This is a genomic window from Propionibacterium acidifaciens DSM 21887, from assembly GCF_000426605.1.
Classification (GTDB): Bacteria; Actinomycetota; Actinomycetes; order Propionibacteriales; family Propionibacteriaceae; genus Propionibacterium; species Propionibacterium acidifaciens.
The window spans coordinates 1-57,671 of sequence record NZ_AUFR01000016.1; the positions used below are offsets into that span (position 1 = coordinate 1).

Consider the following 57,671-nt stretch of genomic DNA (forward strand, 5'->3'; position numbering starts at 1 on the left):
GCATGGCCGGTCAGGACCGAGCACATCCTGGTGGCCTGCCAGTCGGCCAGCCATTCCTGCACGGTCCGCTCCGTGCGCTCGACCATTTCAGCGATGATGCCCACGTCGACGCCACGGGAGGCGTACAGGATTGCTTCTGCTTTCATCTGCACCAGCACATGATTGTCGGGCCGCTTCTTCCATCTGATCAGGACGGCTGTTTCTTCCGGGGTGACCTCAACCTGCATGCCTCAATCATATCCGGAACAGCACAGGAAATCCACGAAAAATACGGTTTCGTTTCATGTCAGCCATAGTTGACATTCTTTTTCATCCGCGCCCCATGGCGAGCATCAGACAAGACTCTCGACCGGGAGCCCCAGGCCCTCCCATGCAGCAATGCCGCCGATCAGTTCCTTGGCGTCGTATCCGTTCCGCAGAAGGATGACTGCGGCACGACTTGCCATGTTGCACCACACGTCCCAGCAGCACAGCACGATCGTCCTGTCCTTCGGAACCTCGGACAATCTTTCCGTCAACGTATTCAGAGGGATGAGGTGAGCGCCCGCCGCCTTCACCCTCATCTTCTCGGCAGGAGCGTTTCTGACATCAACCAGAAAAAACGCATCCGGATCCCGGTCCGACGCCGCTGCATACTCCATGGGCGACAGTGTCGCCTCACAGCGCGCCTCGAAGTACTCCAGTCTGTTCATCCCATGTTCTCCTTCACCAATTTCTTCGTCAACCTGACGTACACATCTCTTTCATCTCGTGAAAAAGAAGCGAAGAACTGATCCTCGACCTGCTGGCACGCCCCTCGGAAGCGCCCCAGCGCCTCCTCCCCCCTTGAAGTCAGGAAAAGAGCGTACGATCTTCTGTCCTTCTGGCTCCTCCTCCGCTCAACATAGCCACCCTCGCAGAGTTCATCAACGAACTTCCCGATCGTGGTCCGGTCCACCTTTTGAAGATCTCCGGCCGCCCTCTGCGTGACACCCGGGTTGTCGCTGACGATCACCAGGGTCCCGAACAGCCTGCCGTTGACGTTCTCCTCTTGGAGCAGGGCATCAAACATCGCGTTCAGCTGCTGAAGCGCCTTGGCGGCCAGAAAGCCGTAGTAGTCATCGATTCTCACACCGGAGACCTCCTCCCAGTGCTGAATACTCAGCGTTGCTGATCATCAGTATAACTGACTGTTTCGTCCCTGTCAACCCTGCTCCGACCCGCACACTCGACTGTGGTGAGCCGAGTTCACGGGCCCGTCTCAGCCGACAGGACCTCGTACGAGAGATGATGAGGCTTGTTCCGCAGGACTCAACGGGAAACACCGGCCCGCGGCAGACAAGAAACAGGACCGTGTCCTCCGTGGATCCCACCTGCCCCAGGCGCAATGGGGGCGCGCCGGTCGAGGGCCAGCCCCGAAGAGACCGCCGTCCGACAGATCGAAGAAGCCTGCCGACGACCCCGCGCCCGTGAGGATGAGGTACGGGTCCCCGGCGTTCACGTCGGCGCCGCAGTCGCTCATCCTCCTCGGCACGGCGAGGGCCTTGTCCGCCTTCTCCTTCGTGGAGGAGACCCCGGCCCCTCGCATCCACGCCGCTGCGAGTCATCGTGCGGGTCCATCGTGACACGGGCCCCGCCCGCCTCCCCCGGCGTCCGACCGCGGGCCCGTCCTGCCTCCGGAGGGCCGGGGCCGTCCGTCCTCATCGGCCGTGGGACCGGAGGCCTCTCCTCAGGAGGGCGACCGTCTCGACGTGGTGGGTCATCGGGAAGATGTCGAGGGCCCGCAGGCCGGCCAGCCGCCAGCCCCGGGCTGCGAAGCGGCCCACGTCGCGGCCCAGGGAGGCCGGGTCGCAGGCGACGTAGACGACGGCCCGGGCGCCGAGCCCGGTCACGGCCTCGACGACCCGCCGGTCGACGCCGGTGCGCGGCGGATCGAGGACGACGACATCGGCGTCGGGCAGTCGGCCGAGGGCCCGCTCGACGCGGGAGGCGATGAACCGGGCCCGCGGCACGTTGGTCCGGGCCAGGCGGACCGCCGGGCCGTCCGACTCCACGCCGGTGACCCGGGCGCCGGCCCGGTCGAGGACGCCGGCGAACAGGCCGGCGCCGCAGTACAGGTCCAGGGCCCGCTCACCCGGCCGCACCTCCAGGGCGTCCAGGACCGCGCCGGCCAGGGCGTCGGCGGCGCCGGGGTGCACCTGCCAGAAGCCGTCGGCGCGGACCCGCAGGTCGAGTCCGCGCACCCGCTGGGTGACGACCGCCTCGCCGTCCACGAGGCGCCCGCCGCTCATGACCGTCACCCCGGAGTCGGCGACGGTCACGACGATCTCGCGCCCGGCCCGGTCGGCGTACCGGGCGAGTTCGTGCGGCCGGGGCCCGCGCGGATCGGCGAGCAGGAAGCCGGTCCCGGCCGGCGCCTCGACGAGCTCGTCGGAGTGGAAGCCCCGCATGCCGACGCGTCCGTCGACGTGCAGATAGCGCATGCGGGTGCGCCAGCCCCAGCCGTCGTCGTCGCCGGGCACCGCCTCGACCGGCACCGCCGGCCCGGCGCCGTCACCGGGCCCGGCTCCCCCGGGGCCGCCGTCGAGCCCGCCCAGGCGCGCAGGCTCCTCGACGCCGCCCAGGCGGGCGAGCTGCTCGGCGACGACGAGCCCCTTCATGCGCCGCTGGGCGTCCAGGGAGGCGAAGGCGAGGTCGGCCCCGGTGCAGGCGGCCGGCGGCAGGTCGAGGTCGACGCGCTCGGGCGAGGCCTCGAGCACCCGCGCGACGCGGCCCCTCCAGAAGCGATCGTGGCGGGTGTCGGTGAGCTCGACGAGGACGCTCTCGCCGGGCAGGCCCCCTCGCACGAAGACGACCCGGCCCTCGTGGCGCGCCACGACGTGGCCGCCGTGGGCGGGCGGGCCGAGCACGAGCGGCCCGATGACGGGCCCGCTCACGAGCGGGCCCCCTGCAGGGCCCGCGCCCGGGCCGCCTCGCGTTCGAGGCGCGCCTGCCGCCGACGGGCGGCCAGCTGCCGCCCCGAGCGGATCTGGTAGGGCACCGAGGTGACCATGACGCCGGGCATGAAGTGGAGCCGGGTGCGGATCACGAGGGCCGTCTGGTTGTGCAGCAGCTGCTCCCACCAGTGGCCCACGACGAACTCGGGGATGTAGACGCAGACGATGTCGCGCGGGTTGTCGCTGACGATCCGGCGCACGTAGCCGACGAAGGGCCCGGTGATCTGACGGTACGGCGAGGCGACGATCTTCAGCGGGACGCCCAGGTCCTCGTCCTCCCAGGCCTCGGTGAAGCGGGCCGTCTCGACGGGGTCGACGGCCACCGTGAGCGCCTCGAGCCGGCTCGGGTGGGTGGCCTTGGCGAACTGGATCGCCTTGACCGTCGGCTTGTTGACCGCGTTGACCATGACGACGGCGTGCACCCTGCTGGGCAGGGCCAGGTCGGACTCGTCGATGTCGTCGACCTCCTCGCGCACCGTCCGGTAGTGGCGGCTGATGGCGTGCATGAGGACGTAGACGACGGCCATGGCCAGCAGCGCCATCCAGGCGCCGTGGAGGAACTTGGAGGCCAGCACGATGACGAGCACGACGCCGGTGAGGCCGGCGCCGACGGCGTTGACGACGCGGCTGCGCCGCATGCGGCGGCGCGCCGCCGGATCGGACTCGGCGCCCAGGTGGCGGTTCCAGTGGATGATCATCGAGATCTGGCTGAGCGTGAACGAGATGAACACGCCGACGACGTACATCTGGATGAGCATCGTGACCGAGGCGTTGAAGACGAGGACGAGCACGACGGCCCCGACAGCGAGCGTCATGATGCCGTTGGAGTAGGCCAGCCGGTCGCCGCGCTGGTGCAGCTGGCGGGGCAGCCAGCCGTCGCGGGAGAGGATCGAGCCCAGTGTCGGGAAGCCGTTGAAGGCGGTGTTGGCGGCGAGGAAGAGGATGACGACGGTCATCGTCACGAGGAAGTAGAAGCCGACGCCGAAGCCCGGGTAGAAGACGGCGCGCGCCAGCTGGCCCATGATCGTCGTCGTCGCGCCGTGCACCTGGGTGCCGTCGGGGGTCACGAAGTGACTGCCCGCCGCAGGGTCGATCCTCCGGGCGCCCGTCAGGCGGGCCATCACGAGGATGCCCAGGAGCATCGAGACGGCGATCGTGCCGAGCAGGAGCAGCGTCGCGGCCGCGTTGCGCGACTTCGGGGCGCGGAAGTTCGGCACCCCGTTGCTGATGGCCTCGACGCCGGTGAGGGCGGCGCAGCCCGACGAGAAGGCGCGGGCCAGCAGGGCGAGGGCGCCGAGGCCGACGAGCGGCTCGTAGCGCCCGGTGCCCACGACGGTCCAGTCGGCGGTCTCGGCGCGGACGCTCTGGCCGAGGACGAGGATCCGGACGAGGCCCCAGACGATCATGGCGCCCACGCCGGCCATGAACAGATAGGTGGGCACCGCGAAGATGCCGCCCGAGTCGCGGATGCCGCGCAGGTTCACCGACATGAGCGCGACGATGACGACGGCCGCGACGACGCCCTCGTGGCCCGCCATCCACGGCAGCATCGCCTCGGCGTTCTGCACCCCGGAGCTGACCGACACGGCGACGGTGAGCACGTAGTCGACGAGCAGCGCGCTCGCCACGACGAGGCCGGCGTCGGGCCCGAGGTTCCTCGTGACGACCTCGTAGTCGCCGCCGCCCGAGGGGTAGGCGTGCACGGTCTGGCGGTAGCTCGCCACGACGACGAGGAGGACGACGCCCACGGCGATGCCGATCGGGATGGAGAGCACGAAGCCGGACATGCCCGCCAGCGAGAGGGTCAGCAGCACCTCGTCGGGAGCGTAGGCGACCGAGCTCAGGGCGTCGGACGCGAAGATCGGCAGCGCGATGCGCTTGGGCAGGAGCGTGTCGCCGAGCTGGGTGCTCGCGAGCTTGCGTCCGACGAGGACGCGCTTCACACGATCTGTGACACTCACGGCCAGCCAGCCTAACCCCGCACCGGGCCGGAGGCTTCATGATGCGGCTAATCTTGTCAGCGTGCTGCCGCCGGGCGTCCGCACCGGGCGGCCCGGGGCGCAGTCGTGGGGCGGAGGTCGACGTGCACATCATCATCATGGGTTGCGGCCGGGTCGGTTCGACACTGGCCCGCGGCCTGGAGAGACGCGGCCACGCCGTCTCCGTGATCGACCAGAGCGCCGACTCCTTCCGCCGGCTCGGCTCCGAGTTCAGCGGCCACACCTACAAGGGCGTCGGCTTCGACCGCGACGTGCTCCTCAAGGCCGGCATCCGCACCACCGACGGCTTCGCCGCCGTGGCGAGCGGCGACAACTCCAACATCCTCGCGGCGCGCGTCGTGCGCGAGGAGTTCGGCGTGCAGAACGTCGTCGCCCGCATCTACGACCAGGGCCGCGCCGAGGTCTACGAGAAGCTCGGCATCCCCACCGTCGCCACCGTCCGCTGGTCCGCCGGTCAGGTGATGAACCGGCTCCTCGACGACACGGCCACCCCCGTGTGGCGCGACCCGTCCGGCACGACGGCCCTCTACCAGGTGCCCTTCTCGCCCGAGTGGGCCGGCACCCCGGTCAAGGGCATCGAGCACCGGCTCCACCTGCGGGTGCCCTTCCTCACCCGCCTGGGCACCGGCATGGTGCCGACCCGCGACGTGCTGGTCCAGGAGGGCGACGTGCTCTACGTCGCCGTCGCGTCCGAACGCATCGGCTCGGTCTTCGAGACCCTGTCGAACGCCCCCGAGCAGGCCTGAGGAGAGGAACCATGCGCGTCTCCATCGTCGGCGCCGGCAATGTCGGCCGGTCCATCGCCCGCGAGCTCATCGCGAACGGGCACGAGGTGCTCCTCATCGAGAAGGACCCCCACGCCATCCGCTCCGACACCGTCCCGGAGGCCGAGTGGCTGCTCGCCGACGCCTGCGAGATGGACTCGCTCGCCGAGGCCGACCTCGAGACCTGCGACGTGGCCATCGCCGCCACCGGCGACGACAAGGCCAACCTCGTCCACACGCTGCTCGCCAAGACGGAGTTCGGCGTGCCCCGCACCGTCGCGCGCGTCAACCACCCGAAGAACGAGTGGATGTTCACCGAGCAGTGGGGCGTCGACGTGGCCGTGTCGACGCCGCGCATCATGTCGGCCCTCGTCGAGGAGGCCGTCTCCGTCGGCGCGGTCGTGCGCCTCATGACCTTCACCAAGAGCTCCGCGAACCTCGTCGAGCTGACCCTGCCCGCCGAGTCGCCGGCCATCGGACGACGGGTGCGCGAGCTGAGCCTGCCCGGCGACGGGGTGCTCGTGGCGATCATCCGCGACGGACGGGCGCAGCCCCCGCTGCCCGACGCGGCGGTCGAGGAGGGCGACGAGCTGCTCTTCACGATCAGCGAGGACCACGAGCGGGAGCTGTCGGCCTGCCTGGCCTGACAGGGCGTCGCCGGCGCGCGACGACCGGACGGGGACGCGCGGGCAGGCGCGACCCAGGAGCCGGCGCGGCGGGGCCCGGAAGGAGGCCCCGCGGCCGTGAAGACGGATCCTGGCCGGCGGCTCAGGGAAGCAGCTCGTAACCGGGGTTGAACATGACGCGACGGCCCCCGCGCTCGCTGATGAGGCCGGTGACGCGCAGGGACCGCCCGGGCGTCACGCCGGCGATCCGGTGGCGGCCCATCCAGATGAGCGTGAGCGCGCCCGTGCCGTCGGTGAGCTCGGCCTCGAGCCAGCGGTGCTCGGCCGCGGGGGTGACGGTGAGGATCGCCACCTGCCCCTGCACCGTGAGACGCCGGCGGGTGGGGGCGTCGGCGATGGCGACCGGCCCGCGGCCGGCCCCCTCGTCGGCGGGCCCCTCCTCGGGCCCGCGGCCCCGACCGAGCAGCCGGGACAGGAGGCCGCCGGCCATGGTCACCGCGTCCCGGCGGACGCCCCGGAGGCCCGGTTCGCGACCTCCGGCGGCATCGTCATGGGGATGAGCTCGCCGGGCACCTTCGGCCTGTCGCCGCGGCGGACGACCGTGTTGGCGAAGAGCTCGTAGAGCAGCTCGGTGGAGCCCTTGAGGCCCTCGGCCAGGCCGGCCTCGCCCATGAGGACGCCGCGCAGCAGCCAGCGGGGGCCCTGGGCGAACCAGGTGCGCGAGACGTGGTAGCCGTGCTGACCCTGCTGGGTGGTGATCGGGACGACGCGGCGCACCTCGGTGCCGAACGGCCCCTCGGTCAGGGTGGCCTTGCCGCCGGCCTTCCGGGCGTTGGCGATCATCTCGTCGCGCACGTCGGCGCGCATGTCGCGCCCCGCCGGCGCGGCGAACAGCGACAGCTCCATGACGGACTGGCCCGAGACCACCAGGAGCGCCTGCAGCTGCTGGGTCTGCTGGTTGACCTGGAGCTGGAGCTGCATGCCGTCGAAGGGGGTCAGGATGAGCGCGTCGAAGTCCATGCGCTCGACGTCGTCGGCGTCCAGGTCGACCTCGGACAGGTCGAAGGGACCCTCCTCGCGCCAGTCGCGCGAGGCGTCGAGCCGCCGCCACTCATCGAGCTCGTCCTCGGACTCGGCGTCGTCGCCGGAGTCCTCGTCCTCGGTGTCATCGGGGTCGGCAGCGGGGTCGTCGTCGGACCCGTCCCGCCCGACGAGCTCGTCGAGCTCGTCCTCGTCAGCCGCCCTGCGCTTCTTGCGTCCGAACATTCAGGCTTCCCACCATCATCTGCATCTGCTGAGCTTCACATTGCGACAGGCCCGGTGCCATGCCGTGCCCCAGCCTAACGCCGCGCACGAACACCCCGGCCGGACCGTCCGGCCCCGTCGTCCCTGAATCGGCGCGGAGCACCCGGGACCGACGCGGAACACGGGTCCGGCCGTGCCCGGACGCCATCGGCCCGACCGGGCACCGGCGGTCGTCCTCGCGGGGCACGGGTCGGACGCCGCCGGCCCGGCAGCGGGGTCCGGCGGGCCGACACCGACGACCCCTAGGATGGAGGGGCCGCCGGCCGCGCCCGCGGACCGGCATCGGAGGGAGGCAGGATGGCATCTCGCACCACAAACACCCAGTTCAAGGTGCTCGCCGGGGTCCTCGGCACGGTCGGCGTCTTCGCAGGCCAGAAACTTCTCAACGCCTCGTGGAAGACGATCACCGGCGAGAAGCCGCCGGACCCGAGCGATCCGGAGGTCCCGCTGGCCAAGGCAGCGGGGTGGATCATCGCCAGCGGCGTCGGCATGGCGGTCCTCCAGCTCGTCGTGGAGCGCTTCACGGCGGCCAGGGTCGCCCGGCTCACCGGGGAGATCCCCGACCTGGCCGCCAGGCGCCGGTTCCCCATCGGCCTGCGTCACTGACGTCCCCGCCCCATGATCCGGCACGGACACGCACGAGGGCCCGCACCGTGACGGTGCGGGCCCTCGTGCCGTGCCGGATCGTGGGGCCGGCCGGCTCGACTCAGACGCAGTCGACGCAGTAGGGCTTGCCGTTGCGCTCCTCGGCGAGCTGGCTGCGCGACTTCACGAGGAAGCAGCTCGCGCAGGTGAACTCGTCGGACTGGCGCGGCAGGACGCGCACGGTCAGCTCCTCGTGGGACAGATCGGCGCCGGGCAGCTCGAATGACTCGGCGGCCTCCGCCTCGTCCTCGTCGACCTTGCCGGAGTTCTTGTCGTTGCGACGGTTCTTGAGCTCCTCGATCGAATCCTCGCGTGACTCCTCATCAGTTTTGCGGGGTGCATCGTAATCAGTCGCCATGATGACCTTCCGAACCAGTGGGTGGGCTTCGTACCGGCGCCTGCTGAGAGGACCTCCAGACCGGTAAATCGTGGGCATCATACCCAAAGAACTCGCAGAACGAGCACCGTGCCGAGAAGCGGTCCGGGCGCCGCATCCGGGGCGGGGGCGGCGCCCGGGGCCGATCCCGGCCACAGGGCATGCCGCGGCGACCGGGCGGCGTGCCGACGCGGTAGATTTGCCCCTGTCATGCGTCCGGTCGCGTGATCCCATGACCGATCTACAGGCCCGGGCATCCGGGCAGGATGCGGGGAGATGCCAGATGGACAGTGCCTTGACGCCACGGGAGATCCAGTCCCGCATCCGCGCCGGCGAGTCCCCCGACGACGTCGCGCGGGCGGCCGGGGTGCCGGTCGACGGCATCGAGGGCTACGCGGCCCCCGTCCTGGCCGAGCGCGAGCACATGGCCGAGATGGCGCAGGCGGCGCAGTGCCGGCGCGGCAACGGCCGCGGGCCGGCCCCGCTGGGCGAGGCCGCCCGCGCGCGCCTGGGCTCCGAGGGCATCGACGCCGACTCCGTCGACTGGGACGCCTGGCGCGAGGAGGACCGCGCCGATCGGCACTGGACCGTGCAGGCCAGCTACCGGATCGGCTCGACCGTCAAGCAGGCGCGCTTCGACTTCGACCCCCGCGGACGGTTCGCGGTGGCGGCGAACGACGACGCTCGCTGGCTCCTCGGCGAGGAGCCCCCGAGGCCGCGCACCCCGATCCGCAGGGCCGACCCGGACGCCGAGCCCACCGTCGACCTCAATGACGAGATGGCGCTCGTGCGGGCCGTCCAGCCGGGCCAGCAGCCAATCGTCGGCGGCGGCGCCGCGCTCGCCGAGGTCTACGGGGCCGCCGAGTCGAGCGGCTTGGAGGACGCCGAGGACGAGCTCGAGCACACCGGGCTGACCAAGATCGACGGCGTCTACGAGCTCGTGCCCAATCCGACCTCCGACATGGACGTGCTCTACGACATGCTCTCGGGCTTCGACGAGGACTCCGTCCACGTCTACGCCGGCCTCAACCAGCCGATCGCGGTGGGCGGTGCGGAGGACGGGCGCGCCGGCGAGGACGGGCGCGACGTGGACGGGCCCGACGACCGCTCCGCCGGGGCCGACCGGGACCTCGGCGCCCGGGGCGCCGAGGAGGCGCCCGCCGGGGCCGGCGGGCCGGAGCGGGCCGGCAGGGACCGCCCCGGGAGGGGACGGACCGCGAAGAGGGAGCACCCGGCCGGGCAGGGCCCCGAAGAGCCCGAACAGGACCCGCTGCCGGAGGCGGCGCCGGAGAAGAGGCCTCCGCGCAAGCGCAGGGGCCACCGCGCCTCCGTCCCCAGCTGGGACGAGATCATGTTCGGCGGCCCGAAGGGCCCCGACGACTCCGGCGCCCCCCTGCGCTGAGCCGGGACGCCGACGGGCCGGTCGGCCGACCGTCTGGAGGAGCCGGACGACGGGGCCGGGGTTCCACCCGGTCCAGTCCCTCGTCGACGAGCAGAGGGACGAGCATCTCGTCGGGCTCCGGCGAGCCGTGCTGGCCGACGAGCGCGAACTCGCGCTCCCTCGTGCGGGTCATGACGGCCCAGTCCCCACGGGCGGCGACGAGGACGTCGCCCAGCCGTTCGGCGACCCCGGGTGCGAGCTCCGGGCCGAACCAGCCGGCCTCGACGGCCTCCTCGCGGGTGCGGACCCAGGCGCGTTCGCCCATGATCCGCGCCCAGCGGGCCGCGACGGCGTGCGGTTCGCGCGTGTAGAGATAGCGCAGCCGGCCCTCGCCGCCGATGAGTTCGAGCCCTTCGGCCAGGCCCGGGACGTCCTCGATGACGACCCGGTGCCGGGCCGGGACGTCGACCATGCCGTGGTCGCCGGTGACGAGCAGGCAGACGTCGGCGGGCAGCGCCCGCCGCAGGACCTCGAGCCCGGCGTCGACGCGGACCAGCCGGTCGAGCCACTGCCCCGAGCCGACGCCCCTGCCGTGACCGGTGTGGTCGAGCTCGCTCTCGTAGACGTAGGCGAGCGCGGGCCCGGCGGCGACGGCGGCGAGGATCGTCTCGAGCCGGGCCGCCATGGGGGCGTCCCGGCCGAAGCCGCGGAAGGACCCGCCGCGCAGCGCCGCGCGCGTGAGGCCGCTGCGGCGGAACCGGCTGCGCGAGACGGTGGTGACGGCGACGCCGGCCCGCTCCAGGCGCTCGAACCAGGTGGGCACCGGTTGCAGCAGCTCGGGGTCGGGGTCCAGCGGCCCCCAGTCGAGGGGGCGCAGGAGGTCGCCCGCCCTCGAGGGGCGGAAGGAGTAGCCGACGATGCCGTGCACGCCGGGCGGGCGACCGGTGCCGAGCGTCGTGAGCGAGCAGGCGGTGGTGGCCGGCACGGGCGCGCTGAGCGGGCGGGCGTCGGCGAGCAGCCGGGGGATGCGGCCGAGCGCGGGAAGGTTGGCGAGCAGTTGGTTCCAGCCCAGTCCGTCGACGAGCACGAGCACGTAGGCGCGGGCGGGCGGCACGTCCAGGGCGCCGGGCGGGGCGTCGGGCGCCCCGAGGCGGTGGGCGACCGCCGGGAGCAGCTCGGCGAGCGTGCCGCTGCCGTAGTCGGGGGCCGCCGGGTCGGCGCTCACCGCGGGACCGGCCCGTGGGCCAGGCGCTGGAGGGCGCCGGCGAACTCGACGAGGCGCTGCACGTTCTCGGCGCCGTCCGCGGCCGGGCTCATGCGGATCGTGATGTCCTCGCCGACCGCCTCGCCGTCGAAGCCGTGGTCGGCCGTGCACGACGGGTCGCCGCAGTGGGCCGGGACGATCTGCAGGCGCCGCACGGCGTCCCAGGTGAGGGTCAGCCAGGTCTCGACGACGGACGCCTCGGCGCTGCCGTACCGCTCGGGGTGGGACAGGACGCGGCTCACCGTGATGACGCCGAGCAGCCACAGCGGAACCGACTCGCTCGTCGTGACGGCGGTGTCCGCGCCGCGGGCGTCGGTCTCCTCGTCGGTGTGGCTCACGATGAGGCGCCCGGGCGTGAGGACGAGGACCGTGAGATGGCGGATGATGCCCTCGGGCCCGACCGTGGCCTCGTGCTGGACGAGGAAGTCGACGACCGTCTCGTCCCCGAGGGCCGTGGACACCGAGTCCTCGACGAGCTCGGGGAAGAAGCCGCACTCGTCGACGCGGTCGCGCAGGGCCTGCGGAAGGGCGGAGGGGCTCGTGTTCATCACGCCCCCATCGTGCCACCCCGGGGCCCGCCGGGCGGGGACCGGCGTGTCCGCCCCGCCCGGCCGCGGGCGCCTCCACCAGCCTCACCGGGGTCCCGGAGGCGGGCCGCCTCCCGGGCGGGACGGTCGTGGCCCGCGAGGCCCCGGGGCGCCCGTTAGGGTGGGGTCATGAGGCACGGATCGGTGATCGGCGTTCACGCCAACGACTTCGTGACGCGTCGCATCGGCGCCGTGCTGGGGCGGCGCGGCTGGCGCGAGCGGCCCGTCCCCTTCATCGGCTACGGCACCCCGGGGCGCGTGCGCGTGCTGGGGCGGCTCGTCCTGCGCCCCGACGACGAGAAGCTGCTGCCGGCGCACGCCGCGGCATGGCTGCACCGCCGCGGCTGGCGCAACTTCCTCGAGCTCCCGGCCCCGCACCGTCCGGTGCGGCTGACGGTCGCCGGCCGCACACGGACCCTGCGCACCGACCGCCGCGGCTACGTCGACACGATGGTCGACTCCGAGCTCGCCCCCGGCTGGCACACGATGCACCTGGCCGCCGGCAACGGCTCGGGGGCCGAGATGCCCGTGCGGATCATCGACCCCGACGAGGACTTCGGCGTCATCTCCGACATCGACGACACGATCATCAGCACGTGGATGCCCCGCCTGCTCCTCGCCATCTGGAACAGCTTCTTCCAGCTCGAGGGCAACCGGCGGGCGGTGCCGGGCATGGCGCGCCTGTACCAACGGATGCTGGCCGAGCACCCGGGCGCGCCGATCTTCTACGTCTCGACCGGCCCGTGGTCCTCGATCCGCTTCCTCGAGCGGTTCATGACCCGGCACGGCTTCCCGCCCGGCGCGCTCCTGCTCACCGACTGGGGGCCCACCCGCACCGAGTGGGTGCGCTCGGGCACGGACCACAAGCGCCGCACGATGGCCGGGCTCGCCCGCGAGCTCCCGACCATCCGCTGGGTGCTCGTCGGCGACGACGGCCAGCACGACCCCGAGCTCTACGAGGAGTTCGCGCAGGAGCACCCCGGGCGGGTGCGGGCCGTGGCGCTGCGCTCGCTGAGCCCCACCGAGCAGATCCTCGCCCACGGCACGGTGCCGCCGCTGGCCGAGCCGCGCCGCCACTGGCGCCCGCGCCGGGTGCCCTCGCTCCACGGCGCCGACGGCGACGCCCTGTGGCCGGCGCTGGCCGACGTGCTGGGCCTCGGGGACGAGCCGACGACCGTCCGGCGGCCGGTCGCCCGGCGGGCGGGGCGCCGGCGGGGCTCCCCCGCGGGGTCCTGAGCGGCCGGCCCGCCCGGAGGCCCGACGAGCGGAGCTCCTTGCGGAACCCCCGGCCGGCACGGCATTCTGGGAGGGCTCTCCCACCGGGCCGCCCCGAACCACTGGAGGTGCAGCATGCCGCGCGCCATCGTCATCCGTTCCAACCCCGCCCACGAGCACGGCGACGACCGGCCCGTCAACACCGCGGCCGTCGAGGAGGTCGACGAGTCCTTCCTCGGCGACGACCCGGTACTCGTCGAGGTCAGCCACTCGAGCATCAACTACAAGGACGCCATGGCGCTCACGGGCCTGCCCGGCATCGTCCGCCGGACACCGCTCATCGGCGGCATCGACCTGGTCGGCACCGTCCGGCAGTCCTCCGACCCGCTCTGGCGGCCCGGCGAGGCGGTCCTCCTCAACGGGATCGGCATGTCCGAGACCCGCAACGGCGCCTTCAGCGAGCTCGCCCGCGTGCCCGGCGACCGCCTCGTCGCCCTGCCGTCGTGCCTGAGCCCCGCCCGGGCCGCGGCGCTCGGCACGGCCGGCTACACCGCGGCCCTGTGCTTCCTGCGGCTGCGCCGGGCCGGGCTCGTCACCGGCCCCGAGCGGCCCGTCCTCGTCACCGGCGCCACCGGCGGCGTCGGCTCGGTCGCCATCCTGCTGCTCGCCGCGGCGGGCCACCACGTCGCGGCGCTCACCGGCCGCCCCGAGGAGCTGGGCGACTACCTGCGGGGCCTGGGCGCCGAGCGGATCGTCGACCGCGCCGAGCTGTGCGACCAGCGGGGCGCCCTCCAGAAGCAGCGCTGGTCCGGTGTCGTCGACACCGTCGGCGGCCAGGTGCTCGTCAACGCGCTGGCCCAGACCGCCTACTCCGGCACCGTCACGGCCTGCGGCCTGGCCGGCTCCCCCGCCCTGCCCGGCACCGTCATGCCGTTCATCCTGCGCAATGTGACCCTGGCCGGCGTCGACTCCGTCGAGGCCCCCGTCGAGGCCCGCCGCGAGGCCTGGGGCCTGCTCGCCGCGCTGCCCGGCGAGCGCATCGACGCCGTCACCGCGCGCACCGTGCCGCTCGACGGCGCCATCGGTGCCGCCGAGGAGCTCATCGGGCACCGCGCGCACGGCCGCACGGTCGTCGAGGTGCGCGCCTGAGCCGGGTGCTGGCTGATCGGCCCCCGACCGGCGTGGAATGATTCCCCCCGTCGCCCCGATGCCCGAGAATCGGGGCTGGCCCACAGTCAGGAGCAGATCAGCAGATGACACGCACCACGACGCCCCCCGAGGACGACTTCGAGGAACGCATCATCGACGTCGACGTCTCGAACGAGATGGAGTCCTCCTTCCTCGAGTACGCCTACTCGGTCATCTACGCCCGCGCCCTGCCCGACGCCCGCGACGGCCTCAAGCCGGTGCAGCGGCGCATCCTCTACGGCATGAGCCAGCAGCGGCTGCTGCCCGACCACCCCTTCGTCAAGTGCGCCCGCGTCGTCGGCGACGTCATGGGCAAGCTGCACCCGCACGGCGACTCGGCCATCTACGACGCCCTCGTCCGGATGGGCCAGGACTGGTCGATGCGGCTGCGGCTCGTCGACGGCCACGGGAACTTCGGCTCGCTCGACGCCGGGCCCGCCGCGATGCGCTACACCGAGTGCCGCATGGCCCCCGCCGCGCTGCCGATGATCGAGGGCCTCGACGAGGACACCGTCGACTTCCGCCCCAACTACGACGGCAAGGAGACCGAGCCGGCCGTCCTTCCGGCCGCCTTCCCGAACCTGCTCGTCAACGGGGCGACCGGCATCGCCGTCGGCATGGCGACGAACATGCCCTCGCACAACCTCGTCGAGGTCGTCCAGGCGCTGAAGCACCTGCTGGGGCACCCCGACGCCGACCTCGACGAGCTCATGCGCTTCATCCCGGGCCCGGACCTGCCCACCGGCGGCAGGATCGTCGGGATGGGCGGCATCCGGGACGCCTACGCCACCGGCCGAGGCAGCTTCCGGACCCGCGCGACGGCCCGCATCGAGCAGGTGAGCCCGCGCCGGCGCGGCATCGTCGTCACGGAGCTGCCGTTCGCCGTCGGGCCCGAGAAGATCATCGAGCAGATCAAGCACCTGGTCCAGACGAAGAGGATCACCGGCATCGCCGACGTCAAGGACCTCACCGACCTGACCAACGGGCTGCGCCTCGTCATCGAGGTCAAGAACGGCATCAACCCCGACGCCCTGCTCGCCCAGCTGTACCGGCACACGAAGCTGGAGGACTCCTTCGGCATCAACAACGTGGCGCTCGTCGACGGCCAGCCGCGCACGCTCGGGCTCAAGGAGCTCCTGCAGGTCTACCTCGACCACCGCCTCGACGTCTGCCTGCGCCGCGCCCGCTTCCAGCTCGACAGGGCGCAGGAGCGCCTGCACCTGGTCGAGGGCCTGCTGCTGGCGATGATCGACATCGACGACGTCATCGCGATCATCCGCTCGTCCGAGGACGCGGGCCAGGCCAGGGAGCGCCTCATCGCCGCCTTCGAGCTCGACGAGATCCAGGCCAACCACATCCTCGACATGCAACTGCGCCGTCTCACGAGGCTCAGCCGCATCGAGCTGGAGACCGAGCGCGACGAGCTGAGGCGCCGCATCGAGGAGCTCACCGGGATCATCGAGGACCCGCAGCGCCTCCACCGGGTCGTCTCCGACCGGCTCACCGAGGTCGCCAGGAGGTACGGCACGCCGCGCCGCACGGTGCTGCTGGAGGACTCCGGGGCCGCCCTGCCGGCCGCCGCCGAGCCGCTGGAGATCCCCGACGGCCCGTGCTGGGTCATGCTCGGCTCGGCAGGCCTCGTCGCCCGGATGAACCGTCCCGAGGGCGCCGCGCACCCCGACGCGCTGCCGGCCTCCGGGCCGCGCGGACGCCACGACGTCATCGTCTCGGCGATCGCCACGAGCACCCACGCCGAGTTCGGCGTCGTCACGACGGCCGGGCGCCTCGTGCGGGCCCGCGTCATCGACCTGCCCGAGACCGTGCAGACGGCCAACGCGCCGAGCCTGCGCGGCGGCGCCCGGCTCACCGAGCTCGTCGCCCTCGAGCGCGACGAGCGTCCCCTCGCGCTCACGACGCTCGACCCCGACGGCCCAGGACTGGCGGTCGGCACACGGGCCGGCGTCGTCAAACGGGTCAACCCCGAGGTGCTCACCCGCGACGCGTGGGAGATCATCCGGCTCGACGACGGCGACGAGCTCGTCGGCGCGCTCCAGCTCGTCGACGAGGACGACGACCTCGTCTTCGTCACCTCGGACGCCCAGCTGCTGCACTTCCCCGCCTCGCTCGTGCGCCCGCAGGGCCGCGGCGGCGGCGGCGTGGCGGGCATCCGACTCGGCGAGGACGCGCAGGCCCTCTGGTTCGGCGCCTCGCCGACGAGCGGCGCCGTCGTCGTGACGGTGTCGGGCTCCTCGGAGGCCCTGCCCGGCACCGAGGCCGGTTCCGTCAAGCTCACCGACTTCGCCGAGTACCCGGCCAAGGGCCGCGCCACCGCCGGGGTGCGCTGCCACCGCTTCCTCAAGGGCGAGGACGCCCTGACGCTCGCCTGGGTCGGCCCGGCGCCGGCCGTCGCCGCCGCGGCCAGCGGCTCGGCCGTCGACCTGCCCCCGGCGACCGGGAAGCGGGACGGCTCCGGAACGCCCCTGGTCCGGCCGGTGGCGGCGGTCAGCTCCCGCGTCATGCCGCACTGAGCGATCACTGCGCGGTTCCGGCTCGTCCTGCGGTCCCCGTGCGTCTTCGCACGACAACCGCGGGGTCGGGCAGCACCCGCCCGTAGACTCGGGCCATGAGATTCGCTGTCGTCGGTGCCGGTGGCGTGGGTGGTTTCCTCGGCGGGCGGCTGGCCCGCGCCGGTCACGACGTGTCCTTCGTCGCCAGGGGCCGCACCCTCGAGGCGCTGCGGGCCGACGGGCTGCGGCTGGTCGGTGACGAGGAGTTCACCGTGTCGGTCACCGCGACCGACGACCCGGCTGCAATCGGCCCAGTCGACTACGTGCTCAGCTGCGTCAAGGCCACCCGGATCACCGAGGCGCTACGGACCGCCGGTCCCCTCATCGGCCCCGGCACGGCCGTCGTCACCACCCAGAACGGCGTGGACGGCCCGCGCCTGACCGCCGGGGTCGTCGGCGATGGTCACACGCTCCCCGGCGTCATGAAGATCTTCGCCATGACCGAGCAGCCCGGAGTCATCGCCCGCCACGGCGGGCCGGGGACGCTCGAGGTCGGCGAATGGGACAACGCCGGCACCGTCCGCGTCCGCGCCCTGCGCGAGGCGCTGGAGGGGGCGGGCATCGGCTCACCCGAGCCGGACGACATCTGGGCCGCCCTGTGGCGCAAGGCCATGATGGTGATCCCGCTCGGCGAGCTGGGCGCCATGACCGGGCTGACCCTCGGCGAGCTGGGCGCTCGGCCCCAGCTGGCCGACCTGTGGCGCCGAGCCACCGCCGAGATCGCCGCCGTGGCGCAGGCGCAGGGCGTCGACGTGGGGGCGGACGCGGTCGACGAGATCATGGCCTTCAACGCCCGCCAGCCCGCCGGCAGCACCGCCTCGCTGTGCCGCGACCTGATGGCCGGCCGCCCCAGCGAACTCGACCCGCAGACCGGCGCGATCGTCCGGCTCGCGCACGAGGCGGACGTGCCGGTCCCCCTGCACGACCTCATGCACGAGGTGCTGCGCCTGGGCCGGGCCCGGGCCGGCTGATCAGCCCCGCCCCCGCCCGGCCGCGATCCGCGGCACCCGGCCGGGCAGGACCAGCAGGCCGGCGGCGAGCACGACGGCGATGCCGACGATGCCGAGGTACTGCGTGTTCTCGGCGCCGGTGGGACGGGCTCCGAGGCCGACGCACAGGCCGAACATGGGCGGGGCCAGGGGCGAGGCGACGCGGCCGACGTTCTGCGGCGTCGGGACCCGGTCGATGACGCCGTTGCAGAGCGAGCCGGCGACCTCGGAGGCGACCGTGCCCAGGTCCAGCATGATGAAACCCGCCCACAGAAAGACGGACTCGTCGGCGATGAGGAACAGGGCGGCGTCGACGGCCGCCACGGCCCAGGGTGAGGACCCGCAGGGCGCTCATCGTCCGGCCGGTGCGGTCGGTGTTCCGGCCCAGCACGGGCGCGACGAGGGCGATCACGGCAGAGGCGATCGTCATGCAGACCAACTGCACGTACCAAACTGCACGTAGGCGGTGTGGTTGGCCGAGCCGAACGAGGGGCCGACCAGGTAGACGGGGAACACGAGGATCGTGACGACCGTGTTCCACGGCTGGGTGCCCCAGCCCCACAGGGCCCGGGCCAGGACGCGGGTGCGCGAGGCGGCGTCGACCGGTGCGATGGGCGGCCCGGGACGGGGCGGGCCCGTCCGGAGACGGCTGTGCCGGCCGAGCTCACCGCTCCAGGCTACGGACCGGGCCAGCGGGCCGGACCGTGTCCCGGTGACCGGACACGGCTCACACGTCGATGCGGTCCTCGTCGAGCTGGTAGGCGCCGGCGACGATGAACTCCTTGCGCGGGGCCACCTCGTTGCCCATGAGCAGCTCGAAGGTGCGCGATGCGGTCTCGGCGTCGTCGATGGTGATGCGGCGCAGCATCCGGTGGCGCGGGTTCATCGTCGTGTCGGCCAGCTGGTCGGCGTCCATCTCGCCGAGGCCCTTGTAGCGCTGCGGCTCCTTGAAGCGGATCCGCTTCTTCGTGAGCTCGGCCGTCTTCCGCTGGTACTCGGGGTCGGAGTAGGTGTAGATGTACTTCTCCATGCCCTTGCGCGGATTCGTCAGCTCGAAGCGGTGCAGCGGCGGGACGGCGCTGTAGACGCGGCCGGCCTCGATCATCGGGCGCATGTAGCGGAAGAAGAGCGTGGCGAGCAGGCAGCGGATGTGGGCGCCGTCGGAGTCGGCGTCGGCCATGAAGATGACCTTGCCGTAGCGGGCCTGGTCGAGGTCGAAGCCGGCCCCCGAGCCGGCGCCGACGACCTGGATGATCGCCGAGCACTCCTGGTTCTTCAGCATGTCGCCGAGGGAGGCCTTCTGGACGTTGAGGATCTTGCCGCGGATGGGCAGCAGGGCCTGGAACTCGCTGTCGCGGGCGCGCGAGGCGGTGCCCAGGGCCGAATCGCCCTCGACGATGAACAGCTCGCTGCGCTCGCCGTCGGCGCTGCGGCAGTCCTTCAGCTTGGGCGGCATGGAGCTCGACTCGAGCGCGTTCTTGCGGCGCTGGTTCTCCCGGTGGGCCCGGGCCGCCCGACGGGTGCGGGAGGCGTTGACGACCTTCTCCATGAGGGCGCGGGCCTGGGCACGCACGGCGGGTCGGGTCGAGCCCAAGTAGTCCCCCATCCGCTCCTCGACGATCCGGGCCACCAGGCGGGTGACCGGCGGCGTGCCGAGGACCTCCTTGGTCTGCCCCTCGAACTGCGGCTCGGGCAGGCGCACCGTGATGACGGCGGTGAGGCCCTCGAGGATGTCCTCCTTGACGACGTCGTCGCTGGCCCGCAGCAGCCGGGTGCCGTCCAGGCCGGTGACGAAGGCCCTCGTGAGACCGCGCTCGAAGCCCTGGACGTGGGTGCCGCCCTTGGGGGTGGCGATGATGTTGACGAAGGAGCGCTCGACGGTGTCGTAGCCGTTGTCCCAGATGACGGCGATGTCGACGTCGAGCCGGCGCTGGACGTCGGTGGGCGTCATGACCCCCGACTCGTCGAGCATGGGAACCGTCTCGACGAACGAGTCGGAGCCCTGGAGGCGCAGCACCTCGGTGACGGGCTCGCCGGTGCTCAGGAAATCGGCGAACTCGCTGATGCCGCCGTCGTGCCTGAAGGACTCGCGGACCGGCTCGGGGCCGCGCTCGTCGTCGAGGACGATCTCGAGGCCGGGCACGAGGAAGCTGGTCTGGCGAGCCCTCTCGACGAGCTTTTCGACGGACAGCTGGGCGTCCCCGAGGAAGATCTGCCGGTCGGGCCAGTAGGTGACGCGGGTGCCCGTCACGCCCTTGCGCACCCTGCCGACGCGGCGCAGCCCCCCGCCGGGGGTGAAGCCGGCGTCCGGGCCGTCGCCGTCGAAGACGCCGGGGACGCCGCGCCGGAAGCTCATGGCCCAGGTGGCGCCGTCGCGGTCCACCTCGACGTCGAGGCGGGAGCTCAGGGCGTTGACGACCGAGGCCCCCACGCCGTGCAGGCCGCCGGCGGCGCCGTAGGAGCCGGCGCCGAACTTGCCGCCGGCGTGCAGCTTCGTGAAGACGACCTCGACGCCGGTGAGGCCGGTGCGCGGCTCGATGTCCACGGGGATGCCCCGCGCGGCGTCGGCGACGTGGATCGACCCGTCGGCGCGCAGCGCGACCTCGATGCGCCTGCCGAAGCCGACCAGCGCCTCGTCGACGGCGTTGTCGATGATCTCCCACAGGCAGTGCATGAGCCCGCGGGTGTCGGTGGAGCCGATGTACATGGCGGGGCGCTTGCGGACGGCCTCGAGGCCCTCGAGGACGAGGAGGTTCTTCGCCCCGTAGGAGCGCCGCTCGGAGTTCTTGCTGCTCGTGGTGCTGGACACGAGCGGAACTCTATCGGCGCGCACCGACGATCCCCGGCAGCGGCAGGCCCCGCGGACCGGTTCGGCGCGGCGGGGCCTCCGGGCCGAGCCGGGGCCGGCCTCCCGCCGGATCGGCCCGCCTGTTGTCCCCTGCGCGTACTGTGGGTGCCGTGAGCACGCCCGTTGTTGAGAACACCCGGTTGACCGCAGCCGACCGCTGCGACCGATGCGGTGCGCAGGCCCATCTGAGGGTGCGGCTCGCGAGCGGCGGGACGCTCCTGTTCTGCGCGCACCACGCCCGCGCCCACGCCGAGAAGATCAAGGAGGTCGCCGTCCGTCTGGAGGGCGACACCTCGCTCCTCAGCTGAGCCCCCTGCGGCGCGCCGGGCGCCCGCCCCGGCACCGGCCCGACGGGGCTAATTCTTCACCCGGGGTCCGTCCCGGCGGCGGGCCGCCCCGGCACCGGCCGGGTCCGGCGGACGACGAAGCGGAGGCCGACGATGAGCAGCACGTCCAGCACCTATCTGCCCGACTGGACGATCGGCGGCGCCGACGTCCACACCGCGCTCCCCGGGATCGTCTCGGCCCACGGCTCGAGCGCCGTCATCATCGGCGGACGCCGCGCCATGGCCGCCGCCGAGCCGAGGATCCGCGGGGCGCTCGAGGGCTCCCCCGTGTCCGTCACCGGCTCCTTCGTCGCCGGCGACGAGGCCACCCAGGAGAAGGCCGACGAGCTCCAGGGCGCCGACGAGGTGGCCCGCGCCGACGTGATCCTCGCCGTCGGCGGCGGCAAGATGATCGACCTGTGCAAGCTGCTGTCCATCCAGACCGGCAAGGCCCTCGTCACCATCCCGACGATCGCCTCGACCTGCGCGGCCGTGACGCGCGTCGGCGTGATCTACCACCCCGACCACTCGTTCAGTCGGCACATCTTCCGCAACCGCCCGGCCGAGCACACCGTCATCGACACCGACATCATCGCCAGGGCCCCCACCGTGTACCTGTGGGCCGGCATCGGCGACGCCCTGAGCAAGCAGGTCGAGAGCCCCTTCAGCTCGCGCGGCCTCGCCCTGGGGCACTCCGACCGCGTCGGCGTCGACATCTCGCGCCGCGGGGCCGAGCCGCTGTTCGCCCACGGCGCGCAGGCCCTGGCCGATGCCGAGCGGGGCGAGGCGAGCGACGCCGTGCGCGAGATGGCGCTCACCATCCTCGTCACCACCGGGCTCACGAGCGTGCTCGTCCAGCACCGGTTCAACTCCTCGTTCGCCCACGCGGTGTACAACGCGCACACGACGATGCCGGACGCCGGGAACCATCTGCACGGCGAGATCGTCAGCCTCGGCGTCCTCGTCCTGCTCACCCTCGAGGGGCAGTTCGCCGAGCGCGACCGCTTCCACGACCTCAACGCCTCCCTCGGCCTCCCGACGCGGACCGACCAGGTCTCCGTCGGGCCCGGGCGCCTCGACGAGTTCACCGACCGCATCATGGACTTCGTCAGGCCCGAGGAGGCCCCCTACCCGATCACCCGCGCGATGGTCCACCAGGCGCTGCTCGACCTCAACGCCTACTCGGCGGCCCGCGAGGCCGAACGCCCCTGAGGCCGAGACCGGGCGGCGGCCCCACGGTCCTGCGAGGCGGCGCCGGGCGGGACGCGCGCCATCGGGCCGGCCCAGGCGGGAGGGACCGCCGGGGGCGGCGAGGAACAGCCCAGCCCGCGCGGGCCCGGATGCGTCGACCGACAGCAGCGGCGTCCCGGCGATGAAGACGCCCAGCCCGCGCGGGCCCGGATGCGTCAGTCCAAGTAGTCGCGCAGCACCTGGGAGCGGCTCGGGTGGCGCAGCTTGCTCATCGTCTTGGACTCGATCTGGCGGATGCGCTCGCGCGTCACGCCGTAGACCTTGCCGATCTCGTCGAGGGTCTTGGGCTGGCCGTCGGTGAGGCCGAAGCGCATCGAGACGACGCCCGCCTCGCGCTCCGACAGGGTGTCGAGCACGTCGTGCAGCTGCTCCTGGAGGAGCGTGAAGTTCACGGCGTCGGCCGGGACGATGGCCTCGGAGTCCTCGATGAGGTCGCCGAACTCCGAGTCGCCGTCCTCGCCGAGGGGGGTGTGCAGGCTGATCGGCTCGCGGCCGTACTTCTGCACCTCGATGACCTTCTCGGGGGTCATGTCGAGCTCGACGGCCAGCTCCTCGGGGGTGGGCTCGCGGCCCAGGTCCTGGAGCATCTGACGCTGGACGCGCGCGAGCTTGTTGATGACCTCGACCATGTGGACGGGGATGCGGATCGTGCGGGCCTGGTCGGCCATGGCGCGGGTGATGGCCTGCTTGATCCACCACGTGGCGTAGGTGCTGAACTTGTAGCCCTTGGTGTAGTCGAACTTCTCGACCGCCCTGATCAGGCCGAGGTTGCCCTCCTGGATGAGGTCGAGGAAGAGCATGCCGCGGCCGGTGTAGCGCTTGGCCAGCGAGACGACGAGGCGGAGATTGGCCTCGAGCAGGTGGTTCTTGGCGCGGTGTCCGTCCTCGGCGATCCACTCGAAGTCCTCGCGGTCGGCGGGCTTGATCCTTCCGGGGTGCTGGGCGAGCTGCTCGTCGGCGAACAGCCCGGCCTCGATGCGCTTGGCCAGGTCGACCTCCTGGGCGGCATTGAGGAGGGCCACCTTGCCGATCTGCTTGAGGTAGTCCTTGACGGGATCGGCGGTGGCGCCGGCGACTGTCACCTGCTGCTCGGGCTCGTCCCCGTCGTCCTTGTCGGAGAGGCTGAAGCCCTTCGTGTCCTCGTTGATCTCGGCCTCGTCCCTCTCGGCCGCGCTCCGGTCGAACGCCGACTCGTCGACGTCGTCGAGCGTGCGCTTCCTGCCGCCGGCGCGCACGACGATGTCGTCGCCGTCGCGTTCGAAGGTGACCTCGATGCCGTCCGCCTCGGCGGTGCCCTCGGGCTTGCCGGCCATGGCCTTCGTGAGGACGGCCTTGCTCGTCGTGCCCGTGCCGCCCGAGGACGCCCCCCTGGCCGGCGCCCGGCGGGCGGACCTCCTCCTCGTCCCGGTCTTCTTCGTCTTCGTCCCGGCGCCCCCCTCGGACGTCCGCTTCCTCGTCGTCCTGCGGGTCGCGGCGCCCTTGGCCGGCTCGCCCGCCACGCCCTTCGCCGGCGCGGCCTTGGACGACGCACTCCTCGACGTCGACCGCTTGACCGCGGTGCCCTTCGTCCCGGTATTCTTGGCCGGAGCGCTCTTCGTGCGGGTGCGGGCCGGTCTCGTGGCCTTCTCCGCCGACGCGGCGCCGGCTTCCTCGGAGGTCTGGACAGGGTTCTTGGTGGGAGCCGTCACAGGGGACCTTTCCAATTGGTGAAGCGTTCGACGGGCCCGGGGCATCGGTCCGGGACCAGGGCGCACTCAAGGCTGCATGTGTCAAGAGGACGCCACCCACCAGTGTGTCACCCGGCAACAAACGGCAGCCGTCCGGCCTGGTCCGCCCGCCGTCCGAACGGCCCGTCGGGAGACGCCAGGCACCGCCCAGGAGCGACGAAGACGCTGGTCACAGGGCCACGGACCACCGCCCCGCGTCCCGCTGCGGTCGCTGGGGGCATCAGACCGCGGTGGCAGGACCACCCGCGGATGGACCTCTTCTCAACTTTCCTGCGGCCTCCGGGATGGTTTTCCCCCGCCGAGTTGTTGGAAACTATGGATGGACGACGGAAGGGAACCGATGGAGAAGACTCGCGCACGCAGCAACGACGGCATCGACGGCAAGGACTCGGTGGGCCTCTACCTCGAGTCGATCGCCAAGACCCCGCTGCTCGACGCCGCCGAGGAGGTTGAGCTCGCCCGACTCATCGAGGCCGGCCAGTACGCTCAGGCGATCCTCCGCGGGGACGCCGAGACGACGAGCGACGCCACCCGCGAGGAGCTGGAGACCATCGCGGAGGAGGGCGAGCACGCCATGCAGCACTTCGTGCGCGCCAACCTGCGCCTGGTGGTCTCCGTGGCCCGCAAGTATGGACGCTCCCAGATGCCGCTGCTGGACCTGGTCCAGGAGGGCAACACCGGCCTCATCCGCGCCGTCGAGAAGTTCGACTACGCGAAGGGCTTCAAGTTCAGCACCTATGCGACGTGGTGGGTGCGCCAGGCCATCAGCCGCGGCATCGCCCAGCAGGGCCGCATCGTGCGCCTGCCCGTGCACGTGGCCGAGCAGGTCAACCAGATCCTCGCGGTGCGCCGCAACCTGGAGCGCAACCTGGGCCGCGAGCCGGAGGTGGCCGAGATCGCCGAGGAGCTCGGGGTCGAGGAGTCGAAGGTCGTCGACCTCATCCGCTACTCGCGCGAGCACGTCAGCCTCGACGCCCCGGTCGAGGACGACGGCGACACCTCGCTCGGCGATCTCATCGCCCGCGAGACGGCGCCGGGCCCCGACGAGCTCGTGCTCGACGCCGAGGACCGCACGCGCCTGGAGGGCATGCTCTCCGACTTGGACGAGCGCTCCGCCGACGTCATGCGCCGCCGCTACGGCCTCCTCGACGGCCGCCAGGCCAAGCTCGCCGACATCGGCGCCGTGTGGGGCATCACCGCCGAGCGCGTGCGCCAGATCGAGCGCGCCGCCCTCAACCAGCTGCGCCTGACCGCCTCGGTCTGAGCCCGGACGCGACGGAGGGGCCCGCCATGGCGGGCCCCTCCGTCGCGTCCACCGCCGGCGTCAGGTGAGGAGATCGCGCTCCTGCCGGAGGACCCGGATGAGGCCCTCCTGGGAACAGGAGGCGACCATCGTGCCGTTCTGGAAGAGGCGGCCGGTGGCGATGCCCAGGCTGTTGGAGGCCGACGGCGAGAGCATGTCGTAGAGCAGCCACTGGTCGGCTCGCACCGAGCGGTGGAAGTGCATGACGTGGTCGAGCGTGGCGACCTGCAGGTGCGGCGACATGTAGGCGACCGAGTGCGGGATCACCGTCACCGACAGCAGGGTCAGGTCCGACAGATAGGCCAGCACCGCCTGGTGGACGGCGAACTCCTCGGCGGGCAGGGGCGCGGTCGTGCGCACCCACACGCGCATGTGCGCCGGATGGTTGGCCGGCTCGATGAGCCCGCCCCGGCTGGAGTCGCCGGCGAAGCGCACGTCGAGGGCGTCCCACTCGTGCCACAGCGGCGAGGCCCCGTAGCGCCTCCTGCTGATGTCGAGGAAGCCCGGGCAGTCGTCCGGGGGCGGCACCTGCGCGGCGATCGGGTCGGAGTGGTCGAGCCCCGGCTCCATCTCGTGGAAGGAGTAGGAGCCGGTGAAGATCGTGCGCCCGTCCTGGAGCGCGGTGACGCGGCGCACGGAGAAGGTGCGCCCGTCGCGCAGCGGCTCGACGGCGTACTCGATGTCGCTGTCGGCCTGGCCGGGGCGGATGAAGTAGGAGTTGAGGGAGTGCGCGACCCTCCCGGAGGGCACGGTGCCGTAGGCGGCCATGAGGGACTGGGCGAGCACCTGCCCGCCGTAGGTGCGCTGCATCATCGTGCGCGGATGACGCCCGATGAAGACGCTGTCGGGCTCGGCGCGCAGGCGCAGCAGATCAACGAGTTCAGCTGTTGTAGCCGGCATGTCACAACTCTGCCACGTCGGACGCCCCGCCGCGGCGATCATCGGGCCCGACCCGGCGCGCGGCCGGCGGGGCGGGGCGCCGGCCGGACCCGATGGCGTAGGATCATACCGGTCGGACCGCAGTGCCGACGAGCGTACCGTTCCTCTTCCTCCCCCTCCCCCGCATCCCCGGTCCGGGTACGCGCCGATGAATGGAAGACCGTGTCCGAGAACACCGTGCCCGAGAACCCCGTCACGGGCGAGGGGCCGAGCCCCGGGCCCCCGTGCTCCCCCTCGCCGCGGTTCGGCTTCCCCCGCCCCGGCGTCCAGGGGGTCCCCACCTGGATCGGCGGCCCGGACGACTACCTGTCGGCCTGGGTCCACTCCCCCGAGGGCGGCACCGCCGAGGGCGTCGTCGTCATCGCCGGGCCCGTCGGCCGCGAGGCCGTCATCACCTTCCGCGCCCTGCGGGCCCTCGCGATCGCGTGCGCCCGCTCCGGCCTCGTCGCCGTGCGCTTCTCCTGGCGCGGCGACGGCGACTCCCACGGGCTCGACGCCGAGCCCGACCCGGCCGGGGCCTGGAGCGACGACATGGCCCGCGTGGAGCGGTACGCCGCCGGGCTCCTGCCCGGGCACGGGGTGACGACGCTGGGGCTCCGCCTGGGCTGCGCGATCGCGGCCCGCACCGGGACCGCCGGCGGACTCATCAGCTGGGAGCCGATCGACGGGCGCCACCAGCTGCGCCAGCAGCAGCTGCTGCGCAGCGTCGCGGTGCAGATCGTCCCCGACGACGATCTCCTCGAGACCCCCGCCCGCAGCTGGACCCCCCGGCAGGCCGCGTCCGTACGGGGGCTCGCCCTGGGGCCCGAGCACGCCGCCCGCGCAACGGTCGTCACCGAGGAGGACGGCCGGGTCGCCGAGCGCCTCTACGCCGTCGCCCCCCACCTGGCCCGGGTGCCATGGGAGAGCCTCGACCGGATCGTCGGAATGATCCCCCGCGGCCCGGCCTCCGACCTCGTCCCGGACCCCGCCCGGTCCGTGGCCACCCGCCATGGGGGCGCGCTGATCAGCGAGGAGTTCGTGAGCGTCGACGGACTGCCCGGCGTCCTGACCCGCCCGGCCGGAGAACCGCGGCTGGCCGTCGTCTTCACCAGCACCGGCGGCGAACCGCGCGACGGCGGAGCCGGGCTGTGGGCCCAGAGCGCCCGCGAGCTCGCCGCGGCCGGGGCCGCGAGCCTGCGCTGCGAGCGCAACGACCAGGGCGACGCCTACAGCGGCCGCACCGACGGCGAGCCGAACCCGTTCAACGACCAGGGCGTCGCCGACTGCGTCGCCGCCATCCGCGCGCTGCGCACCGCCGTGCCGCGCACCCCGCTCATGACCGTCGGCGCGTGCATCGGCATGTGGCTGTTCGGCCGCGCGGCCGAGCAGGTGCGCATCGACCGCCTCGTCATCCTCAACCCGACGGGGTGGAACCCGAGGGCGTCCCACTACCGCCACGTCCTCGAGGGCCCCTGGCTGAAGAAGCACCTGCAGCACCTGCGCGTCGACCACCCTCTCACCGCCGAGGGCGCCGCGAACGGATTCTCCCGCTACGAGCGCACCAAGCAGGCCGCCAAGCGGACCCGGCAGCGGCTGCTCCGGCTGGCGCCGCGGCGCGCCTGGACGCTCCTGGCCCGGGCCGGCGTCTTCGACGACGCGGCGATCCTGCTCTCCCGGGTCCCGGCGACGACCGCCGTCCAGATGCACATCGGCGAGGACGACGCCCCGCACTGGCGCACCGAGCGCGGGGACGAGGCCGTCGCCCGGCTCAGCGCGCGGGGACGGGCCGTCACCGGCAGCCACGAGAGCACGCTCGACCACTCGCTGCTCGCCGGGGCCTCGCGCGTGCGCGCCCGGCGGATCATCATGGACGCCGCCCTGGGGCTCATGGCGGCGGGCCGGCGGGACGACGGCGCCCCCGAGGACCGCGCGGACGAGGGCCCCCGGATCAGCCCCTGATCGTCCTGCCCGTACCGGGCACGTAGAGATTCCACGTGTGGGGGTGGCGGCGGTGGAACCAGGCCCCGTCGACCTTCTTCCGGAAGACGGCCGGGTTCCCGGCGTACAGGCTCTCCGGGCGCTCGTCGCCCCGGGACCGCAGGAGCGTGGAGCCGGCCGCGAGCACCGAGTGCGGCGGCAGCTCGGCGCCGCCGAGCAGCAGGCACCGGGCGCCCACGAAGCTGCGCTCGCCGACCGTCACCGGGTAGGCGGCCTGGGCGTCGCGCCCGAGGTCGACGCCGTGCGTGAGGACGGTCGTGCCGTGGCCGGCGACCGAGGCGAAGGAACGCACGTGCACGGCCGCCGAGCAGTCGAGCTGGTGCCGGTTGAGCACCTTCGCGCCGTCGCCGAGGAACAGGCCGTTGGGCTCGGGGTAGTTGGCCTTGTATGCGGGATGGGCCGAGACGAGGTTGAACCTGCCCAGCATCGCGTCCTCGCCGAGCTCGACGGCGCCGAGGTGGCGGATCATGTTGCCGGAGAGCACCGAGGCGCCGTCGGCGACGACGAACTCGTCGACGTCCCACACCAGGTTCGGGGCGACGCTGGCGCGAGGGGCGATCCGGTGCCCGAGACGGGTGAGCAGACGGTTCTTCATGGCGCCCGCCGGCAGCAGCCAGGCCAGGGCACGGGCCACCGTCAGGGCACGTGAAGCGGACATTCGAGGGCTCCTCTCAGCTGGTTCTCAACGTACTGGACCGGTGCGCACCGGATCGGGGGAGGCGGGGGCCGCGCCCACCTGCGGCGGCCCCGCGCCGCCCGGCGACCGCCCGAGGCGCCGCCCCGCCAAGCGCGCCTGGAGCGCATCGATGGACGGGCGGGCGATCCGCTCGACGACGGCGAGCACGACGAGGAACTCCTGGATGCGCATCGTCATGCGGGTGTTGTACTCGCAGAACTGCACGGCCGCGATGATCCCCAGCGCGATGCCCGCCGCCAGGGCGACCGGCATCGTCGCATTCGTACAGCGGCCCAGCGACAGGAGGCAGAGCCTGGTGAGCAGGCCGAAGACGACCACCGAGCCGATGACGCCGGCGATGCCCCACAGGGAGCCCCACTCGCCCACGGCGGAGAAGGGGATGTAGTCGTGGACGCGCATCGAGTCGGCGATCTGCGGCCAGCCCGTCACGCCCGAGGGCAGCGGGTTCACCTCGACGAGCAACTGGTCCAGGCTGATCCAGCGCACGCTCGTGCAGTAGATGACCAGCGGAACGATGAACGCGATGTTCTCGGCGAAGCTGATCCACACCGACGACAGGTAGTCCGGGCCGGTGAGCAGGTCGATCGTGGCGCCCGTGTACGGGGTGATGCCGTGCGTCGCCTGGCCCCGGTTGTGGAGCGGCACGGGCAGGGCGAGGAGCGCGAAGGCGATGCCCGCCAGCCATCCCCACCACGGCACCGGGCGCCCGCCGAGGACCCGGCCCAGCAGGTGGAGGATGACGAGGCCGCAGAGCACACGGGTGCCCGAGCCGAACATGAACGCGCACGAGACGACGAGGAAGAGCGCGCTCAGGGCCCGGTGCCGACGCCCGATCATGCCCGACAGCATCGGTAGCAGCGGCGAGAGGGCGCTGGACGCCACGACCACCGCGTGCGGCCCGGTCGTCATGAGATAGGCGGTGGCGTAGAAGAGGTAGCGCCCCTTGGCCAGCGCGTTCATCACGATGATGACGAGACCCAGGCCGATCCACACGGGCATGAGGAGCTCGACGGGCTCGCGGGTGCGCTCGGTGATCTCGGACGGGGTCAGGCCCCTGCCCAGGGGGAGCACGAGGGCGACGAGCACGCCGACCACGATCGCCGCGACCAGACGCACCGCGGCGTCGTGGTCGTAGACCCGCCAGACCTTCAGGAAGGGCCCCGCCGCGCCCACGGAGGGCTGCCCGACGGCCCACTCGGCCACCGGGAGACAGACGAGGAAGAGCAGCCCGACGATGAGGACCGGCAGACGATCGATGGTCAGCCTCATGCCGGGCTCACCCGATCCTCGTGATGATGTCGCCCGCGTTGCAGAAGACGATGCCCTCGACTCCCTGGACGGGGCCGATCTTCGTCCGGATGTCCCCGCTCGGGGGCTGGCGGAAGGCCAGCACGCAGTTCGGCGAGGCGCCCGAGATGGTGATGGGCCCGATGTAGCAGTCGGTGATGTTCGGCGTCGCCGAGACGACCGCGCCCTCGTAGCCGTTGTCGTTGCCGGCGAAGTTGCAGCCCGTGATCGTGTGACCCGAGATGTACCCGCCCGAGACCGAGCCCGAGGGCATCGCCCGCGAGAAGTCGTCGCCGTTCTGGTCGAGGTAGGCGATGCGCAGGTCGGAGGCGTCGGCGAACTCGTTGCCGAACTTGTTCGCGTCGATGAGCAGACCGGATCCGGCGTTGGCCTTCTGGTCGCCCGGCACGATCCACACGGCGATCCGGTTCGTGCCCGGGGCGGACTGGACGAAGTCGTTGTTCTGGATGTGGGTGTTGTTGCCGCCGTGGTCGAGCTTGATGTGCACGCGGTTGTTGACGAAAGCGTTGTCGGAGACCGTCGACCCGTCGGTGAGCCCGGACAGGGCGACGGCGATCGAGTTCGTCGAGTCGGCCGCCGAGAAGTAGTTCTGGGTGATCTTCCAGTAGGGCATGTCCGAGGAGGCGTGGCAGATGGCGTTCTCCTTGTAACTGACGAAGCGGCAGTTGCGCACGACGTGGATGGTCGTCACGTTCGCGCCCCGGTAGCGGTTGCGGATGACCGCGCGGCCGCCGGTGAAGCTGATGCCCTCGATGAACAGGGAGCTCCACTGCTGGTTGGAGTCGATGAGACAGTCCGAGTCGATCGTGATGAAGGTGCGGCCGGCGCCCAGGCCGCGCAGCACGGGCGCGTTCACGTCGATGCCGGATCCCTTGTAGACGAAGGCCCCCTCGCCGAGTGTGAGCCCCTCGCGGATGGCCCGCTCGATGGTCTCGGTGTCGTCGACGCCGGTCGCGACGAGCCCCTCGCCGGTCACCGGGGCGTACTCGGGCGTGTCGGGGGCGCCCGGGCTCGGGGCGCCCGGGCTCGGGGCGGCCGAGGACGGGTCGGCGGCGGGGGCCGTCGGGCCGGTGCTGCCCGGCGCGTCCGAGGCGGCCTGGCCCGGGGAGTCCGCCGCGGTGCTCTGGTCCGCGCCCGGGGAGGCCGAGGCGGATGCGGAGGCGCCCTGATCGGCGCCGGCCAGGGCCGAGGCGGAGACGCACGAGGCGGCCGAGGCGGACCCGCCCCCGGCGGTCCGGGCCCCGGCGGAGCCCTTGACGGCCCCCTGGGCGCCGCAGCCTGCCGTGCCGAGAGCGACGGCGCCGGCTGCACCGGCACCGAGGAAGAAACGACGAGAAGTCCTCATGAGAGTTCCACAACCTCCTGATGGTGCGCGCCGCGGCGGGTCTGGGAGTCGTCGGTGCCGCGGCGCTGGGCCGACTCGACGACGAGGGCGATGATGACACCGACGACCAAGCCGACCAGGAGGCCGACGAGGCCCCCGGTCAGCGGGTTCGGACCGGTCTCGACGACCGCATCGGCGCCGTCCTGGATGATGATGGTCTTGAGCGCCGGCGAGCCGGAGCCCTGCTTCATGCCCGAGCCGACGATCTCGTCGCCGAGGACGGCGACGGTCGTGTTGGCCAGCCGGGCGGCGCTGTCCGCGTCGTCCCCGGTGGCTGTGACCTCGACGATCGAGGTGCTCAGCGGGACGCTCGGGTGGATGCGCCCGGCCAGCTGGGTGACGGACTGACCCAGGCCGAGACGGGAGTCGACCTCGTTGAGGACGACGCCCGAGGTGGCCAGGGACGAGTAGGTGTTCATCGACTCGGAGATCGTCGTGGCGACCGTCGACTGGTAGTTCTGCTGGGCCCCCTCGTCGGGGTCGGCCACGCTGATGAGCACCGAGGCCGTCGAGGAGTAGCGGGGGGTGGCCAGCGCGGCCCGGCCGGTGCCGCCGAGCAGGCCGATGATCGCGACGACGAGCACGATGGCCCAGTGCGCCCGGACTGCTCGGAAGGTTCTTGAGGTCTTCACTGTTCGGTTCCTTCGGTGGGGCGGTCGGTGGGGTGGGTTGGTTTCCTTCGGTGGTTCTGGTGGGGTCGGCTCACCGGCACGGTCCCATGACGGCCGCCTTGACGAAGGCGACGCCCTGGTAGGCGAACTGGCGGGCCCAGCGCGGGGGGTTCATGCCGCCGTCGTAGGACAGCACCGTGACCGGCCCGCCGCCGCACTGGCCCATGATGTAGCGGGTCCGGCTCACGTGCGGGCGGGCCGTCAGCACGATGACGGTGCCCCAGCCCCGCTCGGCGCGCCAGCGGGCCAGCTGGGCCGCCTCGCCCCTCGTCGTCGAGGGCTCGGGGACGAAGCAGGTGACGGGATAGGGGTGCTCGGCGGTGCAGAAGGCGGTGCTCGGCGCGGGGTCGAGGAGCGAGCCGTGGGTCGGCGTCGAGACGACGAGCTCGTCGGCGAGGCCGGCATCCATGAGCCGGAGGGCGTCCGCGATGCGGCCGGCGTCGTGGGGGCCGAGCACGAACAGCACGTCCGCGTGCCCGGGGAGCCCGGCGCGGTCCGGGAAGGCGACGAGGCGCACGTCGACCGCCAGGAGGGCGAGCAGGGCGACAACCACGGCGGACAGGACGGCGCGCCCCCGCCGGCCGAACCGGTCGCGCCGGTGGAGCCGGCGCCCGGGACCGCTCCCCGCGCTCATGCCGCCCTCCTGGCCGGCACGCTGACGGGCTCGTCCTCGAAGGCCCCCTCGACCGCCGCCCGGCGCGGGAGCCGGTCGACCCGGCCGGACAGATCGGGGCGCACGCCCACGTACTCGTCGACGATGCGCGCGAGCATCGAGCCGACGACCCCGATGAGGGCGCCCTCGGCGTTCCACAGCCGCACGCCGACGCCGACCAGCACGACGGCCAGCAGGCCGCTGGCCAGGTTGGCGCGAGTGATGCGGCGCAGCCTGTCGAAGGCGGTGAGCACGGCGCGGCTGAGGACGGTCTCGTAGGTGCCGAGCGCCACGAACAGGGCCATGAGGACGGTGACGCCCATGCCCGGCCGGATGATGCCGCCGCCGAGGTAGTCGGTGAGCAGGGGCCCGAGCGCGATGACGGCGACGGCGATCACCGCGCACAGCGGCACCATGAGGAGCAGCGCCCGGCGGCCGCGGTCGCGCTGGTCGCCGCGCGGCACCCAGCCCTGCATGACCGTGGACAGGGGGGTGATGGCCACGGTGATCTGACGCTGAACCCGGTCGACGAAGGCGTACATCGGGCGGGCGGCCGGGTTGAGGAACGAGACGAGGACCATCGGCAGCGACAGGACGGCGGCGTTCGTGATCGACGCGGCCACGCCGTCGAACTGCTCGCGCAGGACGACGGCGATCGAGCGCGTCCTGCGGGGGAGGGCCCCCTCGCGGCGCAGCCGGGCCAGGATGTAGATGCTGCTGCAGAGGACGCCCGCCACGATGCCCAGGCACTGGCAGCCGGTGCCGACCAGGGCGTCGGCGCCCGCGCTGCGCATGAGGAGCCAGCCGGCCATCGTGCCGGCGACGCGCGGGACCGTTTCGACGAGCAGGAACCAGTAGGGCGCCACGATGCCCACGAAGTACCACTGGCCGCTCATGCCGATGACGGCCTGCGCCAGCGCGCCGATCGCCCCGAAGCCCCGCAGGCCGGAGCCGGCGAGGACGGCCCCGATGACGCAGCAGGCCAGGCAGACCGGCACGCAGAGGAACAGCCGGGCGCGCAGCGCCTCGACGTACTCCGCCCGGCGGCCGTCGGCATCGGCGCGGGCGATGATCGCGGGCCCGGACATGCCCCAGCCGTAGCCGATGACGACCGCCCCGACCGAGCCGATGACCTGCCCCGCGCTGAGGGCGCCGTACGCCGTGTCCCCGGAGGCCCGGATGAGAGCAGGGATGACCATGAGGGATGCCAGTGCCAGCATGATCATCGACAGCCCGTACCCGATGGCCGTGGATGCACTTCGCATGCGGGAACTCCTCGCTCGGCTGCGCTCGTCCGGAAACGTCAGGGGATGGTGGGGGGACGGGATCAGGGGTGTTTCAGGACCCTCCCCCGAGGTCGCTGGAGCAGCCCCGGGGAACAGCCCCTGCGTCATGGTAGCGCCCGTGATCCTTAGAGAAATCATGTCCGCATCATGTGTTTTACTACGGTACCTGAGAAAACTGAACGCTACCGTTGAGTCCAGGAACCGAGTCGACCAGGAGCCACCCCAGACATGACAGATCCCACCCAGGCGCCCCACCTCCACCGGCTCGCCGAGTTCACCGGCCGGGGCTATGACAAGGGCCGCGGACGGCTCATGTGCGCGGCCTGGGCGCTCGTCGCCGAGCCCGCCCAGCGCTCGGTGCTCATGCCCCCCCGGCTGCGCGCCCTCCTGCTGCGCGCCTTCGGCGCGAGGATCGGCCGGGGCACGCTGATCCGTCACGGCGTGCGAATCCACTGGCCGTGGAAGCTCACCGTCGGACGCGACTGCTGGATCGGCGTCGGCGTCGCCCTGCTCGACCCCGCCCCGATCACGATCGGCGACGACGTGTGCCTCAGCCAGCAGGCCATGCTCTGCACCGGCTCGCACCGGGCCGACGACCCCCGCTTCGAGGTCGACCTGGGCCCCATCGTCGTGGGCTCGGGCAGCTGGATCGCCGCGCGGGCCACCGTACTGCGCGGCGTCACCATCGGCAGGGACGCCGTCGTGGGCGCGACCGCCCTGGTCACCCGGGACGTGCCCGACGGGGCGCGGATCCTGGCGCCCCGGGCCGAGGAGCGGGTCCGGTGAGAATCCTCCAGATCGTCACGGCGATCAGCCCCGCCAACGTCTACGGCGGCCCCACGACCGTCGCCGTCAACCAGTGCCGCGCCCTGGCCGACGCCGGGCACGACGTCCTGCTCGCGGCCGTCGGGCTCGGTTTCGAGGGAGCCTTCCCCGACAGCTGGGAGGGCGTACCCGTGAGGCTCTTCCCCGGCCACCGGGTGCTGCCCGGGGCCGGTTTCGCCGGCCTGGCCGGCCCGGCCCTCCACCGTTGGCTGAACCGCCACGTCCACGAGGCCGACGTCGTCCACGTCCACCTGGCCCGCGACCTCGTCTCGCTGCCCGCCGCACGGATCGCCCAGCGGGCCGGGGTGCCGGTCCACGCCATGACGCACGGCATGATCGACGCCTCCGACAACCCGCTGGCGGCCCCGCTCGACAGGGCCCTGACCGCCCGCGTGCTGGGCGACTGCGCTCGCGTCTTCCACCTCACCGGGCGCGAGCGCGACGACCTGCGCTCGCTGTTCGGCCCCGGCCTCCGCCTCGAGGAGCTGCACAACGGCGTCCTCGTCCCCCCGGCCGAGCCCGGGCACCGCGCCGACGGGCCCCTCACGGTCCTCTACCTGGCCCGCGTCCAGGAGCGGAAGCGCCCCGGCGCCTTCGTCGAGACAGCGGAGCGCCTGGCCGGCGAGTTCCCCGATGCGCGCTTCGTCATGATCGGGCCCGACGAGGGCATCGGCGAACGGGTCCGCGCGCAGATCGCCGCGACCGGGCTCGGCGAGCGCCTCGTCTGGCGGGGCCCGGCGACGCACGAGGAGGGCGCCCGGGCGATGGCCGGGGCCGACGTCTACGTGCTCCCCTCGGTCGACGAGCCCTACCCGATGAGCGTCCTCGAGGCCATGGCCCAGGGGCTCCCGGTCGTCCTCACGGACAGCTGCGGCCTGGCCCCGGCCGTCGCCGAGCACGGCGCGGGCATCGTCACGGACGCCTCGACCGACCAGGTCGCCAACGCGGTGCGCACCCTGCTGTCCGACGCGGACCGGCGCCTGGCCACCGGCCGGCGGGCCTGGGCCACGGCCCGCGACGTCTTCGGCATGCCCGCCATCGCCCGTCAACTCGTCGAGGCCTACTCGTCCAGCGGCTCCTCCTCGTCCGGCGGCTCCTCCCCCGGCTCCCCCGGCGCGTCGGACGCGCCGGGGCGCCCGCGGCCCGGCCGACGGGCCCCCGAGCCGCGGAACGTGCTCCTCGTCGGCATCAACTACACCCCCGAGAGCACCGGCATCGCCCCTTACACGACCGGCATGGCCGAGGGGCTGGCCGCCGCCGGCCACCGGGTGCGCGTCATCACCGGCGTGCCCCACTACCCGTCGTGGTCGAACTTCACCGGCATGCGGGGCCTGCGCCGCCGGGAGCGCATCCACGGCATCGAGGTGCGCCGCGTGCGCCACTTCATCGGCTCGGGCGGCCACGGCCCCGGGCGCATCGGCCAGGAGCTCAGCTTCGGCGCCGGCGCCCTGACCAGTTCGTGGCGCGGCGCCGAGGCGGTCATCGCCGTGAGCCCCGCCCTGCTCGCCACCGCCTGCGTCCTCGCCCGCGCCAGGGTCACCGGCAGGCCGGTCGGCGTGTGGGTGCAGGACCTCTACTCCTCCGGCGCCGCCGAGATAGAGCAGGCCGGGCTCGTCTCGCGCCTGCTCACCCGGGTCGAGTCCCGGGTGCTGCGCAGCGCCGACGGCGTGCTGGTCATCCACCCCCGCTTCCGCGACCACGTCGTGAACGTCCTGGGCGTCGACCCCGACCGGGTCGCCGTCTGCCGCAACTGGTGCCACGTGGACGCCGACCGGTGCGACGAGCGGCTGGCGGCGGGGCTGCGCAGGCAGTACTTCGGCGACGCCCCGGTCGTCGCGCTGCACACCGGCAACATGGGTGCCAAGCAGGGCCTGGAGAACCTCGTCGACACGGCCCGCTACGCCGAGCGGACCGGCTCCGACACGGTCATCGCCCTCGTCGGCGACGGCTCCCGCCGCGAGGCCCTCATGGAGTACGGGGCCGGCGCGAGGAACCTCGTCTTCGTGCCCTCGCTGCCCGACGAGGAGTACCGCGCCATCCTGGCGGCGGGCGACGTGCTCCTCGTCAACGAGAAGCCGGGCCTGCGCGAGATGGCGGTGCCCAGCAAACTCACCACCTACTTCCGCAGCGGCCGGCCGGTCGTCGCGGCGACCGAGCCCGACTCGTCGACCGCCCACGAGATGGCGGCCGCCGGAGCCGGCGAGGTCGTCCCGCCGGCCGACCCGGCCGCCCTGCTCGGCGCGATCGAACGCATCGCGGCCGACCCCGCAGCCGCGGAACGGACCGGATGCAGCGCCCAGCGCTTCGTCCGGGAGAGGCTCACCCCGGACGCGGCCGTCACGACCGTGCGCGATTGGCTGTCGCGCATGACGGGCCGCTGAGACGCCGGACCACCGGACCGAGCAAGCATCCACCCCTAGCGAAAGTCACACCATGTCCACACGAGCATTCATCACCGGCATCACGGGCCAGGACGGCTCCTACCTGGCGGAGCTCCTGCTCTCGAAGGGCTACGAGGTGCACGGCCTCATCCGCCGCTCCTCGAGCTTCAACACCCACCGCATCGACCACCTCTACCGCGACCCCCACGATCCGGACGCCCGGCTGTTCCTGCACTACGGCGACCTGTCCGACGGCGCCCGCCTCGTGACGCTGCTGCACGGCATCGACCCGGAGGAGGTCTACAACCTCGCCGCCCAGTCGCACGTGCGCGTCTCCTTCGACGAGCCCGAGCACACCGCCGACACCACCGGCGTCGGCACCGTCCGGCTGCTCGAGGCCGTGCGACAGTCCGGCATCGGGGCCCGCTTCTACCAGGCCTCCACCTCGGAGCTGTTCGGCGCGACCCCGCCGCCGCAGAACGAGTCCACGCCGATGTACCCGCGCTCGCCCTACGGCGCGGCGAAGATGTACAGCTACTGGATCACCAAGAACTACCGCGAGGCCTACGACATGTTCGCGGTCAACGGGATCCTCTTCAACCACGAGTCCCCGCGCCGCGGCGGCACCTTCGTGACCCGCAAGATCACGCGCGCCGTGGCCGCCATCAAGGCCGGCCTCCAGGACGAGCTCTACATGGGCAACATCGATGCGATCCGCGACTGGGGCTACGCCGCCGAGTACGTCGAGGGCATGTGGCGCATCATGCAGGCCGACGAGCCCGAGGACTTCTGCCTGGCCACCGGCCGCGGCACGACGGTGCGCGAGTTCCTCGACCACGCCTTCGGGCACGTGGGCCTGGACTGGCACGACCATGTGCGCTTCGACGAGCGCTATCTGCGCCCCACCGAGGTCGACGCCCTCATCGGCGACCCGACGAAGGCCCACGAGAGGCTCGGCTGGCACGCCCGGGTCGACGTCAAGGAGCTCGCCGAGATCATGGTGGACGCGGACATCGAGATCCTCGCCCACCACACCGATCCCTGGATCGACGTGCCCCGCACCGACTGGGCCGACCGGGTCCCGCGAGTGGAGGCGCGGGCATGAGCAGCACGACCCACTCCCCCGCCCCGACCGGCCGCCCCGACCCGATCGACCGCGACGCGGTGACCTACGTCGCCGGGCACCGCGGCCTCGTCGGCTCGGCCATCTGGCGCCGCCTCGAACGGGCAGGCTTCAGCCGTCTCGTCGGCGCGAGCCACGCGGAGCTCGACCTGACCGACCGGGCGGCCGTCCTCGCCCGCTTCGAGGCCGTCCGGCCCCGCTACGTCTTCCTGGCGGCGGCCAAGGTCGGCGGCATCATGGCGAACGACATGTACCCGGTCGACTTCCTGTCGGTCAACCTGCGCATCCAAACCAACGTCATGGACGCGGCCCTGGCCACCGGCACCGAGCGGCTGCTGTTCCTCGGCTCCTCGTGCATCTACCCGAAGCTGGCCCCCCAGCCGATCCCCGAGGACGCGCTGCTCACCGGCCACCTGGAGCCCACGAACGACGCCTACGCGATCGCGAAGATCGCCGGCATCATCGGCACCCAGGCGGTGCGCCGCCAGTACGGCCTGCCGTGGATCTCCGCCATGCCGACGAACCTGTATGGCCCCGAGGACAACTTCGCCCTCGTCGGCTCGCACGTCCTGCCGGCCATGATCCGCCGCTACGACGAGGCCGTCCGCACCGGGGCCACGAGCATCACGAACTGGGGCACCGGCACGCCGCGCCGCGAATTCCTCCACGTGGACGACATGGCCGACGCCTGCCTGTACCTCATGGACCACTACGACGGCCCGAGCCAGGTCAACGTGGGCACCGGCAGGGACTGCACGATCGCCGAGCTCGCCGGGCTCGTGGCCGAGGCCACCGGGTACACCGGCGAGGTCGTCTGGGACGACTCCAAGCCCGACGGCACCCCGCAGAAGCTCCTCGACGTGAGCCTGCTGACCGGCATGGGCTGGCGGCCCCGCTACGGGCTGCGCGAGGGCATCGCCGACACCGTCGCCTGGTACCGGGCGCACCGGGCCGACTTCCGCGACCGCGACGCCGAACACCGGGACGCGGGCCGGCCGGATGCGGGGCGGGCATGATCAACGGCCCCTGGGTCGACCACTACCCGCCGGGCATCGAGAGGACCCTGCCGCCGGTCACCGACGACATCGTGGCCCATCTGCGGCTGGAGACCGTCGATCCCGACCGCGTGGCGCTGCGCCGCGATCGGCGGGCCCTCGGCTACGGACGGCTCGTCGAGGCGCTGCACCGCGTCGCCGCCGGGCTGCTCGCCGCGGGGCTGGCCCCCGGCGACCGCCTCGCCCTCGTCGCCGGAGCCTCGCCCGAGCACGTCATCGCGCTGCTGGCCGCCCTGCGCGCCGGGGCCGTCGTCGTCGAGCACGACACGGCCGCCACCGCCCACGAGCTCGCCGGGCTGTTCGCCGACCACGGCGCGCGCCTGGCGGTCGTCGACGCCCCGGTGGCCGACCGGCTGCCCGCCGGTGTGCGGGCTGTCGTCATCGACCCGGCCGCCTCGACCACGGACGACGGGGCCGACGCCTCGCCGGACTGGGCCGGGCTGCTCGCCCACGAGCCGCTCGCGGCCGGCGCCGCGCGCCCGGCGGCGGACGGGACGGCGCTGCTGCTGTACACCTCCGGGACGACCGGCCGGTCGAAGGGCGTGCCCTTCACGCACGCCATGGTCGGCCACGCCATCGACCAGAACCTCAACTTCTTCCGCAACCAGGCCCGCGGCGACGGCGTGCACTATCTCACGCTGCCGCTCAACCACGTCTACTCGCTCGTCGACCACCTGCTCAGCGGGCTGGCCCGCGCCGTCGAGCTCGTCGCCTTCGACCGGGGCGACATCGGCGCCGTCGTGCGCACCGCCGCGGTCCGCCCGCCCCGCAAGCTGGCGACGGTGCCCCCGATCCTCGCGGCGATCGCCGCCGCCGCGGCGCGGGCGGGCGTGCGATTCGACGACCTCTACGTCGTCACCGGCGGCATGCCGATGTCCGAGCAGCTCGTCCGGGACTGGCTGGCGGTGAGCGACCAGCGGCCCGTCAACGGCTGGGGCATGACCGAGTCCTGCGGCTACGGGCTCATGCCGCTGCCCGACCCCGAGCTGATCCCGCCGGGCAGCTGCGGCGTGCCGCTGCCCGGGCTGGACGTGCGCGTCTGCGATCCCGCCGACCCGACCCGCGAGCTCGGCCCGGGCGCGCGCGGCGAGCTGCAGCTGCGCGGGCGCCTCGTCACCGCCGGCTACTGGAACGACCCGCGGGCCACCGCCGAGGCCTTCACCCCCGACGGCCATCTGCGCACCGGCGACCTGGTGAGCATGGACGAGGAGGGCTTCTTCCACTTCCACGGCCGGCTCAAGGAGATCATCTCGGTGCAGGGCGAGAACGTCGCCCCCGCCGAGGTCGAGCAGCTCCTCGAGACCGTCCCGGGCATCGACCGGGCCTTCGTCCACGCGCGCGGCACGACGCCGGGCGTGAATCTGCTCATGGCCGCCTGCACGGCCGAGCCAGGGGCCCGGGTCGACACGGCGGCGGCCCTGGCGCTGTGCGCCGAACGGCTGGCCCCGTACAAGGTGCCGATGCGCCTGACCGTGGTCGACGAGCTGCCGCTGACCCCCGCCGGCAAGCCGCGCCGCGACATCGACGGGCACGCCTGGACGCGCGCGCACCGGGTGGGGAGGCGCTGAGATGGGCACCGCGACCGGCCGGCGGGACTCGCCGCGGCCCTCCCGGGCCGGGGGCGGCAGACCGCTCGGGGGCCGCTGCGGATCCCGGCACGACAGGAGATGGTGAGATGAACGGAACGGAGCAGGCGGTGCGCGAGGCGCTCGCCGAAGTGGGCAACCTGGACGAGGACGTGACGACGCTCGCCGCGGACGCCTCGCTGGCCGATGCGGGACTGACCTCGCACGCAGCGGTGAGCCTGCTGCTCGAGATCGAGGACCGGCTCGGCATCGAATTCCCGCCCGAGCGGATGACGCCCGCCACGATGGCCTCCATCGGCGCCATCGTCGCCGAGATCGAGGCCCTGTCGTGAGCCTGGTCGACGGCGAGGGCGCGCTGCGCGGGGCGCTGCGCGGGGCGGGCCATCTGCTCCCGGGGGCGCGCCCGGGCATCGACGGGCACGGGCCCGAGTTCGAGGCCGTCGTCGACGGGCTCTGGCGCGCCTACGCCGACCGGGCGCCGGCCGGCACCCCGGTCATGGCCTTCGGCCCGCTCATCGACACGGCCCAGTTCACCGCCACCGACTACCCGCGGTCCTTCCCCCAGCTGGTCGGCGAAGTCGAGGTCTTCCGCGGGGGCGACCCCGAGCACCGCGCCCTCATCGGGGACGTCGACGCGGGCAGGGACTGGACCGGGTACTTCGAACCGAGCGGCATGACGCTCGTCCCCGCGACCTGCCAGAACGTCTACCCCCGCTACGCGGGCACCCTCGAGGCGCCGACGACCGTCTTCTGCCGCAGCTGGTGCTTCCGCCACGAGCCGAGCGAGGACCCGGTGCGCATGGTGGCCTTCCGCATCTGCGAGTACGTCCACCTGGGCACCCCGGACAGCGCGGAGGCCTTCCGCGCCGACTGGCTCGAACTGCTCCTCGACCTCTTCCGCGGCCTCGGTCTCGACGTGGCCGCCGACCGGGCGAACGACCCCTTCTTCGGACGCGTCGGCCGGATGCTGGCGGCCAACCAGCTGCAGTCGGGCATGAAGAACGAGATCAGCGTCGACCTGTACCCCGACCGCCGGACGGCCATCTCGAGCTCGAACGCGCACCGCACGCACTTCGCCGACAACTTCGGCATCCGCCTCCCCGACGGCGGGCCGGCGCACACGGCCTGCGCCGGCTTCGGCATCGAACGGGTCGCGATCGCCCTGCTCGCCACCCACGGCATGGCCGTCGCCGACTGGCCGGGGCCGGTGCGCCGGGCGCTGCGGCTCGGCCGGGAGACGGTCTGAGAGAAGGCCGAGGCTTCGGCCAAGCAGCAACGAAAAAGAGGTACGGCGAGGGAGGGGTACTGCCGCCACAAAACGAGATTGGTTGTCGGTTCGAGGGGGTGGGAGATGCTGAAAATCATTGTTAAAGCGGATCGCCTCGGGCGCCTGGGGACGTGGTTGCGTGATGTCCTGCGTCGGTTTTTTAGCGGGCCGGTTGTGGGGGCGTGATCGGCGTCCGGGGGGCAGGGGGACGCGGCCATGGGACGGCCACCGGTGTTCGGTGCGGGGGCCAGGACCCGGGATGGCGTGCTGTCCGGCGAGACCGCGGTCGCCGTGGCGGCCCGCGAGGAGAAGGCCTCCGGGCAGTCGATCGGGGCCGGTGGAAGGCAGAGTTCCTCGAAGCGGGGAGGACTGCTCCGGCGGCCGGACCCGGCGTGTCGCGGGCCGCTCCTCGAAGCCCGGGTCCGGCTGGTGCTGGTCACCCGCCGCGGACCAGCACGACGCGACCGCCGGAGTCGAGCCGGCCCCCGCGGAGGCCGAAGCCATGCTCGACGGGGTCACGCCGCTGGACCGTCCCACCGACCCCGGGACGGGCGAGACCGCCCCGATCACGCCGGTCACCGACAACGACGGACCGTTCCGGTTGCACGGCCTCCGGCGCACCCGACGGCATGGGGCCGATCCCCGCCTCGGCCCCGGGGGTGCGGTCATGCCGACGACCCCGGCCCGCCCCAACGGGCTGGTGAGGGGCGCCGGTCGACCGACGCCGGGAATCGTCGGTGCGGGCTGCTTGGCTGTCGGGTGTCCGGGCGGGGTCCCGCGACGAACCGCAGAACGAGCGGTCCGCCGCGGGTCTTCCCGAGGAACTCGAACAGGTGTACGATACTCCAGTAGTCGAACAGTTGTTCGAGCGCTCGGGGCGGTTCAAGCCCCGACGACCCGCCCGCCCACGCGGACGGGTTCTCGCGGACGGGTTCTCACGTGCAGGAGGTTGACATGACTCAGCTCGATCGGCTCGCCGGTTCCGACCGGCTCACTCGGCACTGCCAGGGCGCCGGGCCGGCCCGCGGGGGTGCGCGCGAGGGCGTCCGGGGCGTCGGTGCGCCGGCGTCGGTCGGCGTCCCGCGCGGTCCGGCGTCCCGTCCGGCGCAGCCCGGGAGCCCCTCCCGCGCCGCCGGGCCCACCCCTCCGGCGGCCCGGCAGGGCTTCACCGGGCCCTCGCTCGTCCCGCTGCCCCTGGGCACGGGCGCCCGCGCGTGCACGCTGGCCGATCCGGCTCCGGGCGTCCCCGACGACGGGGCCGAGCACGTCCAGGTGCTGAGCGCCGAACTGCTGGCCGCCGCCTGCGCCGAGCCGGTGCCGGTCGAGGTCCCCGCCGTCCCCGCGGGGGCCGTGCGTCCCGCGCCGCTCGCCCAGCGGCGGCGCGGCGACGGCGTCAGGAGGCCGTCCGGCCGGACGGATCCCGGGCGCGGCGCCGTCGTCGCCGCGGCGTCCTTCCTCGCCGCGATCGCGCTGGGTTTCGGCGGGGTGGTCCACGCCTTCCTCGCGATCCCCGACACGCCCGTCGAGCCCGGCCAAGGCGCCGTCGTCCAGGTCGACCACGGGCACTGAGTCCGGGTGACGCGCCGACGACGCGCCGGAGGCCTGTTCGTCGTGGGCGTCATGACGGGTCCGGTCCGGGCGTCGGGGCTCCGGAGTCGTTCATTCGGGGTGACGAGGGATGTCACCGCCGGGCGGGCCCCGGGGTCCGCCCGACGGTGAGAAGGTCCGCGCCGCGGAGTCCCTCCCCGGCGGCTCCGCCCGGCGCCGCGAGCGGTGTACTGTACCCACATCTAGTAGTTGCACGTCTGTTGTTCGTCCACAGATTGTGGTTCCGGTCCACAGCCGTCCACAGGATGCCCACAGGGGGCTGTGGACGGGGCGGGGACGACCCCGGGCGGGCCGGGGAGACCGAAGGAGGTGGCGCCGATGCACTGCCCGTACTGCCGCAACGGCGACTCCCGGGTCCTCGACTCGCGCGTGGCCGAGGACGGCGCGAGCATCCGCCGGCGCCGTCAGTGCCCGGCCTGCGGCCGGCGCTTCACGACGATCGAGCAGATGCAGCTCACGATCGTGAAGAAGTCGGGCGTCCTCGAGCCGTTCAACCGGGACAAGGTGATCAGCGGGGTCCGCAAGGCCTGCACCGGCCGGCCCGTCACCGAGGACCAGCTGGCCAGACTCGGCCAGCAGGTCGAGGAGTCGCTGCGGGCCAGCGGCTCGGCCGAGGTCCCGTCCGAGCAGGTGGGCGTGGCGATCCTCGAGCCGCTGCGCAGGCTCGACGCCGTCGCCTATCTGCGCTTCGCCAGCGTCTACCGGCACTTCCAGTGCATGGACGACTTCCTGGCCGAGATCGCCGTACTGCAGGACGCCGGGCACGAAGGGCCCGGCACCGGTTGAGCCGTCAGCACCACCCCCATCCGCCGCCGAAGAGGGTTCCCTGCGTCTTCGGGAGCAGGCCCCGGGCGGGACAACTGAACACCAACCGACCATCGGCGTCCACGACGCACAACCACGATGCACAACGAGGCCCGGGCGGCACCGCCCGGGCCCGGAGAGGGAACGATGACACAGACTGTGGCCACGACCGGCGCCCGCGGCGGCTCGACCAGGTCTCGCGGCAGGAAGCCCGCCGGCCTCACGATCGAGCGCACCTTCAGCACGGATGGCGTGCATCCCTACGACGAGATCACCTGGCAGCGTCGTGACGTGGTGCAGACCAACTGGAAGACCGGTGAGACCGTCTTCGAGCAGAAGGGCGTCGAGTTCCCCGACTTCTGGAGCGTCAACGCCTCCACCATCGTCACCACGAAGTACTTCCGCGGCGCCGTCGGCACCGACGAGCGCGAGTCGAGCCTGCGTCAGCTCATCGACCGCGTCGTGAAGAAGTACTCCTCGACCGGTTACGAGGAGGGCTACTTCGCCTCGCGGACCGACGCCCGGGTCTTCGAGGAGGAGCTCACCTGGCTGATCCTCCACCAGTACTTCTCCTTCAACTCGCCGGTGTGGTTCAACGTCGGCACCAGGAGCCCCCAGCAGGTCAGCGCCTGCTTCATCCTCTCGGTCGACGACTCCATGGAGTCGATCCTCAACTGGTACCGGGAGGAAGGGATGATCTTCAAGGGCGGTTCCGGGGCCGGTCTGAACCTCTCGCGCATCCGCTCCTCGAAGGAGCTCCTGCGCTCCAGCGGCGGCACCGCCTCCGGCCCCGTCAGCTTCATGCGCGGCGCCGACGCCTCGGCCGGCACCATCAAGTCCGGCGGCGCCACCCGGCGCGCCGCCAAGATGGTCATCCTCGACGTCGACCACCCCGACATCGAGGAGTTCATCGAGACCAAGGCCCGCGAGGAGGACAAGATCCGCGCCCTGCGCGATGCCGGCTTCGACATGGACCTGGGCGGGGCCGACATCACCTCGGTGCAGTACCAGAACGCCAACAACTCGGTGCGCGTCTCCGACGAGTTCATGAAGGCCGTCGAGGCCGGCACGACGTTCGGTCTGCGGGCGCGCACCACCGGCGAGATCGTCGAGCGGGTCGACGCCCGGGAGCTCTTCGGCAGGATCGCCCAGGCGGCCTGGGAGTGCGCCGACCCCGGCATCCAGTACGACGACACGATCAACGCCTGGCACACGACCCCCGCCACCGGCCGGATCAACGCGTCCAACCCGTGCTCGGAGTACATGAGCCTGGACAACTCCTCCTGCAACCTGGCCAGCCTCAACCTGCTCAAGTTCCTGCGCGAGGACGACACATTCGACGTCGAACTGTTCACCAGGGCCGTCGAGCTCGTCATCACCGCCATGGACATCTCGATCTGCTTCGCCGACTTCCCGACCGAGCCGATCGCCGAGACCACCCGCGACTACCGCCAGCTGGGCATCGGCTACGCCAACCTCGGCGCCCTGCTCATGGCCCTCGGCAAGGGCTACGACTCCGAGGGCGGGCGCAGCCTGGCCGCCGCCATCACCTCGCTCATGACCGGCGCCGCCTACCGCCGCAGCGCGGAGCTCGCCGCCGCCGTCGGCCCCTACAAGGGCTACGCGCCCAACGCCGAGGCCCACCAGGGGGTCATCGCCAGGCACCGGGCCGCCAACGAGTCCCTGCGGACCCTCACCGCCCTCGACGGGGAGGTCCACGAGGCGGCCACCGCCCAGTGGGCCGCCGCCGCCGAGGGCGGCGCGGCCAACGGCTACCGCAACGCCCAGGCCTCCGTACTGGCCCCGACCGGCACGATCGGCTTCATGATGGACTGCGACACCACCGGCGTCGAGCCGGACTTCTCCCTGGTCAAGTTCAAGAAGCTCGTCGGCGGCTCGTCGATGCAGATCGTCAACGGCACCGTCTCCCGCGCGCTGAAGAACCTCGGCTACGACGAGGAGGCCACCGGCCGGATCGTCGACCACATCGCCGCCAACGGCAACGTCGTGGGCGCCCCGGGCCTGGCCCAGGAGCACTACGAGGTCTTCGACACCGCCATGGGGGTGCGCGCCATACCCCCGATGGGCCACGTGCGCATGATGGCGGCCGTGCAGCCCTTCATCTCGGGGGCCATCTCCAAGACGGTCAACATGCCCGAGAGCGCCACCGTCGAGGACATCGCCGACGTCTACATGGAGGGCTGGAGGCTCGGTCTCAAGGCGCTCGCCGTCTACCGCGACAACTGCAAGGTCGGTCAGCCGCTGAGCGCCGGCTCCAAGGGCAAGGACGACAACAGGAGACCGGGCTCCGACGAGGCCCCCAGGCCCGAGGTGCGGGTCGAGTACCGTCCGCGCCGGCGCCGCTTGCCCAAGAGCCGCGCCGGGCGCACCACCAGCTTCTCGGTGGCCGGCGCCGAGGGCTACATCACGACCGGCGCCTACGAGAACGGCAAGCTGGGCGAGATCTTCCTCAAGCTCGGCAAGCAGGGCTCCACGCTGGCCGGCGTCATGGACGCCTTCTCGATCGCCGTCTCGATCGGCCTGCAGTACGGCGTGCCGCTGGAGGGCTTCGTCCAGAAGTTCACCAATCTGAAGTTCGAGCCCGCCGGCATGACCGACGACCCGGACGTGCGCATCGCCCAGTCGATCCTCGACTACGTCTTCCGCCGCCTGGCCCTGGACTACCTCGACTTCGACGAGCGCGCCGAGCTCGGCATCTACACCGCCGCGGAGCGCGCCCACTACGTCGAGACCGGCTCCTACCTCTCCGAGGAGGAGGAGGCCGAACTGCCCGAGAGCGAGCAGCTCAAGAACGACGCCGGCGACGACGTCGCGGTGGGCGCCGGCGGCGCCCGACAGCCCAGCCTCATCGAGGCCCCGTCCGTCGCCCCCGCCGGCGTCGGGGCCGCCGACCCCCACACCACGACCGAGATGATGGAGCGGATCACGGGCACGGCCTTCGACGCCCCGCTGTGCATGACCTGCGGCACGAAGATGCGTCCCAGCGGCTCCTGCTACGTCTGCGAGGGCTGCGGCTCGACGAGCGGCTGCAGCTGAGCGGCGCTGCGCCGGGACGCCGGGGCCGGGCGGGGGAGCGGTCCCCAGCTCGGCCCCGGCGCCGTGTCCGGCGAGCGGGCGCGCCCGACGGGTCCCATCACCGGCGGGACCCGGTCCCCGCGGAGCGGACGCGTCGGCATCGCCGCCATCCCCGACGGGCCCGCCGGTGACCCCGGGTCGTGGGGAGCGGACGAGCCCGGGGACGTTGGTGAAGCGGGCGAAGCGGGTGACCCGGCTCCGCGGGGGCGGGCCCGATCATCCGGTACGGAGGAGGCGCCCCGGCCCGCGGGGCGGCACCCGTCGGTCCCGGGACCGGAGCGCCGGTGCCGGTGATCCCGGATGCGCCGGTGTCGTCACCATCCCCGACGGACTCGCCGGGGCCCGGGCCCGCGGGGCGGACGGGGCCCGGCTCACAGGCCCAGGAACTCCTTGATCGCCGGCAGTTCCCGACGCGCCTGCTCCAGACCCGCGGCGTGGCTCGCGGACAGCCGGGCCCGGTCGCGCTCGCCGTTGTCGACCGGCATGACGTCGGGGACGAACAGGTACGCCCGGCCCGCCTCCTCGAGCGCGAAGAGCTCCTCGCGGACCGCGTTGTAGCCCTCGTGGCGGTGCAGGAGGGCGTCGACCACCGCCGGCCGCCGGCGGAAGACGGTCCGGTAGAGCAGCTCCTGGCCCCGGGTGGGGGCGGGCTTCACGTAGTCGCGCCCGCGGGTGAGCACGACGAGGAATCTGTCGAAGCCGGCCCGCTGGGCGCGGTCGAGCCCGATGCCGCCGTCGGCGCCGAGGGCGCCGTCGACGTACTCCAGCCCGTCGATCGTCACGACCGGCATGAGCCCGGGCATCGTCGAGGAGGCCCGCACCCGCACCATGAGCTCGTCCATGGTGCCGGTGTCGGCCCGGGTGAACCAGACCTGCTCCCCGGTGTCGCAGCGGAAGGCCCCGAAGTTCGGCTGCGCCGGGTTGGCGCGGTAGGTGTCGAAGTCGAAGGGCAGCGCCTGGCCGGGACCGCCGGTGCGCTGGTAGATGTACTCGGCGTTGAACCAGCCCTCGCCGCGCAGGAGCGTGCCGAGCCCGCCGAAGTGCGGGTCGTCGACGAGATCGACGAAGCTCGCCCTGGCCCGGGCAGGGTCGCGCGACAGATAGTTCGCCGTGTTGCTGGAGCCCGCCGAGATGCCGGCGACCCAGTCGACGAAGACCCCTCCGACGATCAGCTCGCGGACCAGCGCGCTCGTGTAGCTCGCCCGCATGCCGCCGCCCTCGAAGACGAGTGCGGTGTCGGTCACATTGCTCGTCAGCGCGGTGCCGGCCGCGTCGCTCGTCAGCGCGTCGCCGTCCGGGGAGGCCGCGCCCGGGGCCCGTGTCAGAGGATCCGTCACGCAGCCATTGTCCCGCGCGCGACGCCGGGCGGGCGAGCCCGTCCGTCCGACCCGCCGGGTCATAGGTGCAATTACGGACCGGGAGCGTGCACGAATGGGCGCGCGGTGCCGAGCGGGGATGGCGCGGGGCCTAACGTGAGCGGCGTACATCGTGCCAGCCGAAGCTGCTTGGAGGTTCGTATGGCTGACCTGACCGTCGACGTCGTCGTCATCGGTGGCGGTGCGACCGGCGCGGGCATCGCCCGCGACGCCGCGATGCGCGGCCTGTCCGTGGCGCTCGTCGACCGCGCCGACCTGGCCCAGGGCACCACCGCCCGCTACCACGGTCTGCTCCACTCCGGTGGGCGCTACGTCGTCTCCGATCCCGAGTCCGCGCGCGAGTGCGCCGAGGAGAACCGGATCGTCACCCGGATCCACGCGAACGCCGTCGAGCAGACCGGCGGCCTGTTCGTCGTGACGCCGGACGACTCCGAGGAGTACGCCGACGGCTTCCTGGCCGCCGCGGCCCGGGCCCGCGTGCCCGCCGAGGAGATCACCGTGGCGCAGGCGCTCGCCCGCGAGCCCCGCCTCAACCCTGGCACGAAGCGCGCCTTCGCCGTCCTCGACGGCACCGTCGACGGCTGGGCGATGGTCTGGGGCGCCGCCGGGTCGGCCCGCGAGTACGGCGCGCACCTGCTGCCCTACCACGAGGTCGTCGCCGTCCACCGCGCCGACGACCGGGTCGTCGGCGTCACCGTCCGCGACGTCAAGGCCAGCGGCAGCAAGCGCATCGACTGCCGTTTCGTCATGAACGCGGGCGGCCCGTGGGCCGGTCGCATCGCCGCCATGGCCGGCTGCCACGACGTCGAGGTCGTGCCCGGCCGGGGCATCATGATCGCGATGAACCACCGCTTGGTGAACATGGTCGTCAACCGCTGCATCAAGCCGGCCGACGGCGACATCCTCGTCCCGGTGCACACGGTCGCCATCATCGGCACCACCGACGTGCGGGCCGACGACCCCGACAAGCTGGCCATCCCGCGCGCCGAGGTGCAGCAGATGCTCGACGCCGGCGAGGCGCTCGTGCCCGGCTTCCGGCAGGCCCGCGCCGTGCACGCCTGGGCCGGCGCCCGGCCGCTGGTCAAGGACACCCGCGTGGCGGCCTCCGACACGCGCCACATGAGCCGCGGCATGTCCGTGCTCGACCACGCCGAGCGCGACCACCTGGCGGGCATGCTCACCATCACCGGCGGCAAGCTCACCACCTATCGCCTCATGGCCGAGCGGATCGTCGACCTCATGTGCGAGCAGCTGGGTGAGGAGCGTCCCTGCCGCACCGCCGACGAGGCCGTCCCCGCGGCCCGCGGCGCGCGGACCTACACCGTCACCCACCGCCTGGCCGATCGCGAGCGGGACCGCCGCGACGACCAGATCATCTGCGAGTGCGAGCTCATGAGCCGCAGGATGTTCCTCGACCTGCTCGCCGACGACCCGGACGCCTGCCTCGACGACCTGCGCCGCCGTCTGCGCCTGGGCATGGGCCCCTGCCAGGGCGGCTTCTGCTCCTCGCGCGCCGCCGGGTTGCTGTGCGCCTCCGGGGCCCGCAGCTCCGTGGAGGCCACCGCCGAGCTGCGCGGCTTCCTCAAGCATCGCTGGATCGGGCTGTGGCCCATCCTGGCCGGCGCGCAGCTGCGCCAGGCCGCCCTCGACGAGTGGATCGCCCGCGGCACCCTCGACGTCGACCACGCCCCCGGCGCGGCCGATCCGGTCGAGCAGTACCCGGTGGGCACCGAGATCGACGACCGCGACCGCGCCCGTGCCGCCGCGGCCGCCCACGAGCAGGAGGTTCTGGCATGAGGGATGTCGTCGTCGTCGGCGCCGGGTTGTCCGGCCTGGTCGCCTCGCTGCGCCTGCGCCGCGCCGGCCTGCGCACCGCGCTCGTCCACATGGGCCGCGGCGGCCTGCAGCTGGGCCAGGGCACGATCGACGTGCTCGGCTACCGCCCCGCCCGCGTCGAGCGTCCGCTCGACGAGCTCGGCGCGTTCTGCGCGTCCACCGAGGACGAGGGCGGCCCCACCCACCCGTACGCCGTTCTCGGCGCCGACGGCATCCGCGCCGGCGTCGCCTGGCTGCGCGAGCTCGTCGGCGAGTCGCTCCCCGGCGACGTCGAGACGAACACGGCGCTGCCGACCGCCCTCGGCGGCCTGCGCCCCACCGCCCTCTACCCGCCCTCCATGGCCGCCGGCGCGGTGAGCCTCGACCCGGCCGCCCCCGGCGCCCTCCACGGCGGCAGCTCCGTCGTGGTCGTCGGCATCGACCAGCTCAAGGACTTCTCGCCCCGGCTCGTCGCCGAGAACCTCGCGGTCGTCGGGCTGCCCGACGGCGGCCTGCTCACGACCCGCTCCGCCTCGATCAGCTTCCCCGGCCGGGGCACGGAGGCCGACTCGAACGCGGTGAACATCGCCCGCGCGCTCGACCGCCCGGGGCGTCGCGGGGAGTTCATCGCGGCGCTGCGGACGGTCTCCCGTCGCGGCGAGACCGTCGCCGTGCCGAACGTTCTGGGGCTCGACCCGGCGACCTTCCGGGCCGTCGCCGATGGGCTCGACCGGCCGCTCTTCGAGATCCCGCTGCCGCCGCCCGGCGTCGCGGGCCTGCGCCTCAACGATCTGCTCACCGACCTGGCGAAGGCGGCCCGCGTCGAGCTGATCGGCGGCTCGCGCGTCACCGGCGCGCGGACCGGCGAGGGCCGGGTCCGGTCCCTGCTCGTCGGCACCGCGGGCCACGAGACGGCGCTGGAGGCCCGCGCCTTCCTGCTCGCCCCCGGCGGCTTCGAGTCCGGCGCCCTCGAGCTCGACTCCCACGGCGTCCTGCACGAGCGCATCCTCGGGCTGCCCCTGGCGGTGCCCGACGGCGAGCTCCTCAACGACGCCTGGGCCGGACGGCAGCCGATCTTCCGGGTCGGCGTCGCCGCCGACGCGGCGATGCGCGTCGTCGAGCCGTCCACCGGGCGGCCCGTCCACGAGAACCTCCACGCCGCCGGCGGCATCCTCGCCGGGGCCCAGCGCTGGGACGAGAAGTCCGGCGAGGGTATCGCTCTGGCCAGCGCGGTGCGCGCCGCCGATTCGATCATCGAGAGCCTGAAGGAGTCCGCATGAGCACCACCGCACCCGAGCGCGAGCAGGGGCACGGCGACCGGGCCGACGAGTCGTTCTCGGTCTGGGAGCACCTGAGGAAGGCGAGCCCCCGGCTCGACCGCAACCCGAACAGCTACGAGGCCCAGCAGCTCAACCGCCTCTCGCTCGACCAGTGCGTCAAGTGCACGATCTGCGAGACGCAGTGCCCGGTCGCCCGCGTCACCGAGATGTTCGCGGGCCCGAAGTTCGTCGGGCCGCAGGCCGAGCGCTTCCGCAACGGCGAATCGGTCGACCACACGCTCGACTACTGCTCCAGCTGCGGCATCTGCACGCTGAACTGCCCGCAGGGCGTCAAGATCGCCGAGATCAACTCCATGGCCCGCGCCGTCATGAAGCAGGACCACATGCCGCTGCGCGACCGGCTCATCACCCGGACCGCCCTCGAGGGCAAGCTGCTCACGCCCGTCGCCCCCGTCGCCAACTGGGCGCTCCGGCGCAGGCCGCTGCGCGTGGCCGTCGAGAAGGTCGTCGGCGTCCACCGCGACGCCCCGATGCCGGTCGCCCAGAGCCAGTCGATCCGCGGCTGGCTCAGGCGCCGCTCCGGCCCCACGGCCCGCCGCCCCGGCCAGCCCGACCGCGGCCCGGTGATCTTCTTCACCGGCTGCGCCGGCACCTACTTCGAGGTCGAGACGAGCAAGAAGACCATCGAGGTCCTCGAGCACCTCGGCTACCGGGTCATCGTCCCCCGCCAGGGCTGCTGCGGGCTGGCCAGCCAGTCGAACGGCCTGTTCGACCAGGCCCGCTCCTCGGTCGTCGCGCTGGCCGCCCAGCTGTCCCGGGCGGGCCGGGACGTTCCGGTCGTGTCGAGCTCCGGCTCGTGCGCCGGCATGCTCAAGCACGAGGCCCACGAGATCATGGGCGTCGACGACCCGAAGGTCATGGACATCGGCGCGCGCATGCGCGAGACGAGCGAGTTCCTCCTCGACCTGTACGACGCCGACGAGCTGCCCACCGACTTCGAGCGCATCGAGATGACGATCCCGTACCACGCCCCCTGCCAGGTCAAGGGCCAGGGCATGGGGATGCCGGCCGTGCGCCTCATGGAGCTCGTGCCGGGGATCACCGTGGCCGAGTCGGGCGAGAACTGCTGCGGCATCGCCGGCACCTACGGCCTGAAGAAGGAGAAGTTCGAGGTCGCCCAGGCCATCGGCCGGCCCCTGTTCGACAAGTTCAAGGCCTCCGGCGCCGAGCTCGGGGCCTGCGACACCGAGACCTGCCGCTGGCAGATCCGCAAGGGCACCGGCATGCCGATCGTCCACCCGATCCACGTGATCCACGCGGCCTACGGCCTCTCCGACATCCGCAGCCCGGAGGTCTGAGCCCCGGAGCCCGGTCCGTACGGTCCGATCCGCGCGGCGGCCGGCTCCCGGCCGCGTCGGAGGACCCTGCAGGCCGGGCCGGCAGCGCCCGGACTCCCGGGCCGGGGGAGGGCCCGCACCCCCTGCGCCCGGGCCCTGCGCCTCGGACGCCCTCAGGCGAGCGTGAGTACGTGGCGGGCCGTCTGGTCGTCGACGATGAGATCGGTCATGACCCGCGCGCGCAGTGCGGCGAGCAGCGGCCGGGCCTTGGCGCGCCCCGAGACGACGCCGATGCGCCGCGGGATGCGCCGCAGCTGGACGGGCGTCAGCCCGGAGGCCCGGGTGTTCATCTCGATGTCGGCCCACGAGCCGTTCTCGCGCAGCAGGACGGTGCACACGTCGCCGACGACCCGGTCGCGGGCCATCGCGGCGCGGTCCTCGTCGTCGAAGTAGCCCGACTCGTAGACGTGGCTGGGCAGACCGCCGACGAGCGAGCCGACGCCGAAGACGGCCAGCGAGCACTCCCGCTGGGTGTCGCGCACGCGCATGATGGAGCGCTCGCGCCACATGGCGTCGCGGGTGCTCGCGTAGTCGAAGAAGGCCGGCACGGGGAAGAGCACGGAGTGGGCGTTGAAGGCGCCGGCGAAGCGCGAGGCGATGTTCGAGACGTAGTCGATGCCGGTCGTCGAGTCGTTCGCCGCGCCGTTGAGCTGGACGAGGGTGCAGCCCCGCACCGGCTTGGCCAGCAGGTGCGCCGCGACGGCGTCGATCGTCGTGCCCCAGGCGATGCCGAGCGTCGTGCGGTCCTCGACCGCCTCGCCGATGGCGTTGGCGGCGACCTTGGCCACCCGGTCCAGACGGGCGACGTCCGAGACCGACTCGCGCACCGAGACCACCTGGGCGCGCACCCCGAAGCGGTTGGAGAACTCCTGCTCGACGTCGGACGAGGCGTCGCGCGGGTGGGTGAGGCTGATCCGGACGATGCCGGTGTCGCGGGCCTGCTTGAGGCTCCGGGAGACGGTCGAGCGGGAGACGCCGAGCTGGCGGGCGATCGCGTCCATCGACTCGCCCTGCACGTAGTAGAGCACTGCCGCGCGGTACATCTCGTCGTCGCGATCGGGCACTCCCGTCACCTCCCGTCTGGCACCGGCCGCCGGGCGCCGGTCGGTCCGGGGCCCGGCCAAATTCTACGTTCCGGCCCGGAACGGTTCATCCCGGCTCGTCCGCCCGGGGCGGCCGGGGCGCGGGGCCCGCGGCGTAGGCTCACCTCGTGCTCGACGTGCTGCGCGGTTTCACCACCATCTGGGTGGTGATCGGCGTGGGCGTCCTCGTGGCCCACCTCGGGCTCTTCGGGGGGGACGCCCAGCGGATGCTCAGCCGCTTCGCCTTCTTCATCGGGCTGCCGCCGCTCATGGCCGTGACGATGTACCGGGCCGACCTGGAGCGCATCTTCAGCGTCAACGTCCTCGTCTCGATCGGCGCGATCCTCGTCTCGTCGGGCCTGTACCTGGGCTCGTGCCTCCTGCGGGCCCGCCTCGCCGGCCGCGCGCGGCCGGGCCCGAGCCATCTCATCATCGGCACCTTCTGCTCGGCCTACGTCAACGCCAACAACATGGGCGCCCCCATCGCCGCCTACGTCATGAAGGACACCAGCTGGGTGGCGCCGGTGCTCATGATCCAGGTCATCGTCCTCCAGCCGCTGGGGCTGAGCCTGCTCGACGCGGACAACGCCCGGCGCACCGGCGCCCGCACCTCGGTGCTGCGCAATCTGTCGATCCCCTTCCGCAACCCGATGACGATCGGCGTCCTGACCGGCCTCGCCCTCAACCTGCTCGACTGGACCCCGCCGGCCCTCGTCGTCGGCACCCTCGACCTGCTCGCCGGCACCGCCGTGCCGTCCATGCTCATCGCCTTCGGCATCTCGCTGCGCCTCGGCTCGCCGCCCGGACGCGAGAACAGAGGCGAGACCGCCCTCATCTGCGTGCTCAAGCTCGTCGTCCAGCCGGTGACGGCCTGGGCGCTCGCCCTCCTCGCCGGGCTCGACCTCACGACGACCCTCGCCGTCGTCGTCATGGCGGGCCTGCCGACGGCCCAGAACGTCTTCGTCTTCAGTTCCCGCTACGACACGAACGTGTCCCTGGCGAGGGATGTCATCTTCATCACGACGGTCTGCTCGATCCCCACGATCACCGGCTACGCGGCCCTCGTCCACGCGCTGGCCTGAGCCGGGCTCCGCGCGGGGCGCCTATGCTTGAGCCGACATGCCTGACACGCCCGACACGCGCGAGGAGCCCGTCGCCGACGAGCCGCTCCTCGACGTCGACCCCTCCCTGCCGATCAGCGCCCACGCCGACGAGATCGCCGGGCTCATCCGGGACAACCAGGTCGTCGTCGTGGCCGGCGAGACCGGCTCGGGGAAGACCACCCAGCTTCCCAAGATCTGCCTGCGGCTGGGCCGGCGCAGCATCGGCCACACCCAGCCGCGGCGCATCGCCGCCCGCTCCGTCGCCGAGCGCCTCGCCGACGAGATGGGCGTGGGGCTGGGGGACGCCGTCGGCTACCAGGTGCGCTTCACGCGCCGGGCCACCCGGCGGACCCGGGTCAAGGTCATGACCGACGGCGTTCTGCTCGCCGAGATCAACCACGACCGGCGGCTGCGCCGCTACGACACGATCATCATCGACGAGGCCCACGAGCGCAGCCTCACCATCGACTTCCTGCTCGGCTACCTCAAGCAGCTGCTGCCGTCGCGTCCCGAGCTCAGGGTCGTCATCACCTCGGCGACGATCGACACGGCCCGTTTCGCCGAGCACTTCGCCGGCCCCGACGGGACCCCGGCGCCCGTCGTCGAGGTCTCCGGTCGCGGCTGGCCGGTCGAGATCCGCTACCGGCCCCCGGACGAGGGCGACGACCCCGACATGCCCGCCGCCATCGTCTCCGCCGTGCGCGAGCTCGGGCCGAGCGGCGACGTCCTCGTCTTCCTGTCCGGCGAGCGCGAGATCAAGGACGCCGCGGCCGCGCTCGCCGCGGCCGACCTCGGGCCGGGCACCGAGGTGCTGCCGCTCTTCGCGCGCCTGTCCGCGGCCGAGCAGCACCGCGTCTTCGCCGCGCACACCGCCCGGCGCATCGTCCTGGCCACCAACGTCGCCGAGACCTCGCTCACGGTGCCCGGCATCCGCTTCGTCGTCGACACCGGCCTGGCCCGCATCTCGCGGTACTCGGCGCGCACGAAGGTGCAGCGGCTGCCCATCGAGCCCGTCAGCCGCGCGAGCGCCGACCAGCGCGCCGGGCGGTGCGGCCGCGTCGGGCCCGGCGTGTGCCTCCGCCTCTACTCGGAGGAGGACTACCTGGCGCGGCCCGAGTTCACCGAGCCCGAGATCCTGCGCACCAACCTCGCCTCGGTCATCCTCCGGATGGCCGGCGCCGAGCTCGGCGACATCCGCGACTTCCCCTTCGTCGAGGCGCCCGACCGCGCCCAGATCACCGACGGCCTGCGCCTGCTCGACGAGCTCGGCGCCCTCAAGGGCTCCGACCGCCGCGCCCCGCGCCTCACCCGCACCGGGCGCCGACTGGCCGAGATGCCCGTCGACCCGCGGCTGGGGCGCATGCTCGTCGAGGCCTCCCGCCGCGACTGCCTGCGCGAGGTCGAGGTGATCGTCGCCGCCCTGGCCATGCAGGACGTGCGCGAGCGCCCGGCCGACAAGCGCCAGCAGGCCGACCGGCTCCACCGCCGCTTCCTCACCGACGACGTCCTGGCCGGGGCCGACGAGGACCGACCCGCCGCGGACCCCGGCGCCGACGCCGGGCCGGCGCGCTGGACCGCCCGGAACGGGCGCCGCGGCGAGTTCGACGCCCCGGAGCCGG

General features: G+C 72.9%; 49 protein-coding genes (1 of these 49 running past the window's edge). 27 read left to right on the forward strand and 22 right to left on the reverse strand.

Going from position 1 to position 57,671, the window contains the following annotated elements; genetic code table 11:
* The 5 genes from K336_RS0106980 to K336_RS0107005 form a co-directional block, all read right to left on the reverse strand.
* Nucleotides 1–227 (reverse strand): helix-turn-helix domain-containing protein (locus K336_RS0106980; protein WP_028706635.1); only part of this gene is annotated, 227 nt, incomplete at its 3' end.
* Nucleotides 228–332: 105 nt separating this feature from the next.
* Nucleotides 333–692 (reverse strand): rhodanese-like domain-containing protein, encoded by a 360-nt coding sequence (locus tag K336_RS0106985; protein WP_028706636.1) that lies wholly within the window; start codon nt 690–692, stop codon nt 333–335.
* Nucleotides 689–1,111, reverse strand: coding sequence for a MarR family winged helix-turn-helix transcriptional regulator (locus K336_RS15120; protein WP_051245492.1), 423 nt, complete (start codon nt 1,109–1,111; stop codon nt 689–691). Before K336_RS15120 ends, K336_RS0106985 begins: the two co-directional genes overlap by 4 nt.
* Nucleotides 1,112–1,679: 568 nt before the next feature.
* The gene (locus K336_RS0107000) at nt 1,680–2,915 is read right to left on the reverse strand and encodes a class I SAM-dependent RNA methyltransferase (protein ID WP_028706637.1); all 1,236 of its coding nucleotides are present in this window, start codon (nt 2,913–2,915) and stop codon (nt 1,680–1,682) included.
* Nucleotides 2,912–4,936 carry an APC family permease gene (locus K336_RS0107005; RefSeq protein ID WP_028706638.1) on the reverse strand — a complete coding sequence of 675 codons (2,025 nt, stop codon included), beginning with the start codon at nt 4,934–4,936 and terminating at the stop codon, nt 2,912–2,914. The genes K336_RS0107000 and K336_RS0107005 overlap by 4 nt, the downstream gene beginning before the upstream one ends.
* Before the next feature lie 137 nt (nt 4,937–5,073).
* Here K336_RS0107005 and K336_RS15125 point away from each other — a divergent pair, with 137 nt between their 5' ends.
* Nucleotides 5,074–5,721, forward strand: a complete 648-nt coding sequence (locus K336_RS15125; RefSeq protein WP_226906102.1) for a potassium channel family protein — start codon at nt 5,074–5,076, stop codon at nt 5,719–5,721.
* A gap of 11 nt (nt 5,722–5,732) precedes the next feature.
* Nucleotides 5,733–6,386, forward strand: coding sequence for a potassium channel family protein (locus K336_RS0107015; RefSeq protein WP_021796077.1), 654 nt, complete (start codon nt 5,733–5,735; stop codon nt 6,384–6,386).
* A 121-nt stretch (nt 6,387–6,507) separates the two neighbouring features.
* Here the strand turns inward: K336_RS0107015 and K336_RS15130 are convergent, their stop codons facing one another.
* Complete coding sequence (locus tag K336_RS15130) at nt 6,508–6,855, reverse strand: OB-fold nucleic acid binding domain-containing protein (protein WP_051245493.1); 348 nt, start codon at nt 6,853–6,855, stop codon at nt 6,508–6,510.
* Nucleotides 6,856–6,857: 2 nt separating this feature from the next.
* On the reverse strand, nt 6,858–7,631 hold the full coding sequence (locus tag K336_RS0107025; RefSeq protein ID WP_028706639.1) for a DUF3710 domain-containing protein: 774 nt from the start codon (nt 7,629–7,631) through the stop codon (nt 6,858–6,860).
* A 336-nt stretch (nt 7,632–7,967) separates the two neighbouring features.
* Here K336_RS0107025 and K336_RS0107030 point away from each other — a divergent pair, with 336 nt between their 5' ends.
* Nucleotides 7,968–8,276: a DUF4235 domain-containing protein gene (locus K336_RS0107030; protein ID WP_021796072.1), complete on the forward strand. Its 309-nt coding sequence runs from the start codon at nt 7,968–7,970 to the stop codon at nt 8,274–8,276.
* A 100-nt stretch (nt 8,277–8,376) separates the two neighbouring features.
* On the opposite strand, the gene K336_RS0107035 is transcribed toward K336_RS0107030, so the two are convergent.
* Entirely contained in the window at nt 8,377–8,673 is a 297-nt protein-coding gene (locus K336_RS0107035) for a DUF4193 domain-containing protein (protein WP_021796073.1), read from the reverse strand.
* A 250-nt stretch (nt 8,674–8,923) separates the two neighbouring features.
* On the opposite strand from K336_RS0107035, the gene sepH reads away from it, so the two are divergent.
* Nucleotides 8,924–10,093, forward strand: a complete 1,170-nt coding sequence (gene sepH / locus K336_RS16970; RefSeq protein WP_081660661.1) for a septation protein SepH — start codon at nt 8,924–8,926, stop codon at nt 10,091–10,093.
* Here sepH and K336_RS15140 read toward each other — a convergent pair.
* Together K336_RS15140 and K336_RS15145 are read right to left on the reverse strand one after the other, a co-directional pair.
* On the reverse strand, nt 10,041–11,297 hold the full coding sequence (locus K336_RS15140) for an alkaline phosphatase family protein (RefSeq protein ID WP_081660662.1): 1,257 nt from the start codon (nt 11,295–11,297) through the stop codon (nt 10,041–10,043). The two genes, sepH and K336_RS15140, sit on opposite strands and share 53 nt — an antisense overlap.
* Nucleotides 11,294–11,884 (reverse strand): DUF5998 family protein, encoded by a 591-nt coding sequence (locus tag K336_RS15145; RefSeq protein WP_043121800.1) that lies wholly within the window; start codon nt 11,882–11,884, stop codon nt 11,294–11,296. The genes K336_RS15140 and K336_RS15145 overlap by 4 nt, the downstream gene beginning before the upstream one ends.
* Before the next feature lie 168 nt (nt 11,885–12,052).
* On the opposite strand from K336_RS15145, the gene K336_RS15150 reads away from it, so the two are divergent.
* The 4 genes from K336_RS15150 to K336_RS0107070 all read left to right on the forward strand — a co-directional run bounded on the left by K336_RS15150 (nt 12,053) and on the right by K336_RS0107070 (nt 17,864).
* On the forward strand, nt 12,053–13,159 hold the full coding sequence (locus K336_RS15150; protein ID WP_081660663.1) for an App1 family protein: 1,107 nt from the start codon (nt 12,053–12,055) through the stop codon (nt 13,157–13,159).
* A gap of 114 nt (nt 13,160–13,273) precedes the next feature.
* Entirely contained in the window at nt 13,274–14,287 is a 1,014-nt protein-coding gene (locus K336_RS0107060) for an MDR family oxidoreductase (protein ID WP_028706641.1), read from the forward strand.
* 104 nt (nt 14,288–14,391) lie between these two features.
* Entirely contained in the window at nt 14,392–16,854 is a 2,463-nt protein-coding gene (locus K336_RS0107065; protein ID WP_028706642.1) for a DNA gyrase/topoisomerase IV subunit A, read from the forward strand.
* Nucleotides 16,855–16,949: 95 nt separating this feature from the next.
* Nucleotides 16,950–17,864 (forward strand): 2-dehydropantoate 2-reductase, encoded by a 915-nt coding sequence (locus K336_RS0107070; protein ID WP_021797032.1) that lies wholly within the window; start codon nt 16,950–16,952, stop codon nt 17,862–17,864.
* Here K336_RS0107070 and K336_RS0107075 read toward each other — a convergent pair whose 3' ends face one another.
* On the reverse strand, nt 17,865–18,206 hold the full coding sequence (locus K336_RS0107075) for a hypothetical protein (RefSeq protein WP_028706643.1): 342 nt from the start codon (nt 18,204–18,206) through the stop codon (nt 17,865–17,867).
* A gap of 403 nt (nt 18,207–18,609) precedes the next feature.
* Nucleotides 18,610–20,691 carry a DNA gyrase/topoisomerase IV subunit B gene (locus K336_RS0107080; RefSeq protein WP_028706644.1) on the reverse strand — a complete coding sequence of 694 codons (2,082 nt, stop codon included), beginning with the start codon at nt 20,689–20,691 and terminating at the stop codon, nt 18,610–18,612.
* 149 nt (nt 20,692–20,840) lie between these two features.
* On the opposite strand from K336_RS0107080, the gene K336_RS0107085 reads away from it, so the two are divergent.
* Together K336_RS0107085 and K336_RS15155 are read left to right on the forward strand one after the other, a co-directional pair.
* Nucleotides 20,841–21,038: a DUF7455 domain-containing protein gene (locus K336_RS0107085; RefSeq protein ID WP_028706645.1), complete on the forward strand. Its 198-nt coding sequence runs from the start codon at nt 20,841–20,843 to the stop codon at nt 21,036–21,038.
* Nucleotides 21,039–21,170: 132 nt separating this feature from the next.
* On the forward strand, nt 21,171–22,268 hold the full coding sequence (locus K336_RS15155) for an iron-containing alcohol dehydrogenase family protein (RefSeq protein ID WP_043150501.1): 1,098 nt from the start codon (nt 21,171–21,173) through the stop codon (nt 22,266–22,268).
* A 194-nt stretch (nt 22,269–22,462) separates the two neighbouring features.
* On the opposite strand, the gene K336_RS0107100 is transcribed toward K336_RS15155, so the two are convergent.
* A complete protein-coding gene (locus K336_RS0107100) occupies nt 22,463–24,040 on the reverse strand; it encodes an RNA polymerase sigma factor (RefSeq protein WP_081660664.1) in 1,578 nt (525 codons plus the stop codon).
* Between the two features lie 334 nt (nt 24,041–24,374).
* On the opposite strand from K336_RS0107100, the gene K336_RS0107105 reads away from it, so the two are divergent.
* Nucleotides 24,375–25,298 carry a sigma-70 family RNA polymerase sigma factor gene (locus K336_RS0107105; RefSeq protein WP_028706647.1) on the forward strand — a complete coding sequence of 308 codons (924 nt, stop codon included), beginning with the start codon at nt 24,375–24,377 and terminating at the stop codon, nt 25,296–25,298.
* Between the two features lie 60 nt (nt 25,299–25,358).
* On the opposite strand, the gene K336_RS0107110 is transcribed toward K336_RS0107105, so the two are convergent.
* Entirely contained in the window at nt 25,359–26,237 is an 879-nt protein-coding gene (locus K336_RS0107110) for an acyl-CoA thioesterase (RefSeq protein ID WP_021796727.1), read from the reverse strand.
* 201 nt (nt 26,238–26,438) lie between these two features.
* Here K336_RS0107110 and K336_RS0107115 point away from each other — a divergent pair, with 201 nt between their 5' ends.
* The gene (locus K336_RS0107115; RefSeq protein ID WP_028706648.1) at nt 26,439–28,217 is read left to right on the forward strand and encodes an alpha/beta hydrolase family protein; all 1,779 of its coding nucleotides are present in this window, start codon (nt 26,439–26,441) and stop codon (nt 28,215–28,217) included.
* On the opposite strand, the gene K336_RS15160 is transcribed toward K336_RS0107115, so the two are convergent.
* The 6 genes from K336_RS15160 to K336_RS0107145 all read right to left on the reverse strand — a co-directional run bounded on the left by K336_RS15160 (nt 28,207) and on the right by K336_RS0107145 (nt 34,233).
* Nucleotides 28,207–28,914, reverse strand: coding sequence for an acyltransferase (locus tag K336_RS15160; protein ID WP_021796728.1), 708 nt, complete (start codon nt 28,912–28,914; stop codon nt 28,207–28,209). The genes K336_RS0107115 and K336_RS15160 overlap by 11 nt on opposite strands.
* A gap of 24 nt (nt 28,915–28,938) precedes the next feature.
* A complete protein-coding gene (locus K336_RS0107125) occupies nt 28,939–30,222 on the reverse strand; it encodes a hypothetical protein (RefSeq protein WP_028706649.1) in 1,284 nt (427 codons plus the stop codon).
* A 7-nt stretch (nt 30,223–30,229) separates the two neighbouring features.
* Nucleotides 30,230–31,606, reverse strand: coding sequence for a hypothetical protein (locus K336_RS16975; RefSeq protein ID WP_051245495.1), 1,377 nt, complete (start codon nt 31,604–31,606; stop codon nt 30,230–30,232).
* A complete protein-coding gene (locus K336_RS0107135) occupies nt 31,603–32,277 on the reverse strand; it encodes a YveK family protein (protein WP_028706650.1) in 675 nt (224 codons plus the stop codon). The genes K336_RS16975 and K336_RS0107135 overlap by 4 nt, the downstream gene beginning before the upstream one ends.
* 70 nt (nt 32,278–32,347) lie before the next feature.
* Entirely contained in the window at nt 32,348–32,950 is a 603-nt protein-coding gene (locus K336_RS0107140; RefSeq protein ID WP_021797726.1) for a YdcF family protein, read from the reverse strand.
* Complete coding sequence (locus K336_RS0107145; RefSeq protein ID WP_021797722.1) at nt 32,947–34,233, reverse strand: lipopolysaccharide biosynthesis protein; 1,287 nt, start codon at nt 34,231–34,233, stop codon at nt 32,947–32,949. Before K336_RS0107145 ends, K336_RS0107140 begins: the two co-directional genes overlap by 4 nt.
* Nucleotides 34,234–34,482: 249 nt before the next feature.
* Between K336_RS0107145 and K336_RS0107150 the strand changes: the two genes are divergently transcribed.
* The 10 genes from K336_RS0107150 (at nt 34,483) to K336_RS0107200 (ending at nt 47,960) form a co-directional block, all read left to right on the forward strand.
* Nucleotides 34,483–35,040, forward strand: a complete 558-nt coding sequence (locus tag K336_RS0107150; protein ID WP_021797724.1) for a DapH/DapD/GlmU-related protein — start codon at nt 34,483–34,485, stop codon at nt 35,038–35,040.
* Nucleotides 35,037–37,460 carry a glycosyltransferase gene (locus K336_RS17675; RefSeq protein ID WP_081660665.1) on the forward strand — a complete coding sequence of 808 codons (2,424 nt, stop codon included), beginning with the start codon at nt 35,037–35,039 and terminating at the stop codon, nt 37,458–37,460. The genes K336_RS0107150 and K336_RS17675 overlap by 4 nt, the downstream gene beginning before the upstream one ends.
* Before the next feature lie 52 nt (nt 37,461–37,512).
* A complete protein-coding gene (gmd, locus tag K336_RS0107165) occupies nt 37,513–38,565 on the forward strand; it encodes a GDP-mannose 4,6-dehydratase (protein WP_021797730.1) in 1,053 nt (350 codons plus the stop codon).
* A complete protein-coding gene (locus K336_RS15180; protein WP_051245496.1) occupies nt 38,562–39,599 on the forward strand; it encodes a GDP-L-fucose synthase family protein in 1,038 nt (345 codons plus the stop codon). The genes gmd and K336_RS15180 overlap by 4 nt, the downstream gene beginning before the upstream one ends.
* Nucleotides 39,596–41,206, forward strand: a complete 1,611-nt coding sequence (locus K336_RS0107175; protein WP_028706651.1) for a class I adenylate-forming enzyme family protein — start codon at nt 39,596–39,598, stop codon at nt 41,204–41,206. Before K336_RS15180 ends, K336_RS0107175 begins: the two co-directional genes overlap by 4 nt.
* A gap of 107 nt (nt 41,207–41,313) precedes the next feature.
* Complete coding sequence (locus K336_RS0107180) at nt 41,314–41,556, forward strand: phosphopantetheine-binding protein (protein WP_021798586.1); 243 nt, start codon at nt 41,314–41,316, stop codon at nt 41,554–41,556.
* On the forward strand, nt 41,553–42,470 hold the full coding sequence (locus K336_RS15185) for a class-II aminoacyl-tRNA synthetase family protein (protein ID WP_051245497.1): 918 nt from the start codon (nt 41,553–41,555) through the stop codon (nt 42,468–42,470). Before K336_RS0107180 ends, K336_RS15185 begins: the two co-directional genes overlap by 4 nt.
* Nucleotides 42,471–43,445: 975 nt before the next feature.
* Nucleotides 43,446–44,060 (forward strand): hypothetical protein, encoded by a 615-nt coding sequence (locus tag K336_RS0107190; RefSeq protein ID WP_028706652.1) that lies wholly within the window; start codon nt 43,446–43,448, stop codon nt 44,058–44,060.
* 357 nt (nt 44,061–44,417) lie between these two features.
* Nucleotides 44,418–44,885, forward strand: a complete 468-nt coding sequence (gene nrdR / locus K336_RS0107195; protein ID WP_028706653.1) for a transcriptional regulator NrdR — start codon at nt 44,418–44,420, stop codon at nt 44,883–44,885.
* A gap of 165 nt (nt 44,886–45,050) precedes the next feature.
* Nucleotides 45,051–47,960 carry a vitamin B12-dependent ribonucleotide reductase gene (locus K336_RS0107200; protein WP_028706654.1) on the forward strand — a complete coding sequence of 970 codons (2,910 nt, stop codon included), beginning with the start codon at nt 45,051–45,053 and terminating at the stop codon, nt 47,958–47,960.
* Between the two features lie 410 nt (nt 47,961–48,370).
* Here K336_RS0107200 and K336_RS0107205 read toward each other — a convergent pair whose 3' ends face one another.
* Nucleotides 48,371–49,255: a patatin-like phospholipase family protein gene (locus K336_RS0107205; protein ID WP_028706655.1), complete on the reverse strand. Its 885-nt coding sequence runs from the start codon at nt 49,253–49,255 to the stop codon at nt 48,371–48,373.
* 261 nt (nt 49,256–49,516) lie between these two features.
* Between K336_RS0107205 and glpA the strand changes: the two genes are divergently transcribed.
* Genes glpA through K336_RS15195 form a run of 3 tightly spaced genes read left to right on the forward strand, consistent with a single transcriptional unit; the run spans nt 49,517 to nt 53,828 of the window.
* Complete coding sequence (gene glpA, locus K336_RS15190; protein ID WP_043150506.1) at nt 49,517–51,172, forward strand: anaerobic glycerol-3-phosphate dehydrogenase subunit GlpA; 1,656 nt, start codon at nt 49,517–49,519, stop codon at nt 51,170–51,172.
* The gene (glpB, locus tag K336_RS0107215; protein ID WP_028706656.1) at nt 51,169–52,470 is read left to right on the forward strand and encodes a glycerol-3-phosphate dehydrogenase subunit GlpB; all 1,302 of its coding nucleotides are present in this window, start codon (nt 51,169–51,171) and stop codon (nt 52,468–52,470) included. Before glpA ends, glpB begins: the two co-directional genes overlap by 4 nt.
* Nucleotides 52,467–53,828, forward strand: a complete 1,362-nt coding sequence (locus K336_RS15195) for an anaerobic glycerol-3-phosphate dehydrogenase subunit C (RefSeq protein WP_081660667.1) — start codon at nt 52,467–52,469, stop codon at nt 53,826–53,828. Before glpB ends, K336_RS15195 begins: the two co-directional genes overlap by 4 nt.
* 152 nt (nt 53,829–53,980) lie before the next feature.
* Here the strand turns inward: K336_RS15195 and K336_RS0107225 are convergent, their stop codons facing one another.
* Entirely contained in the window at nt 53,981–54,931 is a 951-nt protein-coding gene (locus K336_RS0107225) for a sugar-binding transcriptional regulator (protein ID WP_028706657.1), read from the reverse strand.
* 146 nt (nt 54,932–55,077) lie between these two features.
* Here K336_RS0107225 and K336_RS0107230 point away from each other — a divergent pair, with 146 nt between their 5' ends.
* Together K336_RS0107230 and hrpA are read left to right on the forward strand one after the other, a co-directional pair.
* Nucleotides 55,078–56,031 carry an AEC family transporter gene (locus K336_RS0107230; protein WP_028706658.1) on the forward strand — a complete coding sequence of 318 codons (954 nt, stop codon included), beginning with the start codon at nt 55,078–55,080 and terminating at the stop codon, nt 56,029–56,031.
* A gap of 37 nt (nt 56,032–56,068) precedes the next feature.
* On the forward strand, nt 56,069–57,671 hold the start of the coding sequence (gene hrpA / locus K336_RS0107235) for an ATP-dependent RNA helicase HrpA (RefSeq protein WP_028706659.1). Its footprint extends 2,324 nt past the window's final position; the window shows 1,603 of its 3,927 coding nt (coding positions 1–1,603); its start codon is at nt 56,069–56,071; its stop codon lies off the right edge, out of view.

What these genes read in the sequence shown, in the direction of transcription:
- K336_RS0106985 (WP_028706636.1), bottom strand. Translation starts at nt 692, where the DNA reads ATGAACAGACTGGAGTACTTCGAGGCGCGCTGTGAGGCGACACTGTCG.
- K336_RS15125 (WP_226906102.1), top strand. Translation starts at nt 5,074, where the DNA reads ATGGGTTGCGGCCGGGTCGGTTCGACACTGGCCCGCGGCCTGGAGAGA.
- K336_RS0107015 (WP_021796077.1), top strand. Translation starts at nt 5,733, where the DNA reads ATGCGCGTCTCCATCGTCGGCGCCGGCAATGTCGGCCGGTCCATCGCC.
- K336_RS15130 (WP_051245493.1), bottom strand. Translation starts at nt 6,855, where the DNA reads ATGGCCGGCGGCCTCCTGTCCCGGCTGCTCGGTCGGGGCCGCGGGCCC.
- K336_RS0107025 (WP_028706639.1), bottom strand. Translation starts at nt 7,631, where the DNA reads ATGTTCGGACGCAAGAAGCGCAGGGCGGCTGACGAGGACGAGCTCGAC.
- K336_RS0107030 (WP_021796072.1), top strand. Translation starts at nt 7,968, where the DNA reads ATGGCATCTCGCACCACAAACACCCAGTTCAAGGTGCTCGCCGGGGTC.
- K336_RS0107035 (WP_021796073.1), bottom strand. Translation starts at nt 8,673, where the DNA reads ATGGCGACTGATTACGATGCACCCCGCAAAACTGATGAGGAGTCACGC.
- sepH (WP_081660661.1), top strand. Translation starts at nt 8,924, where the DNA reads ATGACCGATCTACAGGCCCGGGCATCCGGGCAGGATGCGGGGAGATGC.
- K336_RS15145 (WP_043121800.1), bottom strand. Translation starts at nt 11,884, where the DNA reads ATGAACACGAGCCCCTCCGCCCTTCCGCAGGCCCTGCGCGACCGCGTC.
- K336_RS15150 (WP_081660663.1), top strand. Translation starts at nt 12,053, where the DNA reads ATGAGGCACGGATCGGTGATCGGCGTTCACGCCAACGACTTCGTGACG.
- K336_RS0107060 (WP_028706641.1), top strand. Translation starts at nt 13,274, where the DNA reads ATGCCGCGCGCCATCGTCATCCGTTCCAACCCCGCCCACGAGCACGGC.
- K336_RS0107065 (WP_028706642.1), top strand. Translation starts at nt 14,392, where the DNA reads ATGACACGCACCACGACGCCCCCCGAGGACGACTTCGAGGAACGCATC.
- K336_RS0107070 (WP_021797032.1), top strand. Translation starts at nt 16,950, where the DNA reads ATGAGATTCGCTGTCGTCGGTGCCGGTGGCGTGGGTGGTTTCCTCGGC.
- K336_RS15155 (WP_043150501.1), top strand. Translation starts at nt 21,171, where the DNA reads ATGAGCAGCACGTCCAGCACCTATCTGCCCGACTGGACGATCGGCGGC.
- K336_RS0107100 (WP_081660664.1), bottom strand. Translation starts at nt 24,040, where the DNA reads ATGCCCCGGGCCCGTCGAACGCTTCACCAATTGGAAAGGTCCCCTGTG.
- K336_RS0107105 (WP_028706647.1), top strand. Translation starts at nt 24,375, where the DNA reads ATGGAGAAGACTCGCGCACGCAGCAACGACGGCATCGACGGCAAGGAC.
- K336_RS0107110 (WP_021796727.1), bottom strand. Translation starts at nt 26,237, where the DNA reads ATGCCGGCTACAACAGCTGAACTCGTTGATCTGCTGCGCCTGCGCGCC.
- K336_RS15160 (WP_021796728.1), bottom strand. Translation starts at nt 28,914, where the DNA reads ATGTCCGCTTCACGTGCCCTGACGGTGGCCCGTGCCCTGGCCTGGCTG.
- K336_RS0107125 (WP_028706649.1), bottom strand. Translation starts at nt 30,222, where the DNA reads ATGAGGCTGACCATCGATCGTCTGCCGGTCCTCATCGTCGGGCTGCTC.
- K336_RS16975 (WP_051245495.1), bottom strand. Translation starts at nt 31,606, where the DNA reads ATGAGGACTTCTCGTCGTTTCTTCCTCGGTGCCGGTGCAGCCGGCGCC.
- K336_RS0107140 (WP_021797726.1), bottom strand. Translation starts at nt 32,950, where the DNA reads ATGAGCGCGGGGAGCGGTCCCGGGCGCCGGCTCCACCGGCGCGACCGG.
- K336_RS0107145 (WP_021797722.1), bottom strand. Translation starts at nt 34,233, where the DNA reads ATGCGAAGTGCATCCACGGCCATCGGGTACGGGCTGTCGATGATCATG.
- K336_RS0107150 (WP_021797724.1), top strand. Translation starts at nt 34,483, where the DNA reads ATGACAGATCCCACCCAGGCGCCCCACCTCCACCGGCTCGCCGAGTTC.
- gmd (WP_021797730.1), top strand. Translation starts at nt 37,513, where the DNA reads ATGTCCACACGAGCATTCATCACCGGCATCACGGGCCAGGACGGCTCC.
- K336_RS15180 (WP_051245496.1), top strand. Translation starts at nt 38,562, where the DNA reads ATGAGCAGCACGACCCACTCCCCCGCCCCGACCGGCCGCCCCGACCCG.
- K336_RS0107175 (WP_028706651.1), top strand. Translation starts at nt 39,596, where the DNA reads ATGATCAACGGCCCCTGGGTCGACCACTACCCGCCGGGCATCGAGAGG.
- K336_RS0107180 (WP_021798586.1), top strand. Translation starts at nt 41,314, where the DNA reads ATGAACGGAACGGAGCAGGCGGTGCGCGAGGCGCTCGCCGAAGTGGGC.
- K336_RS0107190 (WP_028706652.1), top strand. Translation starts at nt 43,446, where the DNA reads ATGACTCAGCTCGATCGGCTCGCCGGTTCCGACCGGCTCACTCGGCAC.
- nrdR (WP_028706653.1), top strand. Translation starts at nt 44,418, where the DNA reads ATGCACTGCCCGTACTGCCGCAACGGCGACTCCCGGGTCCTCGACTCG.
- K336_RS0107200 (WP_028706654.1), top strand. Translation starts at nt 45,051, where the DNA reads ATGACACAGACTGTGGCCACGACCGGCGCCCGCGGCGGCTCGACCAGG.
- glpA (WP_043150506.1), top strand. Translation starts at nt 49,517, where the DNA reads ATGGCTGACCTGACCGTCGACGTCGTCGTCATCGGTGGCGGTGCGACC.
- glpB (WP_028706656.1), top strand. Translation starts at nt 51,169, where the DNA reads ATGAGGGATGTCGTCGTCGTCGGCGCCGGGTTGTCCGGCCTGGTCGCC.
- K336_RS15195 (WP_081660667.1), top strand. Translation starts at nt 52,467, where the DNA reads ATGAGCACCACCGCACCCGAGCGCGAGCAGGGGCACGGCGACCGGGCC.